This is a genomic window from Streptomyces sp. B5E4, assembly GCF_039871555.1.
Taxonomy (GTDB): Bacteria; Actinomycetota; Actinomycetes; order Streptomycetales; family Streptomycetaceae; genus Streptomyces.
In genome coordinates, this window is sequence record NZ_JBDPMI010000004.1 from 115,343 (window position 1) to 173,013 (window position 57,671).

The 57,671-nt window shown below is 72.3% G+C and carries 33 protein-coding genes and 1 tRNA gene (2 of these 34 running past the window's edge); 13 read left to right on the top strand and 21 right to left on the bottom strand.

The window, feature by feature from the left end; translation table 11 throughout:
• The 3 genes in view from ABGA99_RS07730 to ABGA99_RS07740 are tightly spaced (at most 59 nt apart) and all read left to right on the top strand, a layout consistent with a single transcriptional unit that may run on beyond the window.
• On the top strand, positions 1-2,736 hold the 3' portion of the coding sequence (locus ABGA99_RS07730) for an ABC transporter permease (protein WP_347582376.1). It extends 1,032 nt beyond the left edge of the window; 2,736 of the gene's 3,768 nt are visible here — the last part of the coding sequence; its start codon lies off the left edge, out of view; it ends in the stop codon at positions 2,734-2,736.
• Positions 2,737-2,795: 59 nt separating this feature from the next.
• Positions 2,796-5,696: a hypothetical protein gene (locus tag ABGA99_RS07735; RefSeq protein ID WP_347582377.1), complete on the top strand. Its 2,901-nt coding sequence runs from the start codon at positions 2,796-2,798 to the stop codon at positions 5,694-5,696.
• Between the two features lie 31 nt (positions 5,697-5,727).
• On the top strand, positions 5,728-6,690 hold the full coding sequence (locus tag ABGA99_RS07740; RefSeq protein ID WP_347576754.1) for an ABC transporter ATP-binding protein: 963 nt from the start codon (positions 5,728-5,730) through the stop codon (positions 6,688-6,690).
• 341 nt (positions 6,691-7,031) lie between these two features.
• On the opposite strand, the gene ABGA99_RS07745 is transcribed toward ABGA99_RS07740, so the two are convergent.
• The 7 genes from ABGA99_RS07745 to ABGA99_RS07775 form a co-directional block, all read right to left on the bottom strand.
• A complete protein-coding gene (locus ABGA99_RS07745; RefSeq protein ID WP_347582378.1) occupies positions 7,032-7,847 on the bottom strand; it encodes a hypothetical protein in 816 nt (271 codons plus the stop codon).
• On the bottom strand, positions 7,844-8,335 hold the full coding sequence (locus ABGA99_RS07750; RefSeq protein ID WP_347576755.1) for a thioesterase family protein: 492 nt from the start codon (positions 8,333-8,335) through the stop codon (positions 7,844-7,846). Before ABGA99_RS07750 ends, ABGA99_RS07745 begins: the two co-directional genes overlap by 4 nt.
• A gap of 1 nt (position 8,336) precedes the next feature.
• Positions 8,337-10,001, bottom strand: a complete 1,665-nt coding sequence (gene ettA, locus ABGA99_RS07755) for an energy-dependent translational throttle protein EttA (protein WP_347576562.1) — start codon at positions 9,999-10,001, stop codon at positions 8,337-8,339.
• Between the two features lie 262 nt (positions 10,002-10,263).
• Positions 10,264-11,676, bottom strand: a complete 1,413-nt coding sequence (locus tag ABGA99_RS07760) for a thioester domain-containing protein (protein WP_347576563.1) — start codon at positions 11,674-11,676, stop codon at positions 10,264-10,266.
• A gap of 426 nt (positions 11,677-12,102) precedes the next feature.
• On the bottom strand, positions 12,103-12,606 hold the full coding sequence (locus ABGA99_RS07765) for a single-stranded DNA-binding protein (RefSeq protein ID WP_347582379.1): 504 nt from the start codon (positions 12,604-12,606) through the stop codon (positions 12,103-12,105).
• Positions 12,607-12,724: 118 nt separating this feature from the next.
• Positions 12,725-14,878, bottom strand: coding sequence for a GTPase (locus ABGA99_RS07770; protein ID WP_347582380.1), 2,154 nt, complete (start codon positions 14,876-14,878; stop codon positions 12,725-12,727).
• A 665-nt stretch (positions 14,879-15,543) separates the two neighbouring features.
• Positions 15,544-17,406, bottom strand: coding sequence for a GTPase domain-containing protein (locus ABGA99_RS07775; RefSeq protein WP_347582381.1), 1,863 nt, complete (start codon positions 17,404-17,406; stop codon positions 15,544-15,546).
• A 294-nt stretch (positions 17,407-17,700) separates the two neighbouring features.
• Here ABGA99_RS07775 and ABGA99_RS07780 point away from each other — a divergent pair.
• Positions 17,701-17,773 (top strand) — tRNA-Arg (locus ABGA99_RS07780).
• Positions 17,774-18,082: 309 nt separating this feature from the next.
• Here ABGA99_RS07780 and ABGA99_RS07785 read toward each other — a convergent pair.
• From ABGA99_RS07785 to ABGA99_RS07800, 4 genes are all read right to left on the bottom strand, one after another.
• Entirely contained in the window at positions 18,083-21,151 is a 3,069-nt protein-coding gene (locus tag ABGA99_RS07785) for a DUF3962 domain-containing protein (protein WP_347582382.1), read from the bottom strand.
• An 83-nt stretch (positions 21,152-21,234) separates the two neighbouring features.
• Positions 21,235-25,020, bottom strand: coding sequence for a hypothetical protein (locus ABGA99_RS07790; RefSeq protein WP_347582383.1), 3,786 nt, complete (start codon positions 25,018-25,020; stop codon positions 21,235-21,237).
• Positions 25,013-26,281 (bottom strand): hypothetical protein, encoded by a 1,269-nt coding sequence (locus ABGA99_RS07795; RefSeq protein ID WP_347582384.1) that lies wholly within the window; start codon positions 26,279-26,281, stop codon positions 25,013-25,015. Before ABGA99_RS07795 ends, ABGA99_RS07790 begins: the two co-directional genes overlap by 8 nt.
• Entirely contained in the window at positions 26,274-28,070 is a 1,797-nt protein-coding gene (locus ABGA99_RS07800) for a PD-(D/E)XK nuclease family protein (protein WP_347582385.1), read from the bottom strand. Before ABGA99_RS07800 ends, ABGA99_RS07795 begins: the two co-directional genes overlap by 8 nt.
• 164 nt (positions 28,071-28,234) lie before the next feature.
• On the opposite strand from ABGA99_RS07800, the gene ABGA99_RS07805 reads away from it, so the two are divergent.
• Positions 28,235-29,791: a serine/threonine-protein kinase gene (locus ABGA99_RS07805; protein WP_347582386.1), complete on the top strand. Its 1,557-nt coding sequence runs from the start codon at positions 28,235-28,237 to the stop codon at positions 29,789-29,791.
• 62 nt (positions 29,792-29,853) lie between these two features.
• Here the strand turns inward: ABGA99_RS07805 and ABGA99_RS07810 are convergent, their stop codons facing one another.
• Both ABGA99_RS07810 and ABGA99_RS07815 read right to left on the bottom strand, forming a co-directional pair.
• The gene (locus ABGA99_RS07810; protein WP_347582387.1) at positions 29,854-31,875 is read right to left on the bottom strand and encodes an N-6 DNA methylase; all 2,022 of its coding nucleotides are present in this window, start codon (positions 31,873-31,875) and stop codon (positions 29,854-29,856) included.
• 164 nt (positions 31,876-32,039) lie between these two features.
• On the bottom strand, positions 32,040-34,190 hold the full coding sequence (locus ABGA99_RS07815) for a UvrD-helicase domain-containing protein (RefSeq protein ID WP_347582388.1): 2,151 nt from the start codon (positions 34,188-34,190) through the stop codon (positions 32,040-32,042).
• 174 nt (positions 34,191-34,364) lie between these two features.
• Between ABGA99_RS07815 and ABGA99_RS07820 the strand changes: the two genes are divergently transcribed.
• The 4 genes from ABGA99_RS07820 to ABGA99_RS07835 are packed head-to-tail and all read left to right on the top strand — an operon-like array spanning position 34,365 to position 37,728.
• Positions 34,365-34,748, top strand: coding sequence for a hypothetical protein (locus ABGA99_RS07820; RefSeq protein ID WP_347582389.1), 384 nt, complete (start codon positions 34,365-34,367; stop codon positions 34,746-34,748).
• A 40-nt stretch (positions 34,749-34,788) separates the two neighbouring features.
• Positions 34,789-35,712: an ABC-three component system protein gene (locus ABGA99_RS07825; protein WP_347576575.1), complete on the top strand. Its 924-nt coding sequence runs from the start codon at positions 34,789-34,791 to the stop codon at positions 35,710-35,712.
• The gene (locus ABGA99_RS07830; RefSeq protein WP_347582390.1) at positions 35,709-35,999 is read left to right on the top strand and encodes an ABC-three component system middle component 6; all 291 of its coding nucleotides are present in this window, start codon (positions 35,709-35,711) and stop codon (positions 35,997-35,999) included. The genes ABGA99_RS07825 and ABGA99_RS07830 overlap by 4 nt, the downstream gene beginning before the upstream one ends.
• Positions 35,977-37,728, top strand: coding sequence for an ABC-three component system protein (locus tag ABGA99_RS07835; RefSeq protein ID WP_347582391.1), 1,752 nt, complete (start codon positions 35,977-35,979; stop codon positions 37,726-37,728). Before ABGA99_RS07830 ends, ABGA99_RS07835 begins: the two co-directional genes overlap by 23 nt.
• Positions 37,729-37,743: 15 nt before the next feature.
• On the opposite strand, the gene ABGA99_RS07840 is transcribed toward ABGA99_RS07835, so the two are convergent.
• Positions 37,744-38,151 carry an ATP-binding protein gene (locus ABGA99_RS07840; RefSeq protein WP_347582392.1) on the bottom strand — a complete coding sequence of 136 codons (408 nt, stop codon included), beginning with the start codon at positions 38,149-38,151 and terminating at the stop codon, positions 37,744-37,746.
• 295 nt (positions 38,152-38,446) lie between these two features.
• On the opposite strand from ABGA99_RS07840, the gene ABGA99_RS07845 reads away from it, so the two are divergent.
• Both ABGA99_RS07845 and ABGA99_RS07850 read left to right on the top strand, forming a co-directional pair.
• Positions 38,447-39,313, top strand: coding sequence for a helix-turn-helix transcriptional regulator (locus ABGA99_RS07845; RefSeq protein WP_347576579.1), 867 nt, complete (start codon positions 38,447-38,449; stop codon positions 39,311-39,313).
• Positions 39,310-39,513 carry a DUF397 domain-containing protein gene (locus tag ABGA99_RS07850; protein WP_347582393.1) on the top strand — a complete coding sequence of 68 codons (204 nt, stop codon included), beginning with the start codon at positions 39,310-39,312 and terminating at the stop codon, positions 39,511-39,513. Before ABGA99_RS07845 ends, ABGA99_RS07850 begins: the two co-directional genes overlap by 4 nt.
• Positions 39,514-39,538: 25 nt before the next feature.
• Here ABGA99_RS07850 and ABGA99_RS07855 read toward each other — a convergent pair whose 3' ends face one another.
• From ABGA99_RS07855 to ABGA99_RS07865, 3 genes are all read right to left on the bottom strand, one after another.
• Positions 39,539-43,708 carry a DNA methyltransferase gene (locus ABGA99_RS07855; RefSeq protein ID WP_347582394.1) on the bottom strand — a complete coding sequence of 1,390 codons (4,170 nt, stop codon included), beginning with the start codon at positions 43,706-43,708 and terminating at the stop codon, positions 39,539-39,541.
• Entirely contained in the window at positions 43,705-46,692 is a 2,988-nt protein-coding gene (locus tag ABGA99_RS07860) for a helicase-related protein (RefSeq protein WP_347582395.1), read from the bottom strand. Before ABGA99_RS07860 ends, ABGA99_RS07855 begins: the two co-directional genes overlap by 4 nt.
• Positions 46,693-46,813: 121 nt before the next feature.
• Entirely contained in the window at positions 46,814-52,087 is a 5,274-nt protein-coding gene (locus ABGA99_RS07865; RefSeq protein WP_347582396.1) for a DEAD/DEAH box helicase, read from the bottom strand.
• 243 nt (positions 52,088-52,330) lie between these two features.
• Between ABGA99_RS07865 and ABGA99_RS07870 the strand changes: the two genes are divergently transcribed.
• A complete protein-coding gene (locus ABGA99_RS07870) occupies positions 52,331-53,302 on the top strand; it encodes a serine/threonine-protein kinase (protein WP_347576584.1) in 972 nt (323 codons plus the stop codon).
• A gap of 162 nt (positions 53,303-53,464) precedes the next feature.
• On the opposite strand, the gene ABGA99_RS07875 is transcribed toward ABGA99_RS07870, so the two are convergent.
• The 4 genes from ABGA99_RS07875 to ABGA99_RS07890 form a co-directional block, all read right to left on the bottom strand.
• Positions 53,465-54,241: a hypothetical protein gene (locus ABGA99_RS07875; protein WP_347582397.1), complete on the bottom strand. Its 777-nt coding sequence runs from the start codon at positions 54,239-54,241 to the stop codon at positions 53,465-53,467.
• Entirely contained in the window at positions 54,238-54,513 is a 276-nt protein-coding gene (locus ABGA99_RS07880) for a hypothetical protein (protein ID WP_347576586.1), read from the bottom strand. The genes ABGA99_RS07875 and ABGA99_RS07880 overlap by 4 nt, the downstream gene beginning before the upstream one ends.
• A 474-nt stretch (positions 54,514-54,987) precedes the next feature.
• Positions 54,988-55,998: a YbhN family protein gene (locus ABGA99_RS07885; RefSeq protein WP_347576587.1), complete on the bottom strand. Its 1,011-nt coding sequence runs from the start codon at positions 55,996-55,998 to the stop codon at positions 54,988-54,990.
• 22 nt (positions 55,999-56,020) lie between these two features.
• Complete coding sequence (locus ABGA99_RS07890; RefSeq protein ID WP_347582398.1) at positions 56,021-56,488, bottom strand: hypothetical protein; 468 nt, start codon at positions 56,486-56,488, stop codon at positions 56,021-56,023.
• A 301-nt stretch (positions 56,489-56,789) separates the two neighbouring features.
• On the opposite strand from ABGA99_RS07890, the gene ABGA99_RS07895 reads away from it, so the two are divergent.
• Positions 56,790-57,671 carry the 5' portion of an FAD/NAD(P)-binding protein gene (locus ABGA99_RS07895; RefSeq protein ID WP_347576589.1) on the top strand. The gene runs 1,074 nt beyond the window's last position, so 882 of the gene's 1,956 nt are visible here — the first part of the coding sequence; its start codon is at positions 56,790-56,792; its stop codon lies beyond the right edge, outside the window.

Below are 57,671 nucleotides of genomic sequence, written 5' to 3' on the forward strand. Positions count from 1 at the left end.
CGCGCCCGCGGCGGCTCGCGGCAGCGCATCGGCGTGCTGACCGCCGCCGAGTCGCTGCTCCTCGCGCTGCCCGCCGCGATCGCCGCGCCGCTGCTCGCCGGGCCGCTGATCCGGCTGCTGTCCGCACGGGGCCCGCTGGAGCGGGCCGGGCTCACCCCGGACTCCGCGGCGGGCAGCGGCACGTGGCTGGTCGCCGCCGGCTGCGCGCTGGGCTGCGCGGCGGCGGTCGTCGCGCCGACGCTGCTGCGCGGCGGCGGCGCCGACGGGGTGCTCTCCGCGGGCCGTACGGTACGGGCCAGGCCGCTGCCCGCGCCGCTGCGCGCGGGCGCGGACGGGGCGCTGCTGGTGGTGGCGGGGGTGGCCTACTGGCAGTTGGACCGGCAGACCTCCGGCAGCGGCGCGCTGAGCGGCGACCGCTCCGGCACCCTGGGCATCGACCCGGTGCTCGTCGCCGCGCCCGCGCTGGCGCTCCTGGCCGGCACGGTGCTGACGCTGCGCCTCCTGCCGCCCGTCGCCCGCCTCGCGGAGCGCCGCGCGGCGGCGGGGCGGGGGCTGCCCTCGGCGCTGGCCGGCTGGCAGTTGAGCCGCCGCCCGCTGCGCGGCGCCGGTCCCGTGCTGCTGCTGGTGCTGGCGGTGGCGATCGGCATGCTGGCGCTGGCCCAGGGCGCCTCGTGGGACCGCTCGCAGCGCGACCAGGCGGACTTCCACGCGGGCACCGACGTACGGGTCCTGACCAGCCGGCTTCCCGAGCTGGGGCAGGGCGGCATGATGGAGCGCGTCCCGGGCGTGACCGCCGCGGCCCCGGCGGCCCGGTGGGGCATGAGCCTGTCGGGCGGCGAGTCGGCGGAGGTCCTGGCCCTGGACACGGCCCGGGCGGCGAAGGGCCTGCGCCTGCGGGACGACCTGGCGGCCGGCACCGGAGGCGCGGAGCTGCTGCGCAAGCTGGCCCCGGGGGGGCCGGTGGGGGAGCAGGAGTCGGCTCCGCCGGGGCCGGAGGACAAGCGGGAGTCTTCCGCGGGCGCGGAAGACGCAGGCTCCGGCGCGTACGCCACGGGCGGCACGGACGCCGCAGACAGTACGCGCGCCGCAGGCGGCACGCGGCACCCTGCCGCGGGCGCGCAGCGCCCTGCGGGCAGCCCGCCCCCGGACGCGCGGCGCGCGGAAACCGCGCCCGCAGAAACCGCGGCCCACCCCGCCGCGCGCGCGGAGCGCGCCGTCGGCGACCCGGACCCGGTCGACCGACCGGCTGCGCCGGAGCAGGCGGTCCCGGCCGCGGCGCGCGCCGGAGGCGCGGGCGCCGCGGCCCCCGCTGCCTCCGCAGCCCTCGCGGCGCGGACCCGCGCCGGAGGGCTGGAGCTGCCCGGGCTGCCCGGGGAGGTGCGGGTGGTGGCACGGCTCGGCGCCGACGCGACCGCGCGCGGGCGGGCCGCGGTGACCGTCCTCGTCGAGGACCGGTACGGGGCCGCGTACGAGCTGCCCGCCGGCGACCTCCCCGCGGACGGCCGTACGCACACCCTCGTCGCCGACGTCGCCGCCGCGGCGGCCGCCCCCGACGGCCGACCCGCGGGGCCGCTGCGGCTCACGGGGCTCCGGCTCGTCCACCCGCAGCCGCGGGACGGCGGGGAGCGCCGGCTCGACGTCGAGCGCGTCGAGGTCGCCAAGCCGCTCGGCGACGAGGGCGAGGACGCCGGCGTCCGGGAGGTGCCCGTGCCCGACGGGTTCACCTGGCACGGCCGCGCGGTCTCCGAACCCGAGGCGCTGCACGACGAGGTCCCCGCCGCCGTCACCGAACGGCCCCGTACCGCCGACGACTCCGCGCTCTCCCTGCGCTACGACACCGGCGACCAGTACTACGACACCTGGACCGGCCCGCCCCTGGTCACCCTCACCGTCACCGCCGCGCGCGCCCCCACGCCGCCGCTCACCGCGCTGGCCACCGGCAAGATGCTCAAGTCCACCGGCGCGAAGGTCGGCGACACGATCAGCGTGCCCGTCCCCGGCGGCAGCCTGTCCGTGAAGGTCACCGGCTCGCTGGAGGAGCTGCCGACCACGGGACCCGGCTCCCCCGCCGCCACCGCGGAGTCCTCGCGCGCCCGGTTCGGCGGCGCCCTGCTCCTCGACCTGCCCACCGTCAACAGCGCGCTGACCCAGCGGGGCCTGGCCACGCTGCTGCCGTCGGAGTGGTGGCTGACGACGCGGCCGGGCGAGACGGACACCACCGTCGCCGCCCTGCGCGACCGCGCCGACACCGACCCCGGCAACGTCCTCGTACGCGACGAGCTCGCCGACGAACTCGGCAGCGACCCGCTCGGCGCGGGACCGCAGGCCGCGCTCGCCGCCACCGCCGTCGCCGCGGCGGTGCTGGCCGCGCTCGGCTTCGCCGTCAGCGCGGCGGCGTCCGTACGCGAACGCACCCGCGAGTTCGCCGTCCTGCGCGCACTCGGCGCCCCGCAGCGGCAGTTGGCGCGCACGTTCGCCGCCGAGCAGAGCGTGCTGATCTCGCTCGCGCTGGCCGCCGGGATGCTGCTCGGCTGGGCGCTGGCCCGCTCCGTCATCCCGCTCATCACCCTCACGGGCCGGGCCGCGCAGCCGGTTCCGCCGGTGGTGGTGGAGCTGCCGGCGGGGTCCGTGGCGGGCCTGCTGGCGGCGGTCGCCGCCGTTCCCGTCCTCGTCACCGTGCTCGTCGCGCTGCGCCGCGGCGACCCGGCGACGGCACTGCGCCTGGGAGGCGAGTGACATGCCGCCCACCCGTGCCGCGGCCCGGCCGTCCCCGTCCACACCGGGAGGCCGGTGACATGCCCGCACAGGACCCGTCGGAGGCACCCGAGTCCGCGGACGCCCTTAACGCCCCGGACGCCCCGGACGCCCCGGACGCCCCGGACGCCCCCGCAGGACCGTCTCGCGGCTCCCGCCCGCCCGGCGCCGCCCCCTGGGTGCGGACCCGGCTGCGGGCCGCCCCCGGCGGCGCGGTCGCCCTCGCGCTGCTCGTGGTCGTCACCGCGTTCCTCGCCGCCGCGTTCCCGCGCGGCGTCGACACGTACGAGGACCGCGAGGCCCGCCGGCTGATCGACGGCGCCACGGCCGCCGAGCGGAACGTGGCGCTGACCGCGCAGCCGGACCCCGAGGTGAGGTTCGAGGACCAGGCGGAGTCGATGGGCGGGCGGGTCGTCGAGCGGTTCGTGCAGCCGGTGCTGCGGGAGTTCCGCGACCCGCTGCGGGCGGAGCGCGGGCAGGTCTCGTACGGCGTACGGACCCAGCCCGTGCTGGTCACGGACGACCCGTGGCTGCCGAAGACCGACGGGCAGCGGCCCGAGGTGCAGCTCGACGCGCGCGCCGGGGTCGAGGAGCGCGCCCGGGTCGTCGAAGGACGGCTGCCGGAGCCGACGGCGTACGAGGCCGAGGGCGGCGGCGACATCGCCTTCGAGGCCGCCGTCACCGCCGCCACCGCGGACAGGCTGCACATACGCGTCGGCTCCCGCGTCCACCTCCCGCGCTCCGAGGGCACGGTCACCGTCCGCGTCACGGGCATCCTGGCGCCGAAGGCGCCGGGCAGCGACTACTGGTCCGTCGACCCGCTCCTGCGCACCCCCGAGCTGCGCCAGCGGCCCGAGTCGCTCGAACCGCAGCGCTACTGGGCCGCCGCCCTCCTGCTGCACCCCGACAGCGGCCCCGCGCTCTTCGCCGGGACGCAGTCGTTCAGCCCGTCCTTCGAGGACGGGGGCACCTCGCCGTACTGGAACGTGCCCGTGGCCGGCGGTGAGCTCCGCGGCCGGAACGTGACCGCCGTGCTCGACGCCCTGTCGACGCTCCAGGAGGGCCCCGGCTTCGAGCGGCTCGCCCAGCGGACCGGCGGCACGCTCGACATCTCCACCGGCGCCCTCGGGCTGCTCGCCGGCTACACGGGGGTGCGCCACGCCGTCACGCCGGTCGTGGCCGTCGCCGCCTTCGGCGTCGGCGCCGTCGCGGCGGTGGTGGTGGGTATGAGCGGCGGCCTCGCCGCGTCCCGGCGCCGCGCCGAGCTGGCGCTGCTCCGCTCCCGCGGCGGGTCCCTGCGGGGCATCGCCGTCCGCCTCCTCGCCGAGAACGCCGCCGCCGTGCTGCCCGCCGCCGCGGCCGGCTACGGCCTCGCCGTCCTGCTGCTGCCGGACGCGCGGCACGGGCCCGCGCTGCTCGCGGCGGGGGCGACGGCGGCGCTGGCGCTGGGCGCGCTGCCCGTGCTCGCGGTGACCGCCGTGCGCCGGCCCAAGCCCCCGGTCCGTACCGACCTGGTCCGGGCCCGGCCCTCGCGGCAGCGGCTGGTGGCGGAGGTGACGGCGGTGGTGCTCGCGGTCGGCGCCATCGGGGTGCTGCGCCGCAGGGGCGACGCGGACGGCGGCGCCGACGCGCTGGTCAGCGCGGCGCCCGTGCTCGTCGGGGCCGTCGCCGCGGCCGTGTTCGTACGCCTGTATCCGCTGCCGCTGCGGCTGGCCGCCCGCCCGGCGGCGTGGGCGCGCGGGGCGCTCGGCTTCCTGTCGCTGGCCCGCGCCGGGCGGGCCCCCGCGGCGTCCGCGCTGCCGCTGCTGGCGCTGCTCGTCGCGCTGACGACCGCCTCGTTCGGCGGCTCGGTGCTCGCGGGGGTGGCCGACGCGCGCAAGACGGCCTCGCTGCACAGCGTCGGCGGCGACGCCCGCCTCACCTCGGCCTCGCCGCTGCCCGACGGGATCGCCGCGAAGGCGATGAAGGTGGACGGCGTACGGCATGCGGCCTCCGTCAGCACCGAGAGCGGGCTGCAGGTCATCGGGCTCAGCGGGGACCTCACGCTGCTGACCGTCGACGCGACCGCGTACGCGCGCCTCAGCGCCGACCTGGGCCTCGGCCCCTTCGACGCCGCCCGGCTCCGGGACGAGAACGGCGGCAGGGCGCTGCCCGCGCTCGTCTCGCCCGGCGTCGCCGACCTGATCGGCGACGGCACGCTGGGGCTGCAGTCGTCCCGGGGCCGGATCACGGCGGAGGTCGCCGCGGTACGGCGGGTGACGCCGGCGCTGACGGGCGGCCAGTTCGCCGTGGTGGACGCCGAGAGCGTGGCGCGGCAACTGCCCGGTACGGAGAAGGTGGTCGAGGCGCTCCCCGACACGCTGCTGCTCTCCGCCGCCGGCGGCCTGGACGGCGCCGCGCTGCGCGACCTGGCCCACGACTCCGCGCCCGGCGCCACCCTGCTGCTGCGCGACGACGTGACGGACGACCTGGCTGCCTCGGAGCTCCAGCGCGGCGCGGAGCGGCTGTACGCCGCCGCCGCCGTCGCCGCCACCGGCTACGCCCTGCTCGCCGTCCTGCTGTCGCTCCTGCGGGCCGCCCCCGAGCGCGTCGCGCTGCTGGCGCGGCTGCGCACGATGGGCTTCAGCCGACGGGACGGGCGGCGGCTGCTGGTGCTGGAGGCGCTGCCGCAGTTGGTGGCGGCCGGGCTGGTCGGGGCGCTGGCCGGGCTGGTCACCGTACGGCTGCTGGGGCCCGGGATCGATCTGAGCGCGCTCGCGCTCGGCGAGGAGAGCCCCGACCTGCTCGGCCCCGGCGGCGCGGAGCTGCGGGCGGACCCGCTGGCGCTGACGCTGCCGTCGGTGGCGGTGCCGGGGCTGGCGCTGGCGGCGGTGCTGGTGCAGGCGTGGTGGGGCGGCAGACGGCGGGCCGTACAGGAACTGCGGGCCGGGGAGAGGGAGTGAGATGGCCCAGAGGCGAGAGAGCACGGGCGGTATGAGGAGCGGGACGACGCTGGAGGACCTGGAGCGGCGGGCGGCGGAAGAACGCGCCAAGCCGGCGTACGGGCACGACGCGCTGATCGCCTGCGACCAGCTCGTCCGCATCTTCCGCACGGACGGCGTGGAGGTGCAGGCGCTGCAGGGTCTCGACCTGCTGGTCGCCGACGGCGAGTTGCTGGCCCTGATCGGCGCCTCCGGCAGCGGCAAGTCGACCCTGCTCGGCATCCTCGCCGGCCTCGACGTCCCCACCGCGGGCACCGCCACGGTCGCGGGCTTCGACCTGCTGGCGATGGACGCGCGGGCGCGGCTGCGCTACCGCCGGGAGGTCGTCGGCTTCGTCTGGCAGCAGACCGCGCGCAACCTGCTGCCGTACCTGACCGCCGTGCAGAACGTCGTGCTGCCGATGCAGCTCAGCGAGGGCGGCGGCGGCCGCCACGCGCGCCGCCGCCGGGTGGCGTTCGCCGAGGAACTCCTGGGCCTCCTGGGCCTCGCCCACTGCCGCGACCGCCGCCCGCAGCAGATGTCCGGCGGCGAACAGCAGCGCGCGGCGATCGCCGTGGCGCTGGCCAACTCCCCTGCGGTGATCCTGGCGGACGAGCCGACGGGCGAGCTGGACTCGGCGACGGCGGAACAGATCTTCGCCGCCTTCCGCACGGCGAACGAGGAACTGGGGACGACGATCGTCATCGTCACGCACGACCAGGCGGTGGCCACGCAGGTCCGCCGCACGGTCGCGATCCGCGACGGCCGGATGGCGTCGGAGGTCCTCCGCCGCACGGAGGTCGACGCGAGCGGCGAGGAGCGGGTGGTGGCCCGCGAATACGCCGCGGTGGACCGCACGGGCCGCCTCCAGCTCCCACAGCGGTACACGGAGGCCCTGGACATCCGCGACCGGGTGGTCCTGGACCTGGAGGAGGACCACATCAGGGTGAGCCCGGACCGGGAGGACGGGGAGTAGCCGCGGAGCGTCGGACCGGTACGAGCGGGACGGCAGGAGGGACAGGAAGGCAGCCCCGCCAGAGCCGGAGCCCGCCAGAGCCGGAGCCCGCCAGAGCCGGAGCCCGCCAGAGCCGGAGCCCGCCAGAGCCGGAGCCCGCCAGAGCCGGAGCCCGCCAGAGCCGGAGCCCGCCAGAGCCGGAGCCCGCCAGAGCCGCCTCGCCGAGCGCCTGCGGCGCCGGCGGACGGCGGCCCAGGGTCGGTCCCGTACCGGCGACTCCCCGTCCTCCGGTCCCGTGCGGCCGCCGACCCGCCCGCGCATCGTCCGCGCAGCGCAACCGTCCCCGCCGCCGGCGCTCCGTGTCAGACCGGGGTGACGCCCAGGCGGCCCAGGCCGCCCGTGCGGCGCAGAGCCACCGAGCCGTACGGGGTGCGCAGGCGCAGCCAGTTGCCACTCGCGAGGAGTGCCGGCTCGGCCGGGTCCGCGGGGTGGGGCAGGAGGCCGAAGACGCGGGCGGCGTGCGCGGCGCGCAGAGGGAGCGGTGTCCCGCCCAGCGGGCGGCTCCAGATGTCGCCGCCTACGCGGTCCACCTCCGCGCGCGTCCGCTTCTCCTCGGGCAGCGCTTCCACCCGGGACTTGAACTCCGCGACCCCCGCCACCACCGCGACGCGCAACTCCTCCGGTTGCGGCAGCCCCGCCACCGGCTCCCAGCCGCTCCGCGGCGGCAGCAGCCCGGCCCACCCGGGTCCGCTCACCGGCTGCGGCAAGTCCACGGCCAACTCCCGCCGTACGGCCGGGGATCCGGCGCCCTGCCCCGCGGCAGCGGCCTCAGCCGACCCGGCATCACCCAGCCCGGCACCGGCACCCGCGCCGGCGCTCCCCGCACCGGCACCCGCGCCGGCGCTCGCCGCCGCGTCGATCGCCTCCGCCAGCTCTCCCGCCGACACCGTCTCGTCCAGCTCCGCCGCCGACGTCAGCAGCGCCGTACGGACCACGATCACGTCCAGCGCCGGCGCGTGCCCGAAGACGGCCAGCGCCGCTCCCCCGGTCCCGCTCCCGGCGCCGGGCGCCACCCGCAGCCGCACCGCCGCGCCCTTGTCGTACCGCAACAGCCGCCCCAGGAACACCGCCAGGCCCTCCGCCTGCCGTCCCTCGGCGAACACCAGCCGCCGCGTCATGCCGCCGCTGCCTCCTCCGGCTCCCCCGGCGTCCCGGGTTTCACCCGGCCCCCGGGCGGCGGCCCCAGGTACTTCTCCAGGAACGCCCGCTCCTCCGTCGTGATCCGCCGCGGCCGGCCGGCCTCGAAGTCGAACGGCACGATGACCGTCGACGCCTGCGCGTAGACCGCGCCGCCGTCCTGCGAGGCGTCCTTCACCTCGTACGCCAGCGTCGCCGCCGCCGCGCGGATCTCCGTCACCCACACCTCGACCGTCACCGGCTCGTACCGGTGGACGAGCTGGCGCCGGTAGTCGATCTCGTGCCGGGCCACGACCGACCCGCCCGCGAAGGACGTACCGCCCCCGCCGGCGCCCTCCCCGGGCGCCAGCCGGAACATGAAGTCGATCCTGGCCTCCTCCAGATAGCGGAGGAACTCCACGTTGTTGACGTGGCCGTACGCGTCCATGTCCGCCCACCGCAGCGGGCAGCGGTAGACGTGCCGGGCCACGTCAGCCACGGGTGAGCTTCTTGTACGTCGCCCGGTGCGGGCGCGCCGCGTCCGGGCCGAGCCGCTCGATCTTGTTCTTCTCGTACGACTCGAAGTTGCCCTCGAACCAGAACCACTTGCTGTCGCCCTCGTACGCCAGGATGTGCGTCGCGATGCGGTCCAGGAACCAGCGGTCGTGGGTGATGACCACGGCGCAGCCCGGGAACTCCAGCAGCGCGTTCTCCAGCGAGGACAGGGTCTCGACGTCGAGGTCGTTGGTCGGCTCGTCGAGCAGCAGCAGGTTGCCGCCCTGCTTGAGGGTGAGCGCGAGGTTGAGCCGGTTGCGCTCGCCGCCGGAGAGGACGCCGGCGGGCTTCTGCTGGTCCGGGCCCTTGAAGCCGAACGCGGACACGTACGCCCGCGAAGGCATCTCGACCTGGCCGACGTTGATGTAGTCGAGGCCGTCGGAGACGACCTCCCACAGCGACTTCTTGGCGTCGATGTTCCCGCGGGACTGGTCGACGTAGCTGACGTTCACGGTGTCGCCGACCCGGATGCTGCCGGAGTCCGGCTTCTCCTGGCCGAGGATCATCTTGAACAGGGTCGTCTTGCCGGCGCCGTTGGGGCCGATGACGCCGACGATGCCGTTGCGCGGGAGCGTGAAGGACAGGTCCTCGATGAGCAGCTTGTCGCCGAAGCCCTTGCTGAGCTTCTCGACCTCGACGACGACGTTGCCGAGGCGCGGACCCGGCGGGATCTGGATCTCCTCGAAGTCGAGCTTGCGCATCTTCTCGGCCTCGGCCGCCATCTCCTCGTACCGGGCGAGGCGCGCCTTGGACTTCGCCTGCCGGCCCTTGGCGTTGGAGCGGACCCACTCCAGCTCTTCCTTCAGGCGCTTCTGCCGCTTGGCGTCCTTCTGGCCCTCGACCTTCAGGCGCGCGGACTTGGTCTCCAGGTACGTGGAGTAGTTGCCCTCGTAGGGGTAGGCGCGGCCGCGGTCCAGCTCCAGGATCCAGCCGGCGACGTTGTCGAGGAAGTACCGGTCGTGGGTGATGGCGACGACGGTGCCCTCGTACTGCGCGAGGTGCTGCTCCAGCCAGGCCACGGACTCGGCGTCGAGGTGGTTGGTGGGCTCGTCGAGGAGGAGGAGGTCGGGGGCCTCCAGCAGCAGCTTGCAGAGCGCGACGCGGCGGCGCTCACCGCCGGACAGGTTGGTGACGGGCCAGTCGCCGGGCGGGCAGCCGAGGGCGTCCATGGCCTGGTCGAGCTGGGCGTCGAGGTCCCAGGCGTTCTCGTGGTCCAGCTCCTCCTGGAGCTTGCCCATCTCCTCCATCAGGGCGTCGGTGTACTCGGTCGCCATCTGCTCGGCGATCTCGTTGAACCGGTCGAGCTTGCCCTTGGTGTCCGCGACACCTTCCTGGACGTTTTCGAGGACGGTCTTCTCCTCGTTGAGCGGGGGCTCCTGGAGGAGGATGCCGACGCTGTAGCCGGGCGAGAGGAAGGCGTCGCCGTTCGACGGCTGCTCCAGTCCGGCCATGATCTTGAGCACGGTGGACTTCCCGGCACCGTTGGGGCCCACGACACCGATCTTGGCGCCGGGCAGGAAGTTCAAGGTGACGTTGTCAAGGATGACCTTGTCGCCGTGCGCCTTGCGTGCCTTGCGCATGGTGTAGATGAACTCAGCCAAGAGAAACCGTCCGGCAGATGCGAGGTGGGCAGATGCACCCATCTTGCCGCACGCGCGCCCCCGCGCGAAAACGCCCCCGGTCGCGCCCGTCGCCTGCGGCGGCCGGGGACGGGGCGGGGCCGCCCCGCGGGCATGCGAAGGGGCCGGATCCCGAAGGATCCGGCCCCTGTGCCGTGCAGAGCGTCAGCCGTCAGCCGACGTCCGCCGGCCGGCACCGCTCGGCGCTGCTACGCGCTTCCCGGCGCCGGCCGGAGGGCCGTCGTCAGGCGGCGTCGGCGCCGCCGCTGCCGCGCCGGCGGAGCAGGAAGACGGTCGCACCGCCGACCACGACCAGGCCGATCGCGACGCCCGCGATCACCGGGGTGGCACTGCTGCCACCGGTGTTCGCCAGGTCGCCGCCCTCGTCGTCACCGGCGTCGTCGCCGCCGGCGGAGCCGCCCGCGGAGGCCGGGCTCGGCTCGCTGGGAGCCGGAGTGTCGTTGCCCGCGGTCTCGCAGTCGAGCACGCCGGTGAACTTCTCGCTGAAGCCGTCGTCACCGTTGATGGTGATCTCGTACGCCTGGTCCTCGGCGACCTCGACCAGCACGGTCTTGGACTCGCCCGGCGCCACGGTGTGGGACTCGCCCGCCAGCTCGAAGGAGAAGGGCTGGTCGCCCTTGTTCTCGGCGGTCACGTCCACGCCGCCCTTGGCGCAGTTCTTGTCGGCGGACAGGGCCGGGATCGGACCCTCGCTCGCCCACGTGGCGGTGGCCTGCGAGGTGACGGTGGTGTCGCTGGAGCCGGCCAGGATCTGGGTCTGGCTCTTCGCGTGCTCACCGACACCGGCGAAGGCGCGGCCGACGGGCACCTGGGTGGTGGCCTCGGCGGTCAGCGTCGCCGACCCGTCGGGGGTGCCGGCGGGGACGTCGAGGAAGACCTCGGCGCCGTCGGCGGCGCTGGTCAGCGCCTTGCCGTCGGCGTCGACGACCTTGACGCCGGCGGACTCGGCCTCCGGCGACAGCGACAGGTTGGCGCTGGCGGCGTCGGTGTTCACCGTGACCGGGCCGAGCTTCTCACCGGACTTGCCGGAGATCGCGGTCGGACCGAGGTTCAGCGAGGGCGCCGGCTCCTCGATGGCCTGGGCACCGGCCTCCAGGTAGTCGGCGAGCTTCTCCGCCTCGGGGTCCTTGGCCTCGACGTTCACCTTGTCGGAGAAGCGCCAGATGGCGATCTGGGTGCCGGCCGCGGCGGTGTTCTCCGTCAGCTCACCCGCACCGGCCGCCTCCGAGAGCGCGGACAGGTCGTCCACCTGCGGGTAGGAGTTCTGCAGAATCCAGTTGATCTTCCCAGCGTCGGGGTTGTTCTGCAGCGAGGAGGCGCTCCAGGGCACCTCCTGGTACTTGGCCTCCGGCTGGGTCGGGTTGCCGAAGTCGATGCAGTAGGTCTGGATGGAGCCGCCCTGGTCGACGGCCATCTCGAACAGACCGGCACCGATCTCCTTGCCACCGTCGACGATGGCGGTGTCCTTGATCGTGAGCCCGCCCAGGGTGGCGGTGGCGCCGTTGGCGGGCGGCGCGTCCTGCGCCGCCGCGGGACCGGCGCCGGCTATCGCACCCGCGGTGGCCAGGCCCGCGGCGAGCACAGCCGCAGTGAGCCGAGCAGACCGCCGATGTGACGGCCTCCGAACAGAAGTCATGGTCGAAAATCCCCTCCGGGCGGGTTGGTCAAGGCTCGGATTGCCCCCGCCGTAAGAACGCCTTCGCTCCGGGCTCGTCGAGCCGCTCGGAATCCTATGGACTCCCCTCGTCCCGCGAACCTCAAATGCCCCAAGGGGACAGGGTTTTAGAACGCAATCGTTACATCGGGCAACGACTATTTCGGGCAGACCCCAGCGGACCGGCAGAAGTTCTCGCGCCGCCCTCGAACAGATCTTCTCGGAACCGTCACCGTCCGGATTCCACGGGGCGGGCAGACGGCCACACAACTCCGGTGCCGGACCCAGGGGTTGGGGCCGGAGGGCCGGGGCCCGGGAACCGGGCCCCGCACCCCGGGTCACGGACCGCCGATGCCGGGCCGGCTCAGATCCCCGGACTCGGTTCGGTCCCTGCCGCGGGGTTTCGCGTCAGCCCAGGTCCGGTGTCAGCACCGGCTGCCGGTCCCCCTGCTCCGCCGTGTCCGGCACCCCGTCCTCCAGCGCGGGCGCCAGGGCGTCCCGCACCGCGACGTCCAGGTCCGGTCTGCCGGGCTCCGCGAAGGACGGCCTGAGTCGCGACACCCGGCGGAACGCCGCCGTGCCCCAGCCGAGGTCGTGGCCCACCGCCGTCGCGTCGATCGTCGGGTCCGTGCAGTGCACGCCCTCCTTCTCGTACTCCCTGACCCGCAATCGGCCGCGCACCAGCAGTGGTTCGCCGATGGCCACGGAAGCCGCCACGTTCTCCGCCAACTGGCGCCACGCCCAGACCGTGAAGAAATTTGTATAGGAATCGGTCCAGCCACCGCTCGCCTGGTCGAACCTCCGCACCGTCGCCGCCAGGCGGAAACGCACCGCGGGCACCCCCGACTGCGTCGTGCGGTAATCCGCGCTCGTGGCGGCATTCCCCACCACGGTCACCATCGTCTCGTTCATCTCCGCGCACCTCCCCCGTCCGGGCACGTCACCTGCCCGCCGACCCCTCATGCTGCCCGCTCAGGTCCGCCCCCGCGACCCCTGTGGATAACTCCGGACCGGACCACGTAACAGCAGGTCAGGACCGTTCATTACCGCCCGACGCCACGGCGTACTGCTCCCGCACCTCGCGGTAGCGCAGCAGCTCGGCCGCCATCGGCTCCAGCACCCGCGCCCGCCCGCTCGCAGCAGCCGACTCGCGCAGCCGGCGCTCCGCCTCCTCGCCGTACCGCCGCGCCGGGCCGCGCGCCGCGAACCGGCAGGCCAGCGCCAGCCCGGGACCGCCAGCGGCGGTGACCGCCACGAGGGCCAGCGGCAGCGGCCACGGCACGCCGGTGACACCGGACACCGCCCCGACCAGCCACAGGACGGCCAGCGCCTGCAGGCCCAGCAGCGCGCGCTGCACCGCACCCACCACCGACCACCACCGCGGGCGCGGCACCGCCCCGGTCCCGGGCCCGTCGCCCGCACCCGGCGCGACCACGGCCCGCCCGCCGGCGCCGGACACCTCGGCACCCGGCGACTCCGCGCCCGCGTCCGGGTCCGCCGCCTGCCTCGTCAGCCCGTCCGCCAGCCCCTCCGCGCCGCGCACTCCCGCCTCGCGCACCGCCTTCGCCCATGGCGCCGGCAGCCCGGTACCCGCCTCCTCGGCCACGGTCCGTACGGCCTGCTCGACCATCGCCCGTGCGGGGACCAGCCCCTGCTCCCCGTCCCTGGGTTCCGGCATCAGCGCCCCGACGTCCGTGGACCGCCCGTCCGGCCCGGGCGGGCTCGGGAGATCCCCCGCGCCGCCGGAGCGCACCTGTCCCTTCGTCCTACCGCCACGCGCCGCCGCACCCGGCCGCCGGCGTCGCCACAGCTCCGCCAGCCGTGCCCCGCACGCCTGTTCCGCCTCCCGCAGCCACCACTGCTCCGCCGCCTGCCCCGTGGCCGCCGCCCCGACCGCCTCCGCGAGCCGGTCCTCGAACTCCGCCCTGAGCCGCTCGTCCAGCCCGCCCCCGCCGCCGTCGCCGACGTACACCTCGCGCAGCCGCGCCGTCGCCTCGTCCACGTCCGCGGTCAGCCGGAGTTCGGCCGCCCGGCGCTCCGCGATGAACGACACCAGCTCCGCGCGCAGATCGCCCACGCCCTCGCCGGTGAGCGCGGACAGGGACAGCACGCACGCGCCGGGCTCTCCGTGCTCGCCGAGCGCGAGGCCGTCCTCGTCGAGGAGGCGGCGCAGGTCGTCGAGGACCTGCCCGACGGCGTGCGCGGGCAGCCGGTCGACCTGGTTGAGGACGACGAACATCACCTCGGCGTAGCCGGCCAGCGGTTGCAGGTAGCGCTCGTGCAGCGCCGCGTCCGCGTACTTCTCCGGGTCGACCACCCAGATCACCGCGTCCACCCGGCGCAGCAGGTCTTCCACACTGCGGCGGTGCTCGTCCACCGCCGAGTCGTGGTCGGGCAGGTCGATGAGGACGAGTCCGCGCAGCCCGAGGTCGTCGCGGAGCGGGCGGGCGGCGCGCGCCGGGAGCCCGAGGCGTTCGAGGAGCAGGGTCGGCGCGTGGTCGCCCGCGCCGCGCCAGGCGCAGGCGGAGGGCAGGGAGGTGGTGGGCCTGCGCACCCCGACGTCGGAGAGGGGGGCGCCGGCGAGCGCGTTGAAGAGGCTGGACTTGCCGCTGCCGGTGGCGCCCGCGATGGCGACGACCGCGTGGTCGAGGGAGAGCCGCTGCCGGTCGGCGGCTTCGTCGAGGACGCGGCCCGCTTCGGCGAGCGTGCGCCCGTCGAGTCGCGTACGGGAGAGGCCGACGAGCTCGCGCAGGGCGTCGAGCCGCCCGCGCAGGGGGCCTTCGGCACGCGGTACGCATCCTCCGGGCACCCCCGCGTCCGCCCCGTACCCCGCCCGCGGCCCACCGCGACCCCGGCCCGCGGCGCGCGGCACGGCACCGTCACCGTCGTACGCACCGCCGCGCCCCGAGCCGTCCGCGGAACCCCCGCCACCCGGGCCCACCCCGAGGCCCGCACCGTCTCCGAAGTCGTCGTCAACGAGCCCCGCACCGGAGCCCGCACCGGAGCCGACGCCGGGCCCCGCACCGGAGCCCGCCTCAGCCCCTGTACCGGCCCTCAGGCCCGTGCCCGCACCGTCATCCGCCCCGGGCCCCGCACCCCCGTCCACCGCCCCGGCCGCCGCCGCACCGCCCACCGGCTCCGGCACCCCGGCCGCCCCTGCGTCCAACCCGCCGTCCGCACCCATCTCCGCGACACCGCCCTCTCGCCCACCGCCGTCCGCCGAACCCCCGTGCCCCGCACCGACCCCGGCGCCGGAACCGCCCCCCGTATCCACGCCGTCCACGGCATCCACAGCCGACGCCCCGGACCCCTCAGACGCACCAGCCGACACAGCCACCCCCGCAACCCCCACCATCGCGTCCCCGGCAGCGGTCGCCACCGCCCCACCGGAAGAATCGGCACCGCCCCCCACCTCCCCCTCGCCCTCCGGCAACGGCAAGGGCAACGGCAAGGGCACCGGCACCGGCACCGGCACCGGCACCGGCACCGGCACCGAGTCGGCCACCCCCGCGCCGCCCTCCGCCCGTACCGCCTCCCGGCGCTCCCGCCGCACGCCCCACCGCGCCGCGCGCCGCGCGATCAACCCGTCGTCCCACATCCCGCCGGCGGGAGGCGCCGCACCCACGCCCGCACCACCCGGCACATCCGCCACGCCACCCGCATCCCCGCCGGGCTCGTCCGCCCCCGCGACCCCACACAACTCAGCCACCTCGGACACCCCATCGACCCCACGGGCCCCCACCGCCGGCTCGGCGGCCTCCCCAATCGGAACCGGAACCTCCGCCGATTCGCCGCGTCCCGGCGTCTCCTCCGCGCGCACCTCGCCCACCTCGCCCGTCACCTCGTCCGTCACTTCTCCCGCTGCAGCACCGACATGGCCGCGATCAACTGCGCCTGCTGGCCCGACTGCGCCTCCAGGGAGTCGATCGCCGCCAGCCGGCGATCCCGCTCTCCGTCGAGCACCCGCTCGAAGTACGTGCCGAGCAGTCCCCCGCCCCGGCTCCGCAGCCGCAGCCCGCCCTTCGCGCCCAGCAGCGCCGCCAGTTCGTCCGCGGCCCCCGGCCCGTTCCGGCCGCCGAGCAGCGCCACCGCCAGCAGCGCCGCGACCTCCTCCGGATCCGCGTCGCCGGGCCGCTCCGCCGCCCGCAACGCCTCGTCGGCCAGCTCCTCCAGGCACCGCTGCCAGCGCCGTACGAGCACGCCCACCCGCTCCTGCGCCCCCGCGCGCGCCTCGTCGAACGGCACCGCCGCCGCGCCCGGCTCGCGGCGCAGCTCGGCGGTGAACCGCTCGTCGGCGGCGGCCACGGCGCAGTACAGGACGGCGGCGACGCTGCCGGTCAGGGCGTCGAGCAGCGGGCCGGAGGCGCCGGTGAGGGCACGGCTGCGGTAGTGCGCGAGAGCGTCGCCGGCGAACGCGCTGCCGCCGACGAGGTCGGCGTGCGCCCGCTCCGCGGCCTCCTCGTACGACCGCTCCACGCGGTGCGCCATCCGCGCCGTCGCCGCGTGCTGCGCGGCGCACGCCCCGGCCAGCGACGTGACCCGCGAACGCAGCGACGCGAGCACGCCGTTCGCGGTCCGGACGGCCGCATCCGCGCGGGCCTCGGGGTCCTGGGCGCGGTGGGCGAGCCAGTCGCGCAGCTCCCGCACCGCGGTGGCGGGCAGCAGCCCGCTGCCGCCGCCCGCGGACTCGGGGAGTTCGGGGACGGTGAAGCGCGGCACGTCGCCGAGCCCCGCCTTGCGCAGCAGCGTCGCGTACTGCAGGGAGATCTCGCCGGCGACCTGGTGCGGCACCCGGTCGAGCACGGTGACCAGGCTGACGTCGTATTCCTTGGCCGTACGCAGCAGGTGCCAGGGCACCGCGTCCGCGTACCGCGAGGCGGTCGTCACCAGCACCCACACGTCCGCGGCGCACACCAACTCGGCGGCCAGCTCCCGCGCGTGCCCGGCGAGGGAGTCGATGTCGGGGGCGTCGAGGAGGGCGAGCCCGCTCGGTACGTTCTCGTCGACCTCGATCCGCAGGAGCGTCCCGTCGGGCCCGCCGCCGCCCTCGCCGAAGGTCGCGCCCCTCCGGGCAGGACCGCGCCGCGTCGCAACGTCCCGCGCGGGGTACGGGTCACACTCGTCGTACGCCCCGGAGGCACCCCTGTTCGCCCCGTACGCCTCAGGCGAACCCCCGCCGTACGCCCCACGGGAACCGCCACCCCCGAACGACTGACGCGACCCGCCGCCGTCTCCGGCACCGCCGCCCTCCCCGTACGGCTCCTCGACCTCCTGCGCCTCGTACGCGCCGTACGACTCATAGGCCTCGACGCGCCCGTGCGCCGCGTCCTGGCGCGGCATCCACACCCGTGTCAGATGCGGCAGCACCCGCTGCCCGGCGAACCACGACTGGTCGTCGGGGTGGCAGACGAGGACGGGCATCCGCGTCGTGGGCCGCAACACGCCGGACTCGCTGACGCATCTGCCGACGAGCGAATTGACGAGCGTCGACTTCCCCGCCCCCGTCGATCCGCCGACCACCGCGAGCAGCGGCGCGTCCGGCCGGTGCAGCCTGGGCACCAGGTAGTCGTCGAGCTGGGCCAGCAGTTCCGCTCTGCTCCGCCGCGCCCCGTCCGCCCCGGGAAGGGGGAGCGGAAAGCGCGCCGCGGCGACGCACTCGCGGAGCGCGGAGAGTGCGTTCAGCAGGTCAGGCCGTACGTCCGAGGTCGCCACATGCGAAGAATGCCCGCTTCCATCCGAATTTGAAAGCGTTTAGCCCTGCAGCGCGCCTTCTTCAACCCGGAAGCTCCCGCCACGCGGGCATAACGACTGCACAACACCACCGGCGCCACCCGGAAAAAAGCGGTGCGCGAATCGCACTCGCCTGCGATTATCGGGACGCTTCACTGAACCTCCACAAGGTGGTGCCGGAGTGAAGCTACCGGGTGTGGCTCAACGGAGCCCTATCCTTGACTCCTGGCAAGGTCACGGATCCGCCGAGCCCGGCCACCGTTCCACGCCACACCGGCCCCCGTAGCTCAGCGGATAGAGCAGGCGCCTTCTAAGCGCTTGGTCGCAGGTTCGAGTCCTGCCGGGGGCGCAGGGCTGCCCTCCTCCCCCAGGGAGGGCCCAACCTGCAGGTTCACCTGCCAGCTCCAGCTCGCAGCAAGATCTCTGGCGATGGACTACCTGCCACCCTCACAGACCGTTTTACCCCGGTTTCAAGCCTCTGTGACGCGCCTCTGTCCCCACATCCGTCCCCAAGGAGGCTGTCGTCCCCACTCCACAAGATGCGCTGAGATGAAACGTGCCTGGTCAGCCAGCTTCTCACGATGCATCGGCCGACGACAGACAGGCCAGGCGATTTACGGCACCTGCTCTGTTCTCAGCACGGAGCTGCGGAAGAGCTTCACCCGTCGTCGTCTCCCCTCTCTGGTTCCGTGGTCAGCCCGGCGGCGTCCATCAGGTCCGGGTCCAGGTCATCCCCCGTCGCGCTCCGCCCCTCCCGCTCCACAGCGGACTCCGCAGTCATTCCTCCTGGACTCACATCGCTCTCCGCGAGCATCGGAAGGACGTACGCCTGAGCCTGCCCCGCCAGGTGGAGCGGGAGCGGGAGGGATAGCGCGGCGGCATAGTCCGGCGCCTGGCGCAGTTGGTGTACGGCGAGGGCCAGGGCCTCGGCCTCATCCGGGTTGCCCAGCGCGCGAGCGCCCTGGTCGTCGCCCGCGTGACAGCCGAGCACTGCGATCTCGAGCAGGGTCGGGTTCCAGGCGCTGGTGCCCGCCTGCGACGTGAGGTTGCCCGCGGCGTTGACCCGGGTTGCCAGGCGGTCGAGGGCGGGCGACACCGCATGGGTTCCGGGGCGCTCGGTGGTGCTGTAGAAGGTCCGGTCGCCTGCGGAGGGCTCGCCTTGCGGTGGGACGGTCTGGGTCCAGAAGCCAGCCGGCTGTCCCTGCGGCTTGCCAGGTTCAGCCAGGCCCCACCACTGCGCGGCCTCCCGCCCGCCGCACCCGCGGACGCGCACAAGGCGGAGTTCGTCGTCGAGCCGGCCCGCGGGGGCGTGGCCCGTCTGGATCAGATCCCGCTCAATGCGGCCGTCCTGCAGCCATGGCCAGTGCCGCCTGCTGTTCTGTGCGTGGGCGATCAGCACGGTGGGCTGACCGCGCAGCGAGTGCAGGAGGCGCTGGAGGAATGCCGCGGTCTCCCTGCGCTGCTGAGCGAGGTTGGCGCGCCACTGCTTGCCCGTCACACGGGGGGTACTTGAATGCGGGCCGCCGTCCTGCGGGTCAGGCTCCGCGCATGCCTCGGGATCGATCTCGGCCTGCTTCACCAGGCCGAGGAGGAAGCGCGGATACGGCACCCACTCCCCTGCGGCGTCGTCCCAGCCGCGCACGGCTGCCAGACCCACCGCGTCCGGCAGCGGGGTGGCCAGAACGGCCACCGGCAGGTGCTTGGGCAGCCTGGTCGGGCCGTCCTTGCGGCGCTTCACCATCCAGACGGCGGCGTACTGAAGTCCCTCGGGCAGGTCGTCGCCGAGCGTGTGCTGCGGCAGTACGCGAACGCCGAGCTGGCGCAGTCCGTCGAGCCAGGCGCTGTGGGCGCGGTGCTCGATGCTGTCCGCGTTGTCGATCTGCCGGTCGGTCGACGGGGTCACGACGAACTGGGTCAGTACCCCGGCGTCGGCGCAGCCGAGGCGGACGGCGAACTTGGGGTCGGCCGTCGAGGGACGGAAGGTGCTGCGGTGGGCAATCTCCACCAGGGCGAGTTCCGGGTGGCCGGGGTCGGCGCCGTCCGCGCGCAGCCATGAGCGCAGGGCGCGGCGGCGCTCGCCGATGGCCGTCGCCAGGGCCGCACCCTTCGGGCTGACGGCCGGGTCGGGCACCAACCGGTCGCCGAGTCCGTCGGTCAGGGGCAGGCAGCGCAGCCGCAGGGTGAGTTCCTCCGTCCGCCATTCGAGAACGACGGGGGCTCCGGGCCTGGCTTCGTCGAAGTCCCGGTCTGTGACCGCGGCGGCGGAGGCGCCACCGTCCCCGTCCAGGCCCAGGACGCGGGCGAACTGGGCCACCGCCTCCTTCCGCACCTCCGGTGACTGCCACAGCAACCGGACCTCCACTAGCGGCGGGCCGCTGCGGTGCGGGCGCCCGCCGGAGATCCGCACCTGTGCCCCCAGGTTCGCCCTGCGCGCCCGGGTTTCGCGCAGCAGCTCGGTCTTCTTGGCCTCGTCGGTCCTCGGTTTGGGTCGCCGGTTCTCCGGTGCGCCGATGCCCTTACCGCGTCCCCGCCTCAGATCGGGTACCCGCACCACCATGTCCGGAAGGGCCTGTTCGGCCCATTCGGTCAGCTGGGCGCGCTGGTTGGGCATGAAGCCGGTGCCAATCTCGTGCTTCCCCATCCTGGTGCTGTGCACCACGGCGGCGCGGACGCCCCGGCCCTCGCCGATCCATGAGCCCGGTTCGGTGAGGAGTTGCTCCGGGTCGGGGAAGTTGCCGGTGAGGCTCAGCCCGCGCAGGATGCCGGCGGTGTCGTTCTCCGACCAGGTGAAGGCGTCGGCCGCCCGGTCTCGGCGCAACCGGGCGAGTGCGTAGCGCTCGGTGGCCGGTGCTCCGGGCAGCCAGGGGATGGTGGGCCGCAAGTAGACCGTGGTGGCCTCCCGGTAGGGCAGGTTGAGGCGTTTGCTGGCGGCCCGCGGATGCGTCGCCCATCGGCGTACGCCCCAGTGCAGCTGGAGGCGCGGCCGTCGGTCGAACGGCGCGGTGTGCAAGGAGATGTTGAGTACGACGGAGAACCACCACTCCTTGCGCTTGACCGGTCGGCACAGGGGCTGCGACATGATTTCGGCGCCCTGGTCGCGAGGCCCGCGAGGTACCGCGCGAAAGCGCAGCTCGCCGCCTTCGAAGGGGTAGGGGTCGAGGGACAGGATGCGGCGGGCCAACGCGTCGGTGGCGAGCTGGAACTGCCGGGATTCGGGGGCGGCGGTGCCGCCGGCGGTGACGGGGGCGCCGAGCAGTTCGACGCCGGTGACCGGCTGCCACGCGGGCAGGTTTTTCTTGAGATCGGCGCTGCTCGCGAGCAGCGCCGATCGGAACCCCGGGTCCTGCCCCGCGCCGTAGGGGCCGAGTGTGCGCAACCAGGCGTCCAGGAGCCGGCTGAGGGAGCGGTCCGGGAGGGGATCGGACGCCGAGGCGGGCACGTACATCCAGAAGTCCTCGGCGATCCGGTGGCTGTGCTCCGGCATCGGCTCGACGGGGATGCGGGGCCGGGGGCGGACGATCACGTCGGGGGCGAGGGTCTGCAGGACGCCGTCGAACCGGCGCGTCGGCAGGGTCAGCCGCCGCTTCTCCTCGTCCCGCCCGTGGTTGTGCAGTTCGAGGAGGTCAGCGTGCCAGTGTTCGGGAAACGCGAGTGCGCGGAAGTCCTCGGTCCAGGGCTCGCCGTCCTCGGCAAGGTGGTACGCGGATCGACGGATGTGCTGGTACATGCCCGTTTCTCCCTGTCATGTCGTACGTGGTCGGTGGCGCGCCGTCTCTTCGACGACGTGGGAAGTGGCGGGGTCTGGGGGTGTCAGTCGGTGCCGCTTGGCTCGGGCGGAGCGCTCAGGCCGCGCAGCGCCTCGTACAGTGGCCGGTAGAGCAGCTTGACGAGTTCGCTGTCGGCCGGGTCGGGATCGGTACCCCGGGTACTCCCGGTGCCGTTCCGGGCTCCGGTTTCGTCGAAGTAGGGGGCGAGGACGTCCCGAAGGCGGACCAGCAGTCCCGGGTCGCCGGTGCGGGACAGCCCGCTCCCGTTGGCGGCAGGAGCCTGCGCCGCCGCCAGCCGGGGTGCGAAGGCGGCGTCGACGAACACGACGCGGGCCGGTACGCCACCGCGGACGAGACGGCCGATGACCTGCCAGATGGTGACAAGCTGGTCCCAGACGAAGGACTCCTTCTCGTCGTCGGGGAGAGCGGAGTAGATATAGGGGCGGGACAACACGTGCCGCCATACGCGGCGGGCGACGGTCCGGAAGGCGCCGCCCGCCGCGTCGAGATCCTCGGCCGCCCTCACCAGCTCACCGAACGTTCCGTCCGGGCTGGACAGCTGACCACGTACGAAGCGGCTCGCCCAGTCGTTGATGGCGAACACCGCAAGGGACAGGTCATCGGGGCGAGGGTGTGGCCGGACCAGGAAGAACACAGTCCCGAACGCCGCCACCCGCTCCTCGCCGGGGCGCCGGGGGGTGGTGAGAATGTTGTGCCCCCGCTCGACGGCGAGCAGAGGGGCGACGAGCAGTTCGGCGTCCGCGTCCTCGGCGAAGGAGGCGAGGTCCCCGCGGCGCACCGCCGCTGTGCTCCGTGTCCGGCTGCCCGCCGGCGCCGCGCCGTCGACCGCGGTTTCCAGTTCCGCGTCGTCGGCGGCCAGGACCCGTACCCGGCCGCGCCAGCGCGGGATCTCGTCCAGGGCCGCGGCGGCCACCCCGGCCTCCGCGTAGCTGCCCACCAGAAGCAGAGCACGCCTGCGCCGCTCGTCGGGGATCTGGGCGAGTTCGCCCTGCAGCGGGGAGGTGGTTCCGTCCCTGCGGGGACGGGCGAGCCGGTCGATCATCAGGCGCAGGACGTCCTCGCGTTTGTCGGGGTGCTGTCCGGAGAGGCGGATCGGCTGTCCTGCCCCGTCGTGGACGAACTCGGTGCGGAACACGGTGTCCCGGATGGACCGCAACGCCTTGCGCTGCGGTTTGAGCACCGCCCGGACGGGAGCGAGGACGTGGGCGCGGGTGGACGTGCCGGCCCAGCTGGTGCCCGACATCAGCAGAACGTGCGGTCCGGCCTTGTCCCGACCGGGATCGGCGCCCAGTCGGTGGAGGCCGAGGAGCAGTTCGCGGCCCACGCCCGCGCAGCGGAAGAAGCGCAGGGTTCCGGTGCGACGGCCGTCCTTGTCATGGGCGGCGGCACGTTCGTCGATGAGGTACTGGAAGCCGAGGACGTTGCCCATGGGCGCTTCGGGCACGAGTGGCGCGTAGTCGAGGGGCGGTCGGCGGGTCAGCTCGTGGCTCGCCGCGTCGAGCCGCAGCGCCGCCTCCGCCTGGGGCCACAGGAACGTCACCCGGTCCAGGCGCTGGTGCAGCGCAGCGAGCACGAGGGTGAACTCCAGTCGCCGCGCGTTTAGTTCGCGCCACTCCTCGGTGAGAGGCACCTCCTCGCGCGCCGGCTCCCCGTCCTGGCGGGCGGTGGACGGCGGACGCTGCCGGGGACCCGGCGCGCCGACGAGGAAGGAGTCGAGGAGGGCGCGGACGCGCCGGCGTGTCCGCTTCTCGTCGAGGGTGTGCAGGACGTCGTGGGCGAGGGCGATGAGCTCGTCGGCGGGTGTCAGGTAGGGACCCTGCCCGCCCAGCGGATCGTCCCGGAACGTATCGAAGAGCCCGGTGATCTCACCACGGCGGTGCGCCCAGGGCACTTCCGGCTCGGGGGCGCCGCGCCCCCTCGGCTCGTCCTCGCCGCCGCTCGCGTCCTCGTCCTCGTACAGCGCGTTCTCGTCCTCGACGTCCGCCGCCTCAGCTCCGTCCGGTCGCCGGACGGACCGGCCGGACGTCAGCGGATACCAGGCGTTCAGCAGCTTCTCCTGGAGGGTCCATGCGCTGAAGTAGTCGATCTGCGCCCAGGTCCGCAGCCCTTCGTCGTCGATGAGCATGGCGTACAGCCGGTCCGCCGCCGAACCGACGATGTCCAGGGCGGCGGACCACCGTTCCACGTCCTGGTCGGAGAGCTGCAGCCGTCCCTGCCGGGCGAGTTCGGCGATCTCATGGGTCTGCAGCTGGTCGAGCCAGGATTCGGATACACCGGTGGAGACGAGAGTGGCCGACGGCGCGAACATCTGGTCCAGCTGCATCTGGACGCGGTCTGCCTCGTCAACGACCACGATGTCGCTGCGCAGACACGCGAGTTCGAGATAGCGCAGGCGCTCGGCGTTGAGCTGGCGCGGTACGGCCGTCTGGACAAGGCTGGCGGGGTTCGCCACCCAGATCAACGCGTCCACCAGCTCACGTGCGGCGGAGTGGCGGGGGCAGGCGCTCCACAGCGGGCAGCCGTGCGGGGTGCCCCACTCCTCCTCTTCGTCGCTGTCCTCCTCGTGAGTCTGCCTCCCGGCGGCCCCACGGGCGCGTTCGAGTTCGCGTACGGCGTGTTCGGCCGCCAGCTCGTCGGCGGCGTCGCGGGGTTCGGCGGTCCTCTCCCGGCGCACCGGGTGCAGGCCGCCGCACGGTGCGTCGTTGTAGCGCAGTGGCTCCGAGGTGTCGAGTGCGCGCAGCCCGTCCAGTGGGCAGGCGGTGCTGAGGTGCCTGAACGCGGCGTCGGTGTGGGCGAGGAGCGAGTGCGCTCCGCGCGCGGCGAGCCTGCGGTGCAGCCGCTGAGTGTGCTGGGGCCGCGTGGTGCCGCCCTGGATCAGGGCGGCGTTCAGGCCGAGACCGCGGAAGAGTTCGGTCAGGGCGAGCTGTTCGGCCACGTCACCCACGACGAGTGTGGTGCGCAGGCCGTTGCGGTGCGCCCAGACGGCGAGCAGGGTCATCAGGGTCGACTTGCCGGCGCCGACCATGCCGACGAGGTGGGTGAGCCGATCGAGCGGCAGCCTGGACGCCGGTGCGAAGGCGGTCCCGTCCGGGGTGCGGGTGTCGAGGTCGAGGTCACGCAGGCGCTGGGCCCAGTTGCCCGCCTTTCGGCCGCGGCGCCGCTCCTCTTCGTCCATCCACCGGGCCGCATCGGCGAGTTCGGTCAGGGGTACGTCCAGCGGGCCCGATGCGGCCGGGCGTTCGGTGGTGAGGGGGTGGCCGGGGTGCGGGTCTCGTACCAGGTCGGCAGGTACGGTGACGGAGGTGCGCCGGTGGTGGCGGTCCATGAAGCGGTGCTCGCCAGCCGGCGCCTGCTCCAGCGGCTTGACCGTGAAGCCGGGCAGGTGCGCGAGCGCGTCGTCGTACGCGGCGAAGCGGTCGGCGGCGACCACGAGGGGAAGCCGGTACGCCGGTTCCCCCGCCGCCGGGACACGGTACGCACGCAGCCGTTCCGGCAGTTGCAGGTAGGCGTCCAGGGACTGGCGCCACATGCGTCCGCGGCGCATCGGCCAGAGCAGGTGCCGGGCCGCGGCGAGCGCGGCCTGTTCCGCCTCACCGACGGACAGCTTCGCGGCGCGGGCGAAGGCGGGACCGTAGCCGCCCAGGAGCGTCCACGCTCCGTCGGCGGCGTGGCCGGGCGCCACGGTCTCCATCAGCCGCAGGGCCAGCTCGACCCGGCACAGCAGGGCGGGCCGGGTCCTGGCGTGCTCTTCCGGCCAGGGCCCCAACGCGGCCACGACCGGCTCGTACCAGCTGCTGCGGTCACGCATCGTCCACTCCGTCCTGCCCGGCGTCCTCGGCCGGCGTCACACTGTCCGCTGGGTGGTTCCCGGTGGCCCGTCGGCCGGAGCGGGACGGTCGGCCCGTTCCGGTGGGAAGCGGGCCGATGAAGGCGTCCGGCCCGCGGTCACCCGACAGCCGCAGCCGCGCGGCCCGCACCAGCTGTCTGTCCGTCAGCAGCCGCAGGCCACCGGCCTGAGCGCCCCGCTCCCGGGCGTAGCTGTCGAGGTAGTCACGGCGTGCGCGGACCCTGAACTCCGGGACGACCCAGCACGCCTCGTCGTAGGGGGGTTCGGCGCGTACCGCGGTCGCGCTGCGGCCGAGAAAGGCGGGATGGGCCCAGTCCTTGACGTCCACGGCCCACACATGGCCGTCGGGGAACGTCACGCGCACGTCGTACGAGTCGAAGTTGGGCCACATCTGGACGGTGAGCCCCAGCACCCGCAGTTCGACCTCCAGGGAGGTCTCCGCCCGTCCCGGCCCGGTGACGAACAGCCGCAGCGGTTTGCGCAGTTGGCGCAGCTCCCCCACCTCTGCCGCCACGAGTTCCCGGCCGTGCGGCGCGGGACCCCGATGCCGGCACTGGTCCCGCTCGCACCACCAGCCGGAATCGGACACCGGGTGCAGCAGGGTCAGACAGCGGTGGCAGCACAGATAGGAGCCGTCCCGCCGGAACCCGGCGGGGACGGGAGCGTAGACCTCCTCGACGAGGAACCTGACCGGGTCGAGGAAGAGGTCACAGCTGATCTCGGCCCATTCCTCCTCGGTGAGGACGGGCCGGGTGACCAGGAGGCGGCGGAAGGCCGTGTAGGACTCGGGCGACGACATCGCGCGGCAGGCTCGCAGTGCCTCGTGGATGACCAGACGGTCGTACTGGCGCCCGGTGCTGTCGCCGTATCCGCGTACGGCGAGTTCGTGGCAGAGCTGTGCGGGTTCCCCCGAGCCCTCGTCGATCAGCCGGTCCGCGGCGTCGAACAGGTCCGGGGGCAGCTGGTCGAGTGGCCAACTGCTGAGCGGCCGGGCGCGGGCCCAGCGCATCATCTCGGGTACGCCGGCCGGGGGCGAGGCCCCGTTGCGCAGGCACTGGAGGACCAGTGCGTCCAGGGCACGCTGCGCACTGGGCGGGTAGGGCAGGGTGAAGGCGTCGAGGTCGCCGACGGCCGCCAGCTGCAGGACCGCGGTGGCGACGTCCCTCAGCAGGACGACGTCCGGGTTGAACAGCCAGTCGGGTAAGGGCTGTTGGTCAGTCATGGGCCGGAAGATCTCCTCGCGAATGCGGTGGGACGCTCGGCTCCGGGCCGTCGGCGTGCGAGGGCGCGCCGGGGCTCGGCGGCAGGGGATGGTCGGTGACGTAGGCGGTGCCGGGCCGGCACCAGGCCCGCGCCCGGCAGCCGTGACAGTGGTGTCCGGTCCTCGGTTCGTACGTGGTGTCGCCCAGGAGCGGCTGGGCGAGGCCGGCGATGACGTCCCGGGCTTCGTCCACGACCTCGGAGCGGCCGGGGTCGACGCTTTCGAGCCTGCTCTCTCCGCGGCTCTCGCGCAGATGCTCCAGCTCGACCCAGGAGCGGCGCGGGTCGTCACCCAGCGCCCCCGCGTGGAACAGCAGGACGCCGAGGGCTAGTTGCGGGTACGTGCGGAGCAGCGGCTTTCGCTCCCACAGCGGGCGGGCGGACGTCTTCGTCTCGCGCCAGATCCACCGGCCGCGGTGGGTGTACACCAGATCGGGTACGGCGAGGACGACGACGTCGAGTTCCGGCACATAGGCCGTCACCCGGTGCTGGACGAGTACGCGCTCGTCGGAGCCGAGTCCGTTGAGCGGGCACAGCAGCCGGTGCTCGGCCAGCATTCCGGCGGCTTCACGCGCGGACGTCTCGTCCAGGCCGGTCCCGGACCGCAGCGCGGCCGGGTCGGGGACCGCTCGGTCCCGGCAGCCGCGCACCGGCCGCTCGCCGTGTCGCGCGTCCAGCCAGGAGTCGACAGCCCGGCCGCGCCGCGCGCCCTCGTTCTCGGTGGACAGATCGTTGAGGTGCAGACGCCGCACCAGGTGGTACTGGGCGGGGCATTCTTCGTGCAGCCGCAGGTCCCAGGCGGAGAGGGAGCGGCGTTTGCGTGCGGCGGACGGGGGCCGTCCTCCCCACAGGCCCGGGGTGCGCTTCAGGTCCGTACAGCCGGTGATGGCCTTGCAGTCGACGCAGCTCTCGCCGGGCCGGGTGCCGGTCCCGGTCGCGGCGGCGAGGAAGGCCGGCACGGCATGGCCCTCGAACCGCTTCCTCGCCTCGACGGGCCCTTCGCCGAACCGTGGTGCCGTGCCGAGCAGCGGTTCCACCGAGCCGTCGGCGCATCCCACGTCGAAGACGCGCACCAGGGACGGCGGGCGGGTGGTGCCGGCCGCCGCGGCCGGGGGTTCGTCGCGCGCCCTGCGCCGGGGCGTGGGCGCCCCGTACGCCATCACCTGTGCCACGGCTCCGAGTTCGGCCTCGGGGCGACTGGTCTTGGCCCGGCTCAGCGAGGGCAGCCACAGGTCACGTACCGTCCCGTCGGCGGACGCGTACATGCGGCCCCACAGAGTGTGCTCGTACTGCCGGGCGCCGCGCACGTCAGGTGCGTCCGTGCGGCGCGTGCGCCACGTCCACGGGTGGGTGACCGCCAGGGTGGGCGGCAGCCCCGACTCCTGGGCGGCTGCCTGCTCCCGGGCACGGGCCGCGACGTACTGCTCCAGGGCGTGCGCGGTCCACGCGAGGTGGGCGGGGTGGACCGGGGCACCCCTGCCCCGGAACGGCCCGCGGGTGCCGCGCAGTTCCGCGTGCACCCGCGCGACGGACCAGCCGCGGTGCTCCACGAGGTCGAGCGCCGTGAAGAGCGGACCGAACCCGAATTCCTCGTACACCGTGGGCAGGAACGGCACAGCCGGTTCGGCCAGGAGCTGGGGCCGCATCGCCATGCGGCGGTGCGCGGGGCAGGCCGGGGCGTCGGGCCTGGCCATCCGGGGACTCGCCTTGATCAGCCAGTCGTCTCCGGCGACGCCCGGTGGATTCTGCATGGTGACCCCCATGAAGGGCGGCGTGGGCAGGAGGGCGTCCAGGACCGCGGGCCTCGCAGACCCTCACCCGAAGCCCCGAACGCAATCCCAGCATGACACTAGCTGTGAACTGAGTCCATGCATTTCTCGCAAGAGTGTCGATACACGCTACGCTGGTGTGCTGAATGGTGCGGAAGGCGAAGGAGCTGCGCGGCGTGGACGCGGATTCGTACGCGGAGATGTACAGGCCCGGCCCGGGTGATCTGGTCGACGGACGCTACGAGCTGACGGAATCACTCGGCAAGGGCGGGATGGCCCATGTCTGGCGCGCCCGCGAGGTCGCCCCGGACCGCGCGGCTCCCGCGGGCCGTGAGGTCGCGGTGAAGTTCCTGCGCCACGACTCCGAGGACCTGTACGCCCTGGACCCGGAGGACAGGGCGGCCGAACTCGCCGTCAGGAACGCCCGGTTCCGGCGTGAGGCCACACTTCTGGGCACGCTCGACCACCCGGGCATCACGGAGCTGTACGGCAGCGGAGCACACCGGGGTGTGCCGTACATCGCCATGCGCCTGGTGACCGGGGTGAGCCTGCGGACCTTCCTCGACGAGCACACGCCGCTGCCGCCGATGACGGCGATCGCCGTCGCCGTGCAGGTGGCGGAGGCACTGGCCTGCGCGCACACGTTGCCCGTCGTGCACCGGGACCTCAAGCCCCCCAACATCATGATCAACGACGAAGGGGCCGTCGTCCTCATCGACTTCGGCATCGCCAAGCCGCTGCGGGCCGACGCCACCCGGTACACGGCGCACGGCTCCACCCTGGGCACCCGCGGCTACCTGGCCCCCGAACAGCTTCTGGAGCGCGAGCCCACCGCGCGTACCGACGTGTACTGCTTCGGCTGCGTCTTCTACGAACTGCTCACCGGACGCCCGCCGTTCCCGCTCGGCGCGGACTCCGGTCTGACCGAGAGGCATCTCTACGAGGAGCCGCTGCCGCCGAGTGTGTACGCCGCGGGCATCCCCGAGGCGATCGACGACCTGGTGGTCCGCATGCTCGCCAAGCAGCCCGGACAGCGTCCGCCCGTCGACGAGGTCCTGGCCGTCCTCGCCCCCCTCGGCCCCCGGCCCGGCGACCCCGAGCCCCGGCCGCGCACCCGCCCCGACCCCACCGCCCCGCTTCGCCGGCCCCCGGACCGGGCTCCGCGCCCGCACCGGACGCCCGCGGTGCCGGCTGTCACGCCCCCGGCGGCAGGCGAGGAGGAATGGCTGGACGCCGGTGAGGTGGAACTGCTCTGCACCCGGGCCGAGTCGGAGATCGCTGCCGGCGAACCGGGGGACGCGGCCGGCCGGCTGCGCGAACTGGCGGAGCGGGCACGCGGGGAGTGGGGAGCACGCCGCCCGCTGGTGCGCCGCGTGTGGCGGGGAGCAGCGGACGGGCTCCGGCTGGCCGGCGACTTCGGCTCCGCCGCCCGTCTCTACCAGGGCATAGACGACGCCCTCCTGCACGGCGACGGCCCGGCCGAGCGGGCGGAGCGTACGGAGATCCGGCTGCGCCGGGCCGAATGCCGCCTCGCCTTCGGTGAGCTGGACGCCGCCATCGACGCCGTCGACGCCGCGGGGCGTACGGCCGCGGGCCTACCGCGTGAGCTCGCCGTACAGGTCGAGTCCGTGCGGCGCGAGGTCGACGGCCAGCTCTCGGCCCGGCTCGCGGACGCGGACGGCCAAGGCGTGCCGGGGGCCTGACCGCACGGCGGGGCGTCGTGACACGCCTCACCTCGCCGCACAGCCCCGGCCCCTCGGGCGCGCTACTCCCCGCCCGCGAGCCGCCCGGCCGCCAGTTCGTCGCCGAGGTCGTGGACGAGGTCCGCACCGAGTTCGGCGGTGCGCCGCGCCAACTGTTCGAAGGCGGCGAGCTCGCGGAACGCCGCACCGTAGCGCTGCTGCTCGCGGAGCGGCACCTGGCGGACCTGGAGGCGCCGGACATCGATGCGGGAGGAGCTCGTCGTATGCGTCCCGGCCTGCCGGACGTTGGCCGGGGCGCGCAGCGAACCGGCCAGGAACCAGGCGTCGAGCTGCTCGGACTGCACCCGCACAGCGTGCAGCTGGGGGCCCAGGGCGGTCGGCGGCCCTTCGTGGACCCAGGCGGAGAACGCCCGCGCCACCCCCACCACCACGATGTCTCCTGGTTCGGCGATCACGGCCTCGGGCACCGCGGGGTCGTCGGCGGCGAGGCTTCCCCTTGGTTCGCCGCCCGTCAGAAGGTCGGGAACCGTCAGGAGCGGAATGTCCCCTGCGGACGGCGGCCCGGTATGGACCGCCCCCTCCGGTGGCTGCTGGCCGCCGCGCAGGGTGAGCGCCCCCGCCCGCGCCAGCTCGGCGACGGTGGTCGCCGCCGGCGAGTCCCGTGCGGAAGAGGTCAGTTCGAGCGACGCGAGCAGCCGGGCCGACTTGGTCACCCTGGCGGCGAGGTCCTTGAACTCCGACCAGGATTCCGCCAGTCGGGGCGCGGTGTCCGCCGGGGACGGGGTGATGTGGCGTCCCGGAGTGAGGTCGACCTCGTCGTCGAGGAGCTCGATGACGGGTACGCGTCGTACGAAGGGAGAGACCTGGGCCGGATCCGTCGGCCCGACGGCCTCGCGCACGAAGTCGCCGATCGCCGTCCAGTCCGGAGCCCACTCGCGGCCCGGGTCCCGGGGAAAGCGGGACACGCCGTCGGCCACGAGTAGGTGGCCTCCCGCGCGTGACTCCTCGCCCGGTACGGGGGCACGCAGCACCCACAGGTGCAGAGAGACGCTGTGCGGCGCGGCGCATCCCGGCGGCAGCGCGACGACGGCCTTCAGCTGTCCGGTGCGCAGCAGCGATCCGCGGATGCGCCGGCCCGCTTTCCGCGCCGCGACGGCCGGGGGCAGCAGCAGCACGGCCGCGCCGCCGGGCCGCAGCCCGGCCAGGCAGTGCTGGACCCACGCGAGTTCGGGTTCGGTACGCGGCGGCAGCCCGTGGCTCCAGCGGGCGTCCGTGGCCAGCTCCTCGTACCCCCAGTCCCGTTCGTTGAACGGCGGGTTGCACAGGACGATGTCGGCGGGGACGTCGGCGAACGGGTCGTCGCGCAGAGAGTCCCCTTCCCGTACGTCGATGCGCGCGGACTCTGTCTCCGATGTGTCCTCGGCGAGGCTCAGGCGGGCTTCGGCGAGTGCCGCGAGTACGGAATCACGGTCAACGCCCAGCAGGGTCGGCGCCCCACCGCCTGCCCCCTCGACCGCCTCGGCCGCGGCCATCAGGAGGTGGCCGGTGCCGCAGGCCGGGTCCATCACCGTGACGCCGCCACCGACGGCCGCGACGCGGGTGGCGAGCTCCGCCATGAGCGCGGCCAGCGGCTCGGGGGTCGTGGCGATCTGCCGTACATGGACGTCCAGCCAGCGCCGCAGCAGAAAGGCGAAGGTCTCCGAGCGTCCTTCGTGCCACCCGAGGTCTACGGCCCGCTCGATCAGCGCCGCCACCTCTTCGGGGAACACGGACTCGCCTACCGTGTGCCGACGGGCGAGCCTCCTGCCCACTTCCGCGACCGCCGCCCCCGTCTCGTCGCGTCCGCCGAGTGCCTCGAACCGGGGCCAGAGCCATTCACGCTCGTCGGACTTCTTGAGCTTCTTGTTCTCGCGCAGCCAGTTCTCGATGTCGGTCAGGGAGAACTGGGGGTTGACGTCCGTGCCGGCGATCCGGGCGGGGAACGACGGATGACGCCGCCGCCAGTTGCTGACGGCGGCCCGCCCGACGCCCGCGAGGCGGGCGATTTCCGCCAGTGACACGGGTACGGCACGGGGCGTGGTCATCTGATCTCCCTGGGTGTTTCTCAGTGAAGGCGGGGTTTCCCTCACCCATAGGCGCGTGATCCGGCCATGTTCTCCCTCCCGCGCGTCGGGCAGATTACTACGCCGGATGAAATTTCATTGACTTTGCTCACAGACTGACCGCACACGGTTGCGGCGCCTTCCTGCTACCTCACTCCGTCGAGGAAGCTGCTCGGCCGCCCGCTGTACGACATGTACAGCGCCTCTCTCGCCCGGGTGCTCGCCACGAACAACAGGCACCGTTCGGCCGCGAGGTCCGTCGCGTTCTGCAGCGGATCGACCTCCGCCGGCGTCACCGCCGGCAGGAACGGGAACGCCGACACGGTCACCCCGGCCACGGCCACGCAGCGGAACTCAAGACCCTTCAGGCTGTGCAGGCTCGACACCCGCACCCCGGCCGCGTCGTCGGACTCCCCGTCCTTGACCCGCACCACCGGCAGCCCGGCCCGGGCGAGCCGGTCGCCTATCCGGGCCGTCTGCGTGTGGAACCGGGCACAGACCGCGATCTCGGACGGCGCGACCCCGGCCGCCACCCACGCGGCCACCCTGCGCACGACGGCGTCCGCCTCGGCCACCTCCGACCCGTGCCCCTCGCACACAGGACGCTCGCCGTGCAGCAGGGACCGGTAGCCGGAGAGCGAATCCGGCGCGTCACCGGTCAGGTCCGCCACCGGCTCCCCGTCCAGCAACGCCCGCGACCAGCGCAGGATCTCCTCCGTGGAGCGGTAATTGAGGCGCAGCCGCGCGCCACGCCCCGCGACGGAGACGCCGAGGGAGCGCAGCGAGACCCGGGAGTCGTAGATCCGCTGGTGCGGGTCGCCGGTGAGGAACAGATCGTCGGGCCCCTCGGGCACCAGGGCCCGCAGCAGCCGCCACTGGGCGGGGTGCAGGTCCTGGGCCTCGTCCACGACCACGTGGTCGTAACCGGGTCCCTCGCCCGGCCTGTCCCGCAGCAGCCGGGCGGCCCTGGCGCACAGCTGTAGCCAGGTGCAGGCGCGGTCACGGGCGAGTTCCTCCTCGAACTGTGTCATCGCCTCCCATAGCCGCGGGCGCTGCCCGGCCGCCAGCCTGCTGCCGCGCCCGCGCCGAAGGCACTTCTCGTACTCCTCACGCGTGCGCAGGTCCTGGGCGAGCAGCACATGCCGGTACTCCTGGGCCAGGAAAGCCTCGTTCCACGGCAGTTCGAGCGTGCGGGCCAGGCGCTGCCAGCGCCGCCGCTCGTCCTTGTCACCGAGGACGTCCCCCGGGTTCCCGTGCAGCTCCCGCACGATGCGGTGGGCGGTGGCGTCGACCGTGGTGACGGTGACCCGGTCGGCGAGCGTCTGGTCGTGGTCGAGGAGCAGAGCGAGCCCGGAGCGCAGCGAGCGGGCGAGCGCGCCGGTGTACGTGGTGAGCAGGACGCGCGTGTCGGGCGAGCGCCCGAGTAGATGCTTGACCCGGTGCAGGGCGACCACGGTCTTGCCGGTGCCGGGCCCGCCGGTGATCTGCGCGGGCCCCGCGTATGCGGGCCGGTAGGCCACCCGCCGCTGGGTGGGATGCAGGAAGATCCGCCACGCGTCGAAGGGCCGGGCGAGGATGTCGGCGAGCTCCTCGGGCCCGGTGACGAGGGCGATCCGGCTGCGTGTACGGCTGACGGCGGCGGCCAACTCGCCCCGGCCCTCCTCGGATTCGTCGACGGCGACCGCCTGCCGCGCCGCGACGAGGTCGCGGTAGATGTCCTCGGGGTCGAACCCCTCCGCGAGCAGCCACAGCGCCTCGAACTGGTCCTCAGGCACAAGCGACCCGAAAGCCTCCAACTGTGCCTTGCCCGTGATGACGCGAGCGGCGCGCAGCGTGACGTCGTCGACACCGAGATGCCGCAGCACGGTGTCCGACCAACGGGCGAAGAGGAGCTTCGGCGCTGGCACGGCCTCCTGGGCGAAGAGGGGTGTGACCTGCTCCATGGCGGTGAGATCACGCACTTCGAGACAGCGGGTCACCGCGTTGACGGAGTACAGCCGCCGCTTGGCCCAGGTGTACGCCTTGTCGTGGGAGACGACATGGACGAAGACGAACACGTCACTGCCGTCGTCGGGCGCGAGCAGCACGATGCGCTGCCCGTCGTCGACCCGGATGGTGCGCATGCGCGGGTCGCGGGAGCCGACCACGGATTCCAGGTGCAGGCCCTTGTCCGCATGCAGTTGGTGGACCGTCAGCTGCTGGAACTTCCCCATCGCCTTGTGGACGCGGGCGCGGGACGGCTTGTCGAGCCGGTCCACACCCTCCCAGAAAGTGTTGGTGATCGCGATCTGTGGCACCCCGTCGCCTCTCCCCTTGAACCAGTAAACAATCGTTGACTGAGTTTACAATCGTCCGCCACGCAATCAATAGCAGGGCTCGCGCGAATCGGGTTGACGGCGAACTGCAGAGTCGGCTACTTTTTTTTCTCGATACCTCATCGAGAGAAAAAACTATCCGAAGAAAGGGGCGCGATGCCCGAGCACCACATCACGGTTGACGCCGAGGTCTTCGCGCGCCTGCAGCGCGAGGCCAAGCCGCTGATCGACACACCCAACAGCGTGCTGCGGCGTTTGCTCGCCCTGGATGAGGCCACGGTCCAGCCGGGCGCGCTCGCCAAGTTGCTAACCGCAGGACTGCTGCAGCCGGGACAGCGGCTGAACTGGCGCCGCCGCAACCTTGGCCAGGAGCACCGCGCACACGTCACCGCCGAGGGAAGCCTCCGCCTGGAGGACGGCAGGGTCTGCGCATCACCGTCCGGCGCATGTGAGGCAGCGACCGGGGCCAAAGCCAATGGTTGGGACGCCTGGCACACGGACGACGGCACTTCCTTGAGCACTCTTCGCGGCAGAGCTTGACCACTTCGACAGGATCGACCACGTGGACTTCACTCAGCGCATGCTCGCGCAGCTCACCCTGCGCCAGCAGCTCACCGACATGCCAGGAGAGAGCTTTGAGCAGCTTATCCACCACCTGCTGAGCCTGCGGCACCCCGACTTCGTGCCCGTGCGCACCCACGGAAATCTCGGCGATATGGGAGCCGACGGGCTCCTTCTGTGGGACCGGGTGCTCTGGGCGTGCTACTCGCCCCAGACCGACGACATCGGCCGGGTCAAGCGCAAGTTCGGCTCCGACCTGGAGAAGGCGCTCGCCAAGCGGCCCGGCGCCTTCGACACGTTTCGCTTCGCGGTCAACGATCTCAAAGGCGTGCACCCGGAGTTGAGCGTGATGATGTCCGAGGCTCAGGAGAAGCTGCGACCGCGCCGGGTGGAGCACTACGGCTGGCACCGATTGTGGAACGACGTCATGCGGCTCGACAGGATCGCCACGGAGGAACTGCTTGGGCGTGAACTGCCGGTCCAGGACAAGACGTACGGCATCGGGCTCACCGATCTGGAGGCGCTGCTTGCCCGGCTCGGAGAGCAGCGGTGCACGTCGGAACCGCTCGCCGCCCTTCCCGAGGTCAACAAGTACAAGATCGAGTGGAACGGCCTGTCCGGTGATGTCCGAGGCGCGCTGATCCAGGGGATCGGACACAGCCACCTCGTCGAGGGGTACTACGCCGGGCTCGGCGCACCGGACGAGGCAGACCGGGTCGCCCAGGGCTTCCGGGTGTACTACGACCAGGTCCGGGCCGACACCGGGGACCAGGACAAGCTGTGGGCCGCGTTGCAGGAGTACATCCTCGGGAACGCCGCGCCAAGCCTGAACTCGATGTACTGCGCCTGGATCGTCATCGCCCACTTCTTCCAACGCTGCGACATCTTCGACGTGCCGCCCGACGGCTGGGCCCCGGGCGTGGCAGGCCGGAGCGCCGCATGATCACCCCGACCAAGGGCATCTCCCCTGACCGCTCTCTGCTGGCCGTCGGTGCGCAGATCCTGCGAGTCCTCGACATGCCGCTGACCGTCACCCAGACCTGGTCGAGGTTCCGCGCCGAACGTGTCCGCCTCGGCCACCACTCGCCGGTCTCCTTCCAGTGGTTCGTCCTCGGGCTCGATCTGCTGTATGCCCTCGATGTGATCGAATTCCGCGACGAGCTGCTGACTCGGAGGCGAGCCGATTCGCCGACCACAAGGAGGGACGATGCTGCGTCGTCTGAGCGCTGACAATCCCCGGTTCCGTACGGTCGAGTTCCGGCGCGGCCTCAACCTTCTGGTCGCCGAGGCGCACCCCGAAGCGACGAAAACGGACAGCCGCAACGGCACCGGCAAGTCCAGCCTGGTGGAGCTGCTGCACTTCGCCCTGGGCGCCCAGGCCGGCAAGGGCAGCCTGCCCGCCCGCACCCGGCTTCGGCACACCTTCTTCACGCTGACGTTGGACTGGCCCGGGCGCGAGGAGCCGGTACGGGTGAGCAGGCGCGGCGCCCAGCAAGGCATCATCCTGACCGATGCCCCGCGTGGCACCGAGGGTGAGGCCGGAGGGCTCTTCGAGATCAGCCACACCCCTGAGATGCCGGTGGCGGAGTGGAGAACACGCATCGAGGCAGACCTCTTCCGGTTACCCGCCGATCACCCCGGCATCTCGGGGCGCGCCCTGCTGTCGCTTCTCGTACGCCGCGTGGGCTCGCACGCCTTCAACGACCCCGTGCGTACCTATCCACAGCAGCCCACCGCCGAGGCCGCAGCCAACCTCGCCTATCTCCTCGGCCTGGACTGGCGGCTCGCCGCCGGCTACCGCGACATCGCCGCGCGGGAGGCGACCCGAAGGCAGCTGCGATCGGCGATGAACGACCCGTCCTGGCACCAGGTCGTCGGTACGACGGCAGACCTGCGCGGCAGGATCATCGTCGCGGAGGGAGACGTGAAGCGACTCAGCGAGCAGATCGCCGCCTTTCGCGTGCTCCCGGCGTACGAGGAACTCCAACTACGGGCAGACGAGTTGGACAAGCGGGTTCGCTCGCTGCCGGAGCAGGACGTCATCGACCGCCGCAACCTGACGGAACTGCGCCGCGCGGTGCACGAGGCGAACGACCCGGACACGGCATACGTGGACGCCGTCTACCGGGAACTGGGTGTCCTTCTTCCGGACCGGGTGCACCGGTCATTCGAGGACGTACGCGGGTTCCACGCCTCCATCGTCCGCAACCGCCGTCGCTACCTCGCCGACGAGATCGAGGAGACGCAGGCCAGACTCGCGGCGCGCGAACACGAGCGCGCCCGCCTCGGTGAAGAGCTCACCGAGACACTGAGCGCGCTGCGCGACGGAGGCGCCCTCGACGGCCTGACGGCACTCCAGCAGTTGCTCGCCCAGAAGCAGGCGACGCTCGAAGCACTGCGCAAGCAGCATGAGACAGCGCAGTTCATGGAGGCCAGCCAGCGGGAGATCACGGCACAGCGTGTCGAACTCCAGGAGGAGCTGGAGCTCGACCTGGAGGAACGCGGTGAGCAGACCCGGGAGGCCACCTGGCTCTTCGCTCGCTTCGCCCGCCGACTCTACGGGCAGGACCGACAGGCTTACCTCACCATCAGCGCCGGCACCAACACCCTCGAGATCTCCGCTCACGTCGACAGCCAGGGCAGCGTCGGCATCAACAAGATGGTGATCTTCTGTCTCGATCTCACTGCCGCAGTGATCGCCCACCGCCACGGCCGCGGGCCGGACTTCCTGGTCCACGACAGTCACCTCTTCGACGGGGTGGACGACCGCCAGGTGACCGAGGCCCTGGCGCTGGCGGCCGAGGTCACCGAAGAGGAGGACCTCCAATATGTCGTGACGTTCAACTCGGACAAGCTGGACCGTGCCCGTCTGGGCGGGTTCAATCCCTCCCCCTACATCATCGAGCCACGCCTGACCGACGCCTACGACGAAGGCGGACTGTTCGGCTTCCGTTTCTGACCCGGCTCTCGCACCTCACCGGCGGCATACGGCCCACACCGTCTTGCCGCCGGGATGGTAGGGGCGTACGCCCCAGTCGCCGGCGAGAGCGTCGACGAGGAGCAGGCCGCGTCCCCGCTCGCCGCCGCAGTCCGGGCGTTGCCGTGCCGGCCACCGGTCACCGCGGGCGTCGGTGACCTCGATCCGCAGTTCGCTTGTGTCCAGGCGGACGTCGAGGCGGGCCTGGCGACCGCGCACCCGGCCGTGCAGGGCGGCGTTCGCGGTCAGCTCGGCGATGAGGACGGCGGCCCTGTCGGCGAGGCCGTCGGCGCCGGGGTCGTCGGGGTCGTCCGGCGGGAGGTGCGCCGCGAGCCAGCGCTCGGCGACGTGGCGGACCTCGTGTGCGCCGCGCCGTGTGGTGACGAAGAGAGTTCTGAGCCTCACCTGACCTGCACACGTGCCTGGTTGAGGACTCACGGTCCCGGTTTCCTGGTTCACCTCACCGAGGGTGACGTACCTGATCTACGGTGGGGAGTGCCCGACACAGTACGGAGAGTGACTGTCCGGCGGTGCGGGCCGGTCGTCCGGTGGGCGGCCGGACGTGTACGGGAGTTGTCCGGTGCCCGCCCGTGACCTGCGCCGAGGGCCACTCGGTAGGCAGAGGATTCGGCTGGCGGTCGATCGGTGGACGGTACGGCGATCCGGCCGGGGCGGGCCGGGGACGGACGGGTGGTACGCGATGGCGGCGGTACGGGGCAGCACGGGCGCCGGGGACCCGGCGGGCTCGGAGGAGGTCGCGGACCTGTTCCGAGCCATCGGCCGCATGGTCAAGGCTGCGCGGGAACGGGCCGGCATGAGCCGGCGGGAGCTCGGACAGGCGGTCGGCTACAGCGAGGAACAGATCTCGTCGATCGAGCGGGGACGGCGGACGCCACAGCCGGATTTTCTGGTGACGGTGGACGAGCTGCTCGGGTGCGGTGGGCTTCTGGCCCTGCTCGGCGAGGATGTGGAGCGGGCGAAGGCGCGGCGGCGGGTGCGGCATCCGGAGTGGTTCCGGGACTATGCGGAGCTGGAGGCGACGGCGGTCGAGCTTCACTACTACGCGTCACTGTCCCTGCCGGGACTGCTGCAGACCGAAGGGCACGCGCGTGCGGTCTTCACCAGTCGGCGACCGTTGCTCGACGAAGAGACCATTGATCAACGGGCGACCGCGCGGATGGCTCGGCAGCAGATCCTGACCCGATGGCCCCCGCCTCTCGTCTCGTTCACCGTCGAGGAGTCGGTGCTCCAACGGCCAACGGGATCGGCAACCGTTCATCGTGAGCAGTTGCGTCGGCTGCTCACGGTGGCACCGCTGCGCAATGTGGAGTTCCAGGTGATGCCCACGGAACGTACGGACCATCCAAGTCTGGGCGGCCCGTTCACCTTGCTCACTCCCCCGGGGAAGTCACAGCTTGCGTACGTGGAGGTCCAGAACATCAGCCGCCTCGTGACGGACCCGGAGGAGGTCCGTATGCTGGCCTCGCGCTACGGCAGCATCCGGGCGCAGGCCCTCACCCCAAGCGAGTCCCTGGCCTTGATCGAGAAGTTGCTGGGAGATCAATGAGAACCGAACAGCCCGTACAGCTCCGGTGGTTCAAGAGCTCGTACAGCAGCGGGGAGGGCGGCGAATGCGTCGAGGTAGCCACCACCTCCACCGCCGTCCACGTGCGGGACTCCAAGGACCGCGGCGGCCCGCAGCTCGTGTTCACGCCTGCAGCGTGGGCCGAGTTCGTCGCCGAGGCAGTGGGGAGTCCGTCCGACTGACCGACTCCGCCTGCGACTTCCTGGTTCAGCCCTCGTGGCGGGGGCCCTGACCCGGCGGTGGATCCAGCACGGTCTGGTACGCGCGGCCGGTCTCGCGAGCCTCCGCCATGCGGTCGTAGATGTCGAGGATGAGGCCCTTGGTGCGGTAGGTGCCGTGGGCTGCCACTTCATCGCTTCTGAGTCGCGAAAAGGTATCCATCACGTAATCCGCGTCAGCACGGCTCAAGCCATACAGGTGGAAGAACGCCGCATCCAGCTCCGCGCGAAGTAGCGCCCGGCGGGCTTCGTTCCAGCGGAACGGACGTCCGTCGATGCCGATTGAAGCGGCGAAGGACTTCAGATCATTTGCGGTATAGGACAGTTCAGCAACTCTGGCGGCCACCCACTCAGCAACAGATACCCTACCGCTCCATGAAAACGGCTCATCGCCCGATTCGGGTGCGGGCACGGGAAGCTGGTAGGCGGTGAAGAATTTCAAGTGAGTACCGCTGAACTTCTGGCGGGCCACGAAGTCGAGTACGTAAGACGACAGCGCAGCCTGAAGCAACGCGGGGTTACCAGCAAGAGGTAGCATCAGTAGCGCGCCGTCGGGAACTGCCGTGCGGCGGAGCGCCGTGTTGATCATGGTGCGGCGATCCGAGCTACGGCAAATGTCCCGCCAGGCCATAAGCCAGTCTTTGTGCCACTCCTTGTCAGCCAGCCGCGTGGCCACCCCAGGCCACATAACTCGGTTCCCCTTCTTGTCCCGCTTCCCTGAATCCACATCGAAATCTGGCGCCCAGTACCGAGGCATCGGCGCGAAGTCCGGGTCATCATGCTGGTCTGGCGTGACCCGGGGCAGCGTCCCCATGTTGGCCTGGGCTTGCGTCTGGCCCTCGTACGTACCCAAGCGATGGTCGAAGTGGTGGAGCATTTTCGCCTCGTACAACGGGAGGTACTTGCTGCCATCGGATGGGTGAGTAAAGACGTTTCCCTTCAGCACCCATCCCCCGCCCTCCAGTTCCTCCCTACGCTTGAACAGCTTGGAGTCTGATGCACTATTAAACAATCCCTGGCGAAACCTCAGTTGCCACGTATTGATCTCGCCTCGACCATCATCGTCCGCCTCCTTCAAGAGGATCGGAACACGTCGATAAATACGAAACGTGATCTCCGCATCGCGCCGCGACTCGAACACTGGGAGGTTGCCAGTATTGGGGTTTACCAGCAGAATCTCGTAAACGGGCATGGCAAACCGGCGCTCCGGGAGGTCATCCATGTACTGGGTGCCGAACGCGAAAGACGCCTCACCCACCTGCTCCCCCCGGCCGGTGACGGTCAGCAACGAGAACCGGACGCGGTGGTCAACGTCCCGGCTGAGAACGAACGCCTCGTTCTTGAAATCCAGGAACGAGACGAGCCGCTTCGAGCGGACCAGGTCAGAAAAGAACGGCGCCGTCGTAGCATCGGTAGCAATGCCCGTTTGCAAGACGAGCCCGAACCGCCCTCGCTGACCGATTCCGTGTGACGCCGCCTCGGCAAAGAGCGGATAGGTGTTCAGCTTGCCGCGCGCGGCCAGCGGGTAGCGGCCGGACCAGCGGGCAAGGTGCGAGTACCCGTCGGACAGGCGCTTGTCCGCGATGTACTGCTTGTGCAGCTCACGATCCGCCTCCTCATCGCTGGCGAGAAGCTCGTCGATCAGCGCTTGTCGCGCTGCCTGGTTCGACGCCTTGGCGATCCCCGGCGCACTCGTGGCGAAGTACTCCTCCGTCTTGAACTCCAGGGTCTCCCAAGGCGGGTTCCCCAGCACACAGCTGAACCCACCCTTCCACCCGGTGCGTTCGTCCACCCCCGGCGCCTCCGGATCCGCCGGCACCCGGAACACCTCCGGGAACTCCAGATGCCAGTGGAAGAAGCGGAACTCCTCCCGCAGCCGCTTCACCTTCGCCGCCGTGCCCGCCGGCAGGCTCCCCTCCCCGTCGGCGGAGTGCAGCGCGAGCAGGGAGTCCGTGGTGAGCGCGGGCGGGAGGGTCTCGTCCGCCTGTCTGGTCCCGTCCGTCCGCTCGGTCTTCTCCCAGACGAACGCCGCGCACCACGCGTCGGCGAGTTCCAGGGCTCGCAGGTAGTCCTTGGAGGTGGTGAGCTCGTGGTACGCGCGGGCCTGCCCCCGGACGTCCTCCAGCTCCTCGGACGGCGCCTCCGTAATGCCCGAAGTCACCCTGCTGATCGCCGCGTTGGAGATGTCCAGCGCGTGCTGCTCCGAGAACAGGGCGTCCTGGCTCGCGCGGTGCCGCAGCGCGGCCAGCCACCGCTCTCGCTCACTCGCGTTGCGGGCCTTCAGGTTTCGGACGGCCTTGGACTCGTCGCCTTCAAGGACCTTGAACGCCTCGTCCGGCAGACCGCCGGCGAGGAGCTTCGGTGTCGTGCCGAGGAGTCCGTTGCCGTGCTTGATGTGCGCGTCGAGGAACGTGAGCGGGCGGCCCGGCTTCATGGCCTCGATCCACAGGGAGACCTTGGCGAGTTCCACGGCCAGCGGGTTGAGGTCGACGCCGTACACGCAGCGCGAGATGACCTCGCGCAGGGCACTGCGCACATCCTCGGCGCCCGGCTCCGGATCGTCGGTCTCGACCTCCGCGAGCCGGCGGGCGATGCGGCGGGCCGCCGCGACCAGGAAGTGGCCGCTGCCGCAGGCCGGATCGCACACGGTCAGGGCCAGCAGTGCCGCCTTGCGCTCCTCCTTTGTCGTGCCCGAGCGGACGGCCCGCTCGATGACGGGGTCGAGGGCGGAGTCGAGGAGGCAGTCGATGAGCGGCGAGGGCGTGTAGTAGGAGCCGGAGGTCTTGCGGTCGTTGCCGTCCAGCTTCTTCAGGACGTACGAGCCGTCGTCGTCCTGGCGGGGTTCCAGTTCGAGCAGCGACTCGTAGACCGAGCCGAGTTCGTCCGCGCCCAGGTGCCGGTAGTCGACCTTGCGGGGCCTGCCGAGCTTGGCGTCGTAGATGACGGCGAGGGCGCGCACCGCCTCGTACAGGGACTCGTTGGAGAGGGCAAAACCCGCAAGCCTCCCGTCCACGTCGGTGGGTTCGAAGAGGCCGCCGAGTGCGGGCAGGCCCAGTTCGGGACGCCCGCCGGGCTTGCCGAGGCCCTTGATGACGAGGGTGAGGGCCTCCCACTGGTCGCCGTGCGGGCTGCCGTTGAGGCGGGCGAGGCGGCGCAGGCGGTCCGTGGAGAAGTACTTCTCGTAACGGTCGCGCGCGATGTCGTCGGCGTCCGGGTGGAGGAGCAGGCCGCGGTCCTCGGTGACAAAGAGGAAGAGCAGCCGGTAGACGAGCCGCAGCAGGGCGGGGTGGAGGTCGCGGACGGTGAGGGCGCGGGTGCGCAGGGACTCCCGCAGCTCCGCGTTGTCGGGGTGGGCGATGAAGCCGGAGCCGATCACGGTGAGGGCCTTCTCGACGCCCTTGCGGAGCTCCTTGAGAGCGCGGGTGCCGGAGTCGATGGCCTCGGTGCGCCACTTCTCCAGCGGGCAGGACGCGGCGGGGTCACCCTCGAAGCGGGTGCGGTGCAGCAGCCGCCACAGGAGGACGAAGTCGTCGGTGCGATTGCCTTCGAAGATCGCCTGAAGGTCGAACTCGACGAACGCGGCGCCGGTCAGCGACGCGGACTCGCGCAGCAGCCGCAGCTGGCGGCCGTTGGACAGGACACCCCACAGGGCCTTGTCGCCGGAGCGGTTGAGGTACTCCTGGACCATGGACTGCGGGGCCTGTGGCGCCACGTGGGGGGTGCGGGTGTCCAGCGGGACGTTCCAGCCGGTGAGATGCATGGGCAGGTGCGCCCACGCATGGCTGACCGGGAAGTCCTTCGTGTCGTCGTGGGCGGGCAGGCCGGGCGCCGGCACAGCGGCCAGCGTGCCGAACCCGAGCTGCTCGAACAGGGGCAGCAGCCAGCGTTCGGTGGTGAGCCCCACCGCGTGCACACCGGTGTCGTCGTCCGCCCCGTCCCGCGCGAGGGCGTCCTGGTAGGCGGCCCAGACGCCGCACAGATAACCCCACGAGCGCTCGGCGGCGTCCCGTACGGACTCGCCCTTGGCGAACAGCCGGTAGTCGGCGGGCTTCGCGCCGGACGGCTCCTTGCCCTCCTTGATGCGGATGAGGAGGTCGTACGGCAGCAGTCCGCCGACGGTGGCGACGGTGTCGGTGACCAGGGTCCTCGCGGTGCTCATGCGTCGGCTCCCAGCTCGATCGTGGCGGCCGGGCGGTAGAGGAAGACACCGAGGACGTCGGGGTCGCCCTGCGGGGCGGCCTTCAGGCCGGCGAGGCGGGCCCTGGCGGCGGTGCGGACCCGGTGGTGCGAAGCCTCCAGTTCCTTGGCGGCCGCCTTGGAGCGCAGTCGCAGTTCGTCCATCAGACCGCTGCCAAGGGCGGCGAGGATCGACGCGATGTGGTCGGCGGCGAAGCCCGGGTCGGAGTTGCCGGTGGCGCGTGCCTCCAGGAGGGCCAGGGCCTCCCCGTCGGGCAGCCACTGGGGCGCCTCGGGTCTGCCGTGGAAGGCCACCACCCGCGCGTCCTCGGCGAGCTGGGTACGTACGCTGCCGTCGCGGGTGGGCAGGTTCAGCTGGAAGCGGTGCCGTAGGAGGAGCATCGTGGTGGGCCGTCGTACGGCGCCCGTACGGATCACGCCGCAGCGGCGGGCCGGGCGCTGCCAGGCGGGGAACTTCTCGTCCAGGGCGGTGTCCAGGACGAAGCGGGCGGTCGCGGCCACCACCGGGTCGGTACGGGTGAGCGCCACCTCGCCCCGTGGGGCGCTCGGCGCGTCATGGAAGACGACAGGGCGCGGATGGCGGGGGCCGAGCGCCGCGGTCACGGCGTCGCGCAGGCCCTGCGGAAGGGCGTCGGTGTGCGCGGTGAACCCGCCCTGCTTGCGGTCCGCGGGCACCCCGCGCAGCGCGCCGAGCGCGCGCCGGGTGAACTCCCTGACCTCCTCGCCGGTGCCGAGCGCGGCGCGGATCTCGGCGACCTCGGCGGCCACATCCTCCTTCTTGATCCGGTTCTGGGCGTAGAGGGACCGGGACGCCTTCTCGCGCTCGGCGGAGGATTCCCAGGCGAGCTCCAACTGCTCGGCGACGAGCAGCTGTTCGCTCTCGAACAGCCCCTCCTGCTCGAAGGAAGGGGTCTCGCCGCGCAGGATCAGCTCTTCGAAGACCGCCTGCATGGCGCTGTCCGCCTGCTGCGGCACCGGGACGGAGATGCCGGTGGCGCGGCGGATGCGCTCGTGCTTGCGCAGCAGCACCTTCAGGACGATGTCGTCGACCGGGTTGTCCGCCCCGTACAGGGTGAGGGCCTTCACGTTGTCGGTGCGCTGCCCGAAGCGGTCGACCCGGCCTTCGCGCTGCTCGTGGCGGGTCGGATTCCAGGCCAGGTCGTAGTGGATGACGGCGTCGAAGGACTCCTGGAGATTGACACCCTCGGACAGGCAGTCGGTGGCCACCAGGACGCGCCGCTCGGGTGCCGGCTCGCCGTTCTCGTCCGTGCCGGTGAGTTCGGCGATCCGGTTCAGGCGCATGTCGGGCGAGAGCTTGCCGGTGACGGACGCGACCGCGACCGGATGCTCGGTGCCCTTCTTGTTGAGCACCTTCTTCAGATGGCCGGCGACGTAGTCGGACGTGGCGATGTAGCGGCAGAACACGATCGGCCGGTAGCCGGAGTCGAGGAGGTCGGTGACCGTCGCCACCAGCTTCTTCAGCTTGGTGTCGCGGGTGGGCCCGGCGAGTTTGCCCGCAGCCTCGGCCATGGCGACAAGGCGGGCCTTCTCGTCGTCGTCGATCGCGGCACCGGTGATCGCGTCGTCGGGGTCCGCGGGGTCCGCTGCGGCGGCCGGCGGGGTCGGGGTGGGCAGCAGGCTGCCCGGGACCTCGTCGGCGGACTCCGCACTTTCGGTGTCGGCCGGGTCCGAGACGGTCGACTGCCCGGTGCGGTCCACCTCGTCGGGGGTGTCCGCCTCCTGAACACCGGCCCTGGTGTTCAGGGACCGTACGGCGGCGGCGGGAGAGGAGGACAGGGTGCGCAGCAGCGCCAGCGTCGACCACCAGCGCTGCCTTTGCTGCAGCGCCCCGTCGGCGGAGCGCACCGTCTCCCGGGCGTACGCAAGGACCTCGGCGAGCAGGGCGCGGTAGTCGCGGTGCAGGGTGTAGGAGACCTCGGCGCTGTCCCGGCTGGAGGGGAAGTGCGCGCCGTCCTGGAAGTCCTCACGGATGTCGGCCCGGCGGCGCTGCACGAAGAACTGGGCGAGCAGGTCACGGCCCGCGCGGGTTTCGAAGCCCACAGTGGCGAGGCGGGCGTCGAGCAGCCCGAGCAGCCTTCGGAAGGGCTCCTCCTTGCCGCTGTGCGGGGTCGCGGTGACCAGGAGGAGGTGGCGGCCCGGGTCGTCGGCGAGCGCGCGCAGCAGTCCGTACCGCTGCTGCGAGGTGCGCGCCGAGACCTGCGCCGTGGAGTCCGCCACACAGGTGTGTGCCTCGTCGACGATCACCAGGTCGGGGCAGTTGCGCTCGAAGTCCTCGCGGTGACGGGGCGACTTGATGAAGTCTGTCGACACGATGTAGAAGCCTTCCGGCCGGAACACCGACTGCCCGTACGGCGTCTCGCGCAACAGACGGCCGATCGTGGCGGGCAGTACCAGACGTGCGTCGATACCGAACTTGCCCCGCAGCTCGGCCCGCCACTGTTCGGCGAGCGCCGGGGAGCACAGCACGACCAGACCGCGGGCGTCGCCCTGGGCGAGCAGTTCGGCCACGATGAGACCGGCCTCGACGGTCTTCCCGATGCCCACGTCGTCGGCGATCAGCAACCGCACCGTGTCCTGGCGAAGCGCCATCATCAGCGGCACCAGCTGGTACGGACGCGGGTCCACGGCGATCGAGGCGAGGGACCGGAAGGGCCCGGCCCCGGCCCGGAACCCGATCCGCAGGGCGGTGCGCAGCAGTCCGGCGGTGTGCTGGTCGCCGAGATCACCGGGCGTGGGCGGGGCGAACGTGGCGGGCACCACAGTCTCCAGGCCGGGCAGCACCCCCGCGATGTCGACGTCGGCGCCGCCCAGCGGGCGCAGCACGAGAAGGTCGTCGGTGGAATCGGGCAGCACCACCCATTCACGGCCCCGGGCGTGGACGAGGGAGCCGACAGCATGCTTCGGGGCCGACGCTGCGGTGGTCATACGGGCCTTCCGGATGAGTACGGGCGGGCGGACTTGACATATATACGGAGTGCACTGAGGGGGGTCAACGGACCGCGGGGCCCGTAGGCCGATGCTCCTGGCAAGGGTGTCCGACCGCAGGTCAGCGACGAGGTTCGCCGAACACTTGAGGGTACTCGCCAACCTTCTTGGACCAGTCGTCGTCGTAGCGGACGCGGACCACTTCCCAGCCGAAGTCCTTCAGCCGTTCCTCCGCCTCCTCGTCGCGCAGCACGATGTCGTCGTGGTCGTGGTGCGGGCCATCGACAAAGACCGCGATCGGGCCGAACCCGGTGTCGTACACGAAGTCCGGCTTGGACAGCGCCTCGCGCACCTTGATCTGCTGATGGTCCGGGAGCCGGTGGCCGTGCGACCTCAGGTATTCGACGAAGCGCTCCTCCAGGGTGGAGTCGGCGCCCTGCCGCAGCGCGTCGGCGTGCTCGTCGCGCGACCGGCCCGGGGTGGACTCGCCGACGCTGCCGCCCGCGAACGCCTGGAGCAGGTCACGCACCAGCTTCCGGTCGATGACGCGGTGGTGGCGCTGATTGCCGAAGGAGAGCAGACAGTCGTAACAGCCCTTCTCGCACGGGTCGCCGTTGGTCTTCTCGTCACCGCGGTCACGCCCCAGCTGGTCGAAGTGGGCGATCTCCAGAGCCTTGCGCGCGGCGCGGGCCAGCGCACCGGGCTCGGCCTGCAGACGACGCAGCACGCCCGCGCCGCCCTCCGCGCTCTCGATGAAAAGGAGCCGCTCACGCGGTCCGTCGTACGGCGGCAGCTCCTCGGTGTCTAGTTCGGCGTCCTCCAGTTGGAACTCGGCCTCGATGCCCCGCTCCAGGGCGTACTGGAGGGTGACGGCGGTGTCCCGGTCGACCGGCTCGGCGAGCTGGAGAACGAGGATGTTCCGGGTGTCCTGCACGTACGGGATCACCGGCATCTTGCGGTTGGCCTTCTCGGCGTCCGCAAGCCCTTCTTGTTCCTGCGGGGTCTCCCGGCCGCCCTTCTTGGCCGCACCGCCCGCGAGCCACTCTCCCGTCACCGGGTCCATCCAGAAGCCGATCTCGCCCTTGGCGACGGAGCGGCGGTAGCCGAGATTGGTGAGCCGGACCGTGGCACTGTCGCCGTACGCCAGCTCGGCGAGGGCGCGGCCGGACACGGTCTGCGCCATGGCCCGCAGTGATCCGTCGCGGCCGTCCTCGTGCCTTTTGAAGCGGTAGGAGATCTCCACCTTGTAGCCGGTGCGCTGGCGCTCCTCCTCGTCGGAGGAGATCCGGTCGCGGCGGTGCGTGAAGACTGTGTGCAGGTGCAGCAGACCCGTGCGCGCGTCACCGAGGCCGCTGCCACAGCCCCCGCAGATGTCCTCGCGCTGCTCCTCCGGGGACAGATAGCCGCAGCACCCGCAGACCTTCGCGCTCTCGGTGGTCAGCTCACCCGCGGTGTCCGGCGGAAGCTGCACCCGGTCCACCTTGTAGCGGCTGCCCTCGTGATAGATCAGCGCACCGGGCCCGAACTCCCTGATCGCGATGAACCTGGAACGCTGCAGATAGTCGCCGTCGTAGCCGCCGCGGCTGGTGCGGCCGGTTCCCGGGATGTAGGCGGCGAGCGGCAGGCGGGGGAAGGAGTAGCCCGGCAGGAAACCCTCGGAGGCGAAGTAGCGGTACGGGAAGAAGTCCGACATCACGGTCCGCTCGCCGCCCTGCTCGTTGCGCAGCAGCGCGAGCTGGCTCTCGGCCTGGGCGCGGCGGCGCTTGGCCTGGTCCTTGGAGCGCCCCGTGGCGGTGCGGTTGAGAATGTTGCGATGCTGGATCTCGCGCTCTTCGAGGGCCCGCCTGAAGAGATTCCGCCAGCGATCGCAGGCCCTGCGGAAGCTGCCCGGCGCGGCCTCGACCGTCTGCTCCAGCCACTGCTCGTGCCACCAGGACGTGGCACGCAGCAGGTCGCCACAGCCGTCCAGGACGGTACGCGCCCGCGCCAGGGCGCGGCGCCGGGCGCCCGGTTCGTCAATGGCGCCGGCCACCGATGACGCCAGTTCCAGCGACGGTTTGTCGCCGTCGGACTCGATCAGCCTGGCCATGCTGGCGCCGAGATCGAGGCGGGTCTCGGCGAGCCAGATCGCGTGCACATGAGAGGCGAGCAGATCCTCGTTGGCCAGGTCGAGCCGGGGCGGGGCGACGGCACCGGACACCATCTGCGCGCGCCGGGTGAAGTAGTACTGGTCGTGGCTGTTACCGGTCGCGCAGTACGTGGTGACGAGCGCGGGCTGCCCGCTGCGGCCCGCGCGGCCCGAGCGCTGTGCGTAGTTGGCGGGAGTAGGCGGCACGTTGCGCAGGTTGACCGCGTTGAGGCGCTTGATGTCGACGCCGAGTTCCATCGTCGGCGAGCAGTACAGGAGGGGAAGCCGGGTGCCCTCGCCGAACAGGTCCTCGCGCTCCTGGCGGACGTCGGGGTGGACCTGGGCGGTGTGCTCGGCGGCGTGCAGACCGGCGAAGGTGGCGGCGATGTCCTGGTAGAGGCGCTTGAAGAAGGCGTTGATGCGGGGGCCGCGCTCGTCGCGGTAGGTTCGGCGCAGGCGGTCTACGGCGCCGTGGTCGTCGTCGCGGGCGTGCCAGCGGATGACCGTGTGGTTGATCCGGTAGCCGGGCTCCTCCTCCCGCCCCTGGGAGACCTCGGTCAGGACTCCTCCGTCCGCCAGGACCCGGAGCAGGTCGCGGATAACGATCTGGGCCTCGTCGAGGGAGAGTCCCTGTCCCCAGTCGGGGAAGGTGGTGTCCTTGCGGACGTGGCGGCCGAACGCGGTGCGTCCGGTGAGGTTCAGCTCGCTGCGGCCGCGCCCGGTGCGGCCGGGGCGGCCGGCCCGCGCCACGGCGAACTTGGCCGGAGGCGGCGGCGCCTCCGTGTCGGCGATCCCCCATGCGTCGTTGAGCCGCGCCGACTCCTTGCGGAGCTCGGCGAACTTGGCCTCGGTGAAGTAGGGCGTGTCCACGGCCCGTTGGCGGCGCAGCTCGTCCATGAGGACTTTGGACAGCCGGTGGCGCCTCTCGGGGGTGGCCGTGCGTAGCGGCTCCGCGGTGCCCTTCCACCGGTCCTCGTCACCGGCGATGGCGTCAAGACCCCCGTACTCCAGACCGAGCAGCCCGGTTTGCTCCAAGTTGGGCATGGTGACGCGCCAGCCGCGTTCCAGGTCGAGGAAGAGGCGGTACTCGGCCACCGCGGCCAGTGCCTCAAGCGTGCCCTCGGCGAGCTCCTCGATCTCGGTGGGCTTGGCCGCGTACTCGTGCGGGGAGAGCCCCATCGCCGCCACCACTTCCTCGCCGAGCCGCTTCCAGCGCAGCCCCTTGTCGCCGGCCGCGGCCATCGCCCGGTACAGGGCACCGCGCAGCTGCGTGACCATGACGAAGTCGTTGAAGTGCCCCGACTGCAGGCTCGCGTCCTGCCGGTTGTCGACGAAGGTGAGCAACTTCCGTGCGTCCTGCTTGAGTTCGCTCTCGGGAATGCTCTTGAGGTGACGCACGATCGAGGCGCTGATGACGGAGGTGGCGGTCGAGCGGCCCTCCTGGTCGAGGGTCATCAGCTTGGCGAAGTCGCGCTCCCTGACCTGCTCGTACCCGACACCGCACTCCAGGCAGAAGAGAAAAGGGGCAGGCAGGTACGCCGCGTAGAGGCCACCGTTCGCCTTACCCCCACCGGACCCGTCCGGGCGTACCCACACCGGCTGCGGCGCCCGCTTCCTGCGGCTCGCGGTGAGCACCGGGGCACCCTTGCGCTCGTCGAAGGTAAGCCAGCTGTCGGGAAAACGCCGCTGCTCGATGGCGTCACCGACCTGCTCCGGCCACGGATTCGCGGCCGAAATGTACAGGTACCCTTGCTCGTCGTCCTCGTCCTCGCGCGTGCGGAAGGAAAGACTGCCGTCGTCCCGCTCGTCGCGGGCCACCATCAGGTACTCCTGTCCACATTCGCGGCAGAAGGACAGCGGCAGCAGCAGCTTCTCGGGGGCGTTCGGGACGCGCTGCTGGTAGGTGCGGGTGATATGGCGGTCGCTCGCTCCCTCCAGGGAGACGTAGACGGACCCCCCCTTGGACAGGAACTGGTGCAGCCTGAAGGCGAACAGCGGACGTTCCCCCTCCTGGCTGCGGGCGGACGCGCCCGCCTGGAGGGTGGCCCGGATGGCCTCCGCGCAAGCCTCGTACCAACGCTCTCCGGGCTCGTCCTCCGCGATGCCGAACGCCTCGGAGCGCAGGCGGAGAGCGGCCGCCTCAACGGTGACTGGGTCGGCGCGGACCAGGAGCTTGCTGCCGTCCTCGTCCTCGGTCTCGACCAGGCCGAAGGTGGTCTCGATCCAGCGGGCCAGCGGATCGGCGGCCAGCCGCCCGTACTCGGCCGGAGGGTTGTTCTCCCTTACCCGCGCGGCGAGTTCGGACGACGTGGGTACGGCGTCCCCGGTCGCCCGCACCAGGGTCTCACCCACCACCCGCTCCGGGGAGATCTCCGTGTCGAAGAGGGTCGAGGCGACGCGAGCGACCTCACGGCGCCGCGCGGCGGGTGTGCCCCCCGTGGCCATCGTCGCAGACGTACCCACGCACTGCAGACCCGGCGACTGGCATGCCTCGCGTACGCGCCGCACCAACATGGCGACGTCGGCGCCCTGCCGCCCCCGATAGGTGTGCAGTTCGTCGAGGACAAGGAAGCGCAGCCCTTTGGCCGCACCGATGAGCTTCTCGCGCTCCTTCGGCCGGGTGAGCATCAGCTCCAGCATCACGTAGTTGGTGAGCAGGATGTCGGGCTGGGACTCGCGGATGGCCTCCTTCTTGTCCTCCCTCTCCTGACCGGTATAACGGGCATAGGTGACCGGCTCGCTCCCCTCCCCGTATCCGGCGGTGAGGAATTTCGCCAACTCCCGCTCCTGGCTGTTGGCGAGGGCATTCATGGGGTAGACGATGATCGCCTTGATGCCGGGCGCAGCGCCGGCCTCCTTCTCGCGCAGTACCCGGTCGACGATCGGCACGATGTAGCCGAGGCTCTTGCCGGAGCCGGTGCCTGTCGTCAGAACGTACGATTCCCTGGAGTCGGCCGCCTCGATCGCCTCCAGCTGGTGCTTGTGGAAATGGATCGGGCGGACGGTGGCGCCGCGCTCGTCCTTGCCCGTACGGAAGATGTCCGCACACGCCGGGTGAAGCAGTCCCCCCGGCCGCGCGAGATCTTCGACCGAATCGCCGGGCGCGAAGCTCGGGTTGAGGGAGAGATAAGGATCGGGCCACTGGTCTCCGTCGGCAAGCGACTTCGACACCTTGGCGTCGATGCGCCGGTCGTCGATCACCACCGACCCGGACGTGTACGCCTTGTAGTCCTGGATGAGCCGCTGGTGCACCTTGAAGACGTCCACGTGTTCCCCACTTGTTCCCGACGCGGTCCGGAGCAACGGTAGCCACCCGCCGGCCGCGGTGCGCCACACTCCCCTTGATCGTACGTCGCACATCACAGCATGAAACTGTGAACTCAGTCAATATACACATGGCTTGAGATGGTAGGTTCACGAAACAACGTGCTCATGCCACACTCTGTCCGAGGCGCCCGCTCGCGGACGCGTCGGGCTGCCAAGACGGACGCGGACGGAGTAGCCCCGCACATGGACATCGGACCTGTGATCGCGAAGCGCTACCGGATCAAGCGGGAGATCGGTTCCGGCGGAATGGGTGTCGTCTGGCTTGCCCACGACGAACACCTCGGCCGCGATGTCGCGCTCAAGACCATGAACGAGCCCCCTGGCTTGACGCAGGACCAGCGCACACGGGACGCCGAACGCTTCCGGCGCGAGGCCCGCGCCGCCGCACGCCTCGACCACACCGGCATCGCCACCGTCTACGACCTCGGCGAGGAACGCGGCACACGGTTCCTGGTCATGCAGTACGTAACCGGCATCGACCTTGAAGACCGGATCGCCGAACTGGAATACCTGAGCACCGAGGAAGCCGCTTCGGTCGGGGTGCAGATCGCCTCTGTCCTCGGCTCCGTGCACGCCCGCGACGTGGTCCATCGCGACCTCAAAGGCCGCAACGTCATCATCCGCACCGACGGCGTGGTCAAGGTCCTCGATTTCGGCGTCGCCGCCTTCCTCGAACCCGGCACCTCCAAGCTCACCACCACGGGCGAGCGGCCGGGCAGCCTGGAGTGCATGGCACCCGAACAGATCCTGGGCAAACCGGTCGACCACCGCACTGACCTGTACGCGCTCGGCTGCCTGCTCCACAAGATGCTCACCGGCGAACCCGTCTTCGAGCACCGCTCGGAACTCATGCTCCCCGGCCTGATCCTCGACCACCCACCGATCCCCCTGCGCGACCTGCGCTCCGACATCCCTGAGGACGTGGAAGCCCTCGTACTCGAACTTCTGGCCAAGGCGCCGGACGATCGTCCGTCGCACGCCGGCGAGGTCTGGCGACGGCTGGCCCCCTGGCTCCCCGAACGTGGCGACCCGGAGGCCGCGCTCACCCCCTGGGCCGAGGTCGATCCACTACGCCCTTTCCGCCACCCGATGGGGCCGGAAGCGCGCCCGGTCCGCTCCTGGGCAAGGACGCCACAGCCACGCCAGCCAGGCTGACATGCACCAACCCCGCACCTGCCGCGCGAGGGCGCTCCTCCTTCGTGGGACGAAAGGCGTGGAGTATCCGGCGGCCCTGAACTTCGGCGGCACCGCCACGGAGTCCCGTGGCCGGCGGGCGGCCACAGCGGCCCGTCCAAGCTGGTGAGGCGCAGACGTGGTTCAAGCGCCGGTATCGAGGATGCGGGCGGCTTCGCGGGGGTCCATGAGGTTGGACCATGCCTGTTCGGCGGGGAGCAGGTCGCGTTCGGGCAGGGCGTACTCCGGGTACCAGCCGTCGGCTTGGCAGCCGGGGACGTTGCGCAGGATGACGGTGGCCAGGTTCGGCGGAACCGAGCCGGTGATCCGCACTGCGAGGTAAGTCTCATGGCCCTCGTCCGCGCGGACCTGGAGACCGAGGGTGAAGGTGTCGAAGTCGACCGTGTGCTCCCGGCCGTCGCGCAGGCTGGCGCGGGCGAGTTCCAGCAGGGTGGTGCGCAGCCGACGGACGAAGCGAACGCCGGATTCCGCCCGATACCTTACGTGGTCCTCGCGGTCAGGGAGCAAGTGCCCGGTGTAGGTGTCGGTCTTCAGTGCATCGGTGTGCGCGGCGTTGTACCGCACCCGAGCCGCCTTGGCGTCGGCTTCGAGAGCGGCATAGAAGTCGTCGCCGGAGCCGTCCTCACGGCGTCCGGCCGCCACCAGCCAGGGCAGGTCGGCGTCCACCCAGACAGCACCACGCCACCGCTGCACCTTCACCTTGAACAGCACCTGGTCGTCCACCGCACGGATCCGCTCGTGCTTGACGTCCGCCGTCGCGAACTGCTCGGCGGTCTTGGCCAAGATCGGGTGCTCGACCTCGTCGAGCGGGACCGTGACCGCAGGGATCGGCAACTCCAAGTCCTCACGAAGGCAGCGCAGAGTGGGGCGGGCGGGCCGCATCGCGGCGTCTTCGCTCACTCCTCGATCCCGCCGACCGCGTCAATGTCATCGGCGCTCAGCCCGGTCAGCATCATCACGTCGGCCTTCAGCGACCCGTCCAGCACACTGATCGCCTCGACCATGCCCAGGCGTAGGTCCTCACGCCGCTGCTCCAGGTAGGCCCGCACCGCCTCGGCGACCAGATCCTTCTTCGTCAGACCCAGGAAATGGGCCCCCTGACTGATCAGCTTGTCCGTGTCCGGGTCCACCTTCAGCGGTGACTGCCTGGACGGGTGCGCCGCTGTCGTCATGACCACCACCTCCGGTTCCAGAGTACCCAAGTACCTCACGACCTCAAATCCGGTGGCGCTGCGACGTGAGGCTCCCGGGCCTGAGAAAGGCTTGGCTGTGGCCGTCGAGACGACCGTGCCCAGACGAGCGCGTCGTTCCCACACGGCTGCCCGTCTTCTCGGACGCCATGGTCCGTCGCACCCGACAGCACGCCGACCTCAGCGGCCAGAAAGCCCTCTCCGCGACACGCCCGAATTCGTGACCCACAGCAGGCTCGCCCCAGCACGTCCAGACCCACGCCCCTACCGACCAGGCTTCCAGCCCTGAAGCCCTATGCCGCTCCGTATCGTCCGAACCCCTGGGCGCGGCTTCTCGGCCGCTCCCCCTGCTGCGCTGCCGCGTGCTGCTCGGCGGCTCTGCTCCTGCCGACCGAGGCCGTCCGCCTGGGCGGCGGATGACCCTGGCCCCCACGCGGGCCGCACGACCGGGTCCGCTCACCGCCTGCGCTCCAGCGCGGTGGCGAGCCAGCACCCCCATCCGATCGGTTCGAGCAGCCAGTAACTGAAGATCCGGTAGAGCAGCGTGGCGGCGAACGCCTGGCCGGACTGCAGGCCGTAGACGACCAGCAGCCCTGTCAGGCTGGCCTCCGCGATGCCCAGCCCGCCCGGGGTGATGCGGGCGCTGACCGGGATCTGCACCAGCGCGAAGGCGAGCAGCAGCCCGCTCCAGGGCACCGGGAGGCCCAGCGCCCACAGGCTGGCCAGCAGACAGGCCGCGTCGAGCAGCCAGTTGAGCAGGGCCAGCGCGGCCGGTGTCAGCCAGGGCCGCAGGCCCGGCCGGACGGTGCGGGCGTGCGCGACCAGTTCCCGCGTCGCCCGGCCGGCCGAGCCGAGGCTTTCGTGCCGGGCCGCCGTCCGCTCCCAGCGGCGGCCGAGCGCCTTGCGTACGGCCGGCGAGCGCAGCACGATCAGGCCCGCCACGGCCAGCAGCGCCAGGAGGGCGAGCGTCCACAGCAGGGCCGTGCCGGGACCCCGGGTACCGGCCATGAGCACGCCCAGCACGATCACGACGACCAGGGCCAGCGCGGACAGCACTCCGGAGGCCGCCAGCACCCCCGCCGTCAGCGCCCGGTCGGCTCCCCGGCGTCGGTACTCGCGGTAGAGCCAGGCCGCGCCGAAGGCCGCGCCGCCCGGCAGCGCACCGGCCATCGCGTTCGCCGCCAGCACCATCCGGCCCATCGCGGGCAGCGGCACCCGCACCCCGCCGACCGCCAGCAGCCACTGCTGCAACCCGGCCAGGCACGCCAGGGAGCCCGCCTGGCACGCCAGCGCGACCAGCGCCTTGGCCGGGCTGACGTGGGTGAGCAGTTCGAGCGCGCGGCGCAGTTCGCCGCGCTGCGAGACCGCGAGCAGCAGCCCCACCGTGATCAGCACGGCCGCCAGCAGCCACCACAGCCGGCCGATGCGCGTCCACCGGGTACGCGCGCCCGTACTGCCCGGGTTCACGACCGGTACGCCGCGGCGGTGGTCACGTAGAGCACACGGCCGACGCTACCGCGTGACGACCGCGGGCCGGGGCCCGACGTGGCGGGGCGGGTCTGCCGGCCGGCGCGGGGGGGGTGCGGTCCGGCCGGGGCACGGTCCGCGTCAGCGCCCGGCGGCGCACCGGTGCCCGCGCCGCCCGCCCGTCCGACCGGATCTCCCGCCGCAGATGGCCGTTGAACGCACGCAGTGCCTGCACCACGTCCGCCTTCTCCGACACGTTCCGCGTGCCCTCGTTCCGCCACACCAGACCCGAGAAGCGGTCCGCCGCCGCGCACGTCTCCGCACCGCGCAGCAGGTGGATGTGCGACCTGCCCGTCTGCAGCCGGTCCTGCCACGCCACCCGGTCCGCGGTGCTCAGCCGGCGCCGGTCGCTGCCGTCGAGCTGCGCCTCGCACAGGTGCAGCCCGGCCGCATGTCGGCCGCGTTCTTCGACTTCCGGTCCCGCAGCCACCGCCGGTCCTCGCTGCGCCCGGTCGACCAGGTGCCGAGCAGTACACACCCGCCAGCCCGATGACCGCCCCCACCACCCCCCGGCAGGACGTTCTCCACCCGCGCCACCTCCCCGGCCGACGGCCGCCCCCGCCTTCCCACCGCATCACGGCCTCCGCCCGAGCGGCAATCCGCACGTCAGCGCCCTGTTCCTGGAGCGGGCAGCATTCATCTCACAGGAACTTGTCATCGATGTGAGGTCGGGCATTGTGGGATTCTCCTGCCCAAGGGTCCTGTACGTCTCCTCCGAGGAGTAGGTGTCCATGTCCAACGGGCAGTTGAACGTCTGCGTCGTCGGGGCCGGGCCGCGCGGCCTGTCGGTCCTGGAGCGGATCTGCGCCAACGAGCGCAAGTCCCCGGCCCACGAGGAGCTGCGCATCCACGTCGTCGACCCGCACCCGCCGGGGGCGGGGCGGGTGTGGCGGACCGACCAGCCGGATCTGCTGCTGATGAACACCGTCGCATCCCAGGTCACCGTCTACACCGACGAGAGCGTGGAGATGGAGGGGCCGATCGAGGCCGGACCCAGCCTGTACGAGTGGGCGCAGTCCGTCGTACGGGGCGACGGGACCGGCCCGCCGCTGCCGGGCGGGGCGCTGGCCGAGGCGCGGCAGTTGGGGCCGGACGACTATCCGACGCGGGCGTTCTACGGGCACTACCTGGGCGACACCTTCCGCCGGGTGGTGGCCGGCGCTCCGGAGCATGTGAGCGTGCACGTCCACCGGACCACGGCGGTCGCGCTGGACGAGGAGGAGAACGGGGCCGGCCAGTGCCTCGCCCTCGCCGACGGCACCCGCTTACGCCACCTCGACGCCGTCGTCCTCGCGCAGGGGCACCTGCCCGCGCGCGCCACCGAGCGCGAGAAGGAACTGGCGCGGGAGGCGGCCGAGTGCGGGCTCGTGCTCGTCACGCCCGTGAACCCCGCCGACGCCGACCTGTCCGGGATCCTGCCGGGGCAGACCGTGGTGCTGCGCGGGCTCGGGCTGAACTTCTTCGACCACCTCGCCCTGCTCACCACCGGCCGCGGCGGCCGGTTCGAGCGCAGCGGCGACCGGCTCGTGTACCGGCCGTCGGGCCGCGAGCCCCGGCTGTTCGCAGGCTCCCGGCGCGGCGTTCCGTACCACGCCCGCGGCCACAACGAGAAG

Bases quoted from the DNA above. Each gene is read 5' to 3' on its own strand.
- ABGA99_RS07735 (WP_347582377.1), top strand. From the start codon at position 2,796: ATGCCCGCACAGGACCCGTCGGAGGCACCCGAGTCCGCGGACGCCCTT.
- ABGA99_RS07740 (WP_347576754.1), top strand. From the start codon at position 5,728: ATGAGGAGCGGGACGACGCTGGAGGACCTGGAGCGGCGGGCGGCGGAA.
- ABGA99_RS07745 (WP_347582378.1), bottom strand. From the start codon at position 7,847: ATGACGCGGCGGCTGGTGTTCGCCGAGGGACGGCAGGCGGAGGGCCTG.
- ABGA99_RS07760 (WP_347576563.1), bottom strand. From the start codon at position 11,676: ATGACTTCTGTTCGGAGGCCGTCACATCGGCGGTCTGCTCGGCTCACT.
- ABGA99_RS07765 (WP_347582379.1), bottom strand. From the start codon at position 12,606: ATGAACGAGACGATGGTGACCGTGGTGGGGAATGCCGCCACGAGCGCG.
- ABGA99_RS07770 (WP_347582380.1), bottom strand. From the start codon at position 14,878: ATGGGTGCGGACGGCGGGTTGGACGCAGGGGCGGCCGGGGTGCCGGAG.
- ABGA99_RS07785 (WP_347582382.1), bottom strand. From the start codon at position 21,151: ATGTACCAGCACATCCGTCGATCCGCGTACCACCTTGCCGAGGACGGC.
- ABGA99_RS07790 (WP_347582383.1), bottom strand. From the start codon at position 25,020: ATGCGTGACCGCAGCAGCTGGTACGAGCCGGTCGTGGCCGCGTTGGGG.
- ABGA99_RS07795 (WP_347582384.1), bottom strand. From the start codon at position 26,281: ATGACTGACCAACAGCCCTTACCCGACTGGCTGTTCAACCCGGACGTC.
- ABGA99_RS07800 (WP_347582385.1), bottom strand. From the start codon at position 28,070: ATGCAGAATCCACCGGGCGTCGCCGGAGACGACTGGCTGATCAAGGCG.
- ABGA99_RS07805 (WP_347582386.1), top strand. From the start codon at position 28,235: ATGGTGCGGAAGGCGAAGGAGCTGCGCGGCGTGGACGCGGATTCGTAC.
- ABGA99_RS07810 (WP_347582387.1), bottom strand. From the start codon at position 31,875: ATGACCACGCCCCGTGCCGTACCCGTGTCACTGGCGGAAATCGCCCGC.
- ABGA99_RS07820 (WP_347582389.1), top strand. From the start codon at position 34,365: ATGCCCGAGCACCACATCACGGTTGACGCCGAGGTCTTCGCGCGCCTG.
- ABGA99_RS07825 (WP_347576575.1), top strand. From the start codon at position 34,789: ATGCTCGCGCAGCTCACCCTGCGCCAGCAGCTCACCGACATGCCAGGA.
- ABGA99_RS07830 (WP_347582390.1), top strand. From the start codon at position 35,709: ATGATCACCCCGACCAAGGGCATCTCCCCTGACCGCTCTCTGCTGGCC.
- ABGA99_RS07835 (WP_347582391.1), top strand. From the start codon at position 35,977: ATGCTGCGTCGTCTGAGCGCTGACAATCCCCGGTTCCGTACGGTCGAG.
- ABGA99_RS07845 (WP_347576579.1), top strand. From the start codon at position 38,447: ATGGCGGCGGTACGGGGCAGCACGGGCGCCGGGGACCCGGCGGGCTCG.
- ABGA99_RS07850 (WP_347582393.1), top strand. From the start codon at position 39,310: ATGAGAACCGAACAGCCCGTACAGCTCCGGTGGTTCAAGAGCTCGTAC.
- ABGA99_RS07855 (WP_347582394.1), bottom strand. From the start codon at position 43,708: ATGAGCACCGCGAGGACCCTGGTCACCGACACCGTCGCCACCGTCGGC.
- ABGA99_RS07860 (WP_347582395.1), bottom strand. From the start codon at position 46,692: ATGACCACCGCAGCGTCGGCCCCGAAGCATGCTGTCGGCTCCCTCGTC.
- ABGA99_RS07870 (WP_347576584.1), top strand. From the start codon at position 52,331: ATGGACATCGGACCTGTGATCGCGAAGCGCTACCGGATCAAGCGGGAG.
- ABGA99_RS07880 (WP_347576586.1), bottom strand. From the start codon at position 54,513: ATGACGACAGCGGCGCACCCGTCCAGGCAGTCACCGCTGAAGGTGGAC.